At 71.8% G+C, this 55,454-nt stretch carries 54 protein-coding genes and 1 tRNA gene; 24 read left to right on the top strand and 31 right to left on the bottom strand.

The window, feature by feature from the left end:
- The first annotated feature begins 151 nt into the window (after window positions 1-151).
- The 4 genes from ADL22_RS18200 (at window position 152) to ADL22_RS18185 (ending at window position 6,420) form a co-directional block, all read left to right on the top strand.
- Window positions 152-1,534 (top strand): bifunctional glycosyltransferase family 2/GtrA family protein, encoded by a 1,383-nt coding sequence (locus ADL22_RS18200; RefSeq protein ID WP_234430756.1) that lies wholly within the window; start codon window positions 152-154, stop codon window positions 1,532-1,534.
- A 68-nt stretch (window positions 1,535-1,602) separates the two neighbouring features.
- Window positions 1,603-3,750 (top strand): glycosyltransferase family 39 protein, encoded by a 2,148-nt coding sequence (locus ADL22_RS18195; RefSeq protein ID WP_066980317.1) that lies wholly within the window; start codon window positions 1,603-1,605, stop codon window positions 3,748-3,750.
- 131 nt (window positions 3,751-3,881) lie between these two features.
- Window positions 3,882-5,486, top strand: coding sequence for an MFS transporter (locus ADL22_RS18190; protein ID WP_066980314.1), 1,605 nt, complete (start codon window positions 3,882-3,884; stop codon window positions 5,484-5,486).
- 136 nt (window positions 5,487-5,622) lie between these two features.
- Window positions 5,623-6,420: a TetR/AcrR family transcriptional regulator gene (locus ADL22_RS18185; protein WP_066980310.1), complete on the top strand. Its 798-nt coding sequence runs from the start codon at window positions 5,623-5,625 to the stop codon at window positions 6,418-6,420.
- 170 nt (window positions 6,421-6,590) lie between these two features.
- Here the strand turns inward: ADL22_RS18185 and ADL22_RS18180 are convergent, their stop codons facing one another.
- On the bottom strand, window positions 6,591-7,889 hold the full coding sequence (locus tag ADL22_RS18180) for a S53 family peptidase (protein ID WP_234430755.1): 1,299 nt from the start codon (window positions 7,887-7,889) through the stop codon (window positions 6,591-6,593).
- A 328-nt stretch (window positions 7,890-8,217) separates the two neighbouring features.
- Here ADL22_RS18180 and ADL22_RS18175 point away from each other — a divergent pair, with 328 nt between their 5' ends.
- Window positions 8,218-9,060 (top strand): TrmB family transcriptional regulator, encoded by an 843-nt coding sequence (locus ADL22_RS18175; protein WP_066980307.1) that lies wholly within the window; start codon window positions 8,218-8,220, stop codon window positions 9,058-9,060.
- Between the two features lie 140 nt (window positions 9,061-9,200).
- On the opposite strand, the gene ADL22_RS18170 is transcribed toward ADL22_RS18175, so the two are convergent.
- From ADL22_RS18170 to ADL22_RS18160, 3 genes are all read right to left on the bottom strand, one after another.
- The gene (locus ADL22_RS18170) at window positions 9,201-10,043 is read right to left on the bottom strand and encodes a YceI family protein (protein ID WP_066980304.1); all 843 of its coding nucleotides are present in this window, start codon (window positions 10,041-10,043) and stop codon (window positions 9,201-9,203) included.
- Between the two features lie 351 nt (window positions 10,044-10,394).
- A complete protein-coding gene (locus ADL22_RS18165) occupies window positions 10,395-13,013 on the bottom strand; it encodes an MFS transporter (protein ID WP_066980301.1) in 2,619 nt (872 codons plus the stop codon).
- Between the two features lie 20 nt (window positions 13,014-13,033).
- Window positions 13,034-13,516 (bottom strand): MarR family winged helix-turn-helix transcriptional regulator, encoded by a 483-nt coding sequence (locus ADL22_RS18160; RefSeq protein ID WP_066980337.1) that lies wholly within the window; start codon window positions 13,514-13,516, stop codon window positions 13,034-13,036.
- A 467-nt stretch (window positions 13,517-13,983) separates the two neighbouring features.
- Here ADL22_RS18160 and ADL22_RS18155 point away from each other — a divergent pair, with 467 nt between their 5' ends.
- Window positions 13,984-14,205 (top strand): hypothetical protein, encoded by a 222-nt coding sequence (locus ADL22_RS18155; protein ID WP_066980297.1) that lies wholly within the window; start codon window positions 13,984-13,986, stop codon window positions 14,203-14,205.
- 121 nt (window positions 14,206-14,326) lie between these two features.
- Here the strand turns inward: ADL22_RS18155 and ADL22_RS18150 are convergent, their stop codons facing one another.
- On the bottom strand, window positions 14,327-14,803 hold the full coding sequence (locus ADL22_RS18150; protein ID WP_066980295.1) for a VOC family protein: 477 nt from the start codon (window positions 14,801-14,803) through the stop codon (window positions 14,327-14,329).
- Between the two features lie 361 nt (window positions 14,804-15,164).
- On the opposite strand from ADL22_RS18150, the gene ADL22_RS18145 reads away from it, so the two are divergent.
- The gene (locus ADL22_RS18145; protein WP_066980291.1) at window positions 15,165-16,337 is read left to right on the top strand and encodes a methyltransferase domain-containing protein; all 1,173 of its coding nucleotides are present in this window, start codon (window positions 15,165-15,167) and stop codon (window positions 16,335-16,337) included.
- A 26-nt stretch (window positions 16,338-16,363) separates the two neighbouring features.
- On the opposite strand, the gene ADL22_RS18140 is transcribed toward ADL22_RS18145, so the two are convergent.
- Complete coding sequence (locus ADL22_RS18140; protein WP_066980288.1) at window positions 16,364-16,723, bottom strand: hypothetical protein; 360 nt, start codon at window positions 16,721-16,723, stop codon at window positions 16,364-16,366.
- Between the two features lie 447 nt (window positions 16,724-17,170).
- Here ADL22_RS18140 and ADL22_RS18135 point away from each other — a divergent pair, with 447 nt between their 5' ends.
- The 4 genes from ADL22_RS18135 (at window position 17,171) to ADL22_RS18120 (ending at window position 22,072) form a co-directional block, all read left to right on the top strand.
- A complete protein-coding gene (locus tag ADL22_RS18135) occupies window positions 17,171-17,929 on the top strand; it encodes a GntR family transcriptional regulator (RefSeq protein ID WP_066980286.1) in 759 nt (252 codons plus the stop codon).
- A 211-nt stretch (window positions 17,930-18,140) separates the two neighbouring features.
- A complete protein-coding gene (locus ADL22_RS18130) occupies window positions 18,141-19,439 on the top strand; it encodes a helix-turn-helix domain-containing protein (RefSeq protein ID WP_159048687.1) in 1,299 nt (432 codons plus the stop codon).
- Between the two features lie 614 nt (window positions 19,440-20,053).
- Complete coding sequence (locus ADL22_RS18125; protein ID WP_066980331.1) at window positions 20,054-21,226, top strand: cupin domain-containing protein; 1,173 nt, start codon at window positions 20,054-20,056, stop codon at window positions 21,224-21,226.
- Between the two features lie 39 nt (window positions 21,227-21,265).
- On the top strand, window positions 21,266-22,072 hold the full coding sequence (locus ADL22_RS18120) for a hypothetical protein (protein WP_234430754.1): 807 nt from the start codon (window positions 21,266-21,268) through the stop codon (window positions 22,070-22,072).
- 11 nt (window positions 22,073-22,083) lie between these two features.
- Here ADL22_RS18120 and ADL22_RS36835 read toward each other — a convergent pair whose 3' ends face one another.
- From ADL22_RS36835 to ADL22_RS35780, 5 genes are all read right to left on the bottom strand, one after another.
- On the bottom strand, window positions 22,084-22,323 hold the full coding sequence (locus ADL22_RS36835; RefSeq protein ID WP_324615576.1) for a hypothetical protein: 240 nt from the start codon (window positions 22,321-22,323) through the stop codon (window positions 22,084-22,086).
- A gap of 803 nt (window positions 22,324-23,126) precedes the next feature.
- Window positions 23,127-23,966, bottom strand: a complete 840-nt coding sequence (locus ADL22_RS18110) for an RNA polymerase sigma factor SigF (RefSeq protein ID WP_066980277.1) — start codon at window positions 23,964-23,966, stop codon at window positions 23,127-23,129.
- 190 nt (window positions 23,967-24,156) lie between these two features.
- Complete coding sequence (locus ADL22_RS18105; protein ID WP_066980274.1) at window positions 24,157-24,966, bottom strand: RNA polymerase sigma factor SigF; 810 nt, start codon at window positions 24,964-24,966, stop codon at window positions 24,157-24,159.
- Between the two features lie 297 nt (window positions 24,967-25,263).
- The gene (locus ADL22_RS18100) at window positions 25,264-25,557 is read right to left on the bottom strand and encodes a Dabb family protein (protein WP_066980271.1); all 294 of its coding nucleotides are present in this window, start codon (window positions 25,555-25,557) and stop codon (window positions 25,264-25,266) included.
- A 56-nt stretch (window positions 25,558-25,613) separates the two neighbouring features.
- Complete coding sequence (locus tag ADL22_RS35780; protein WP_199836328.1) at window positions 25,614-25,778, bottom strand: hypothetical protein; 165 nt, start codon at window positions 25,776-25,778, stop codon at window positions 25,614-25,616.
- A gap of 659 nt (window positions 25,779-26,437) precedes the next feature.
- Between ADL22_RS35780 and ADL22_RS18095 the strand changes: the two genes are divergently transcribed.
- From ADL22_RS18095 to ADL22_RS18085, 3 genes are all read left to right on the top strand, one after another.
- A complete protein-coding gene (locus tag ADL22_RS18095; protein ID WP_066980268.1) occupies window positions 26,438-27,217 on the top strand; it encodes a DUF2127 domain-containing protein in 780 nt (259 codons plus the stop codon).
- Between the two features lie 29 nt (window positions 27,218-27,246).
- Entirely contained in the window at window positions 27,247-27,735 is a 489-nt protein-coding gene (locus tag ADL22_RS18090) for a hypothetical protein (protein ID WP_066980265.1), read from the top strand.
- Between the two features lie 194 nt (window positions 27,736-27,929).
- Window positions 27,930-28,247: a hypothetical protein gene (locus ADL22_RS18085; RefSeq protein ID WP_066980262.1), complete on the top strand. Its 318-nt coding sequence runs from the start codon at window positions 27,930-27,932 to the stop codon at window positions 28,245-28,247.
- Window positions 28,248-28,357: 110 nt separating this feature from the next.
- On the opposite strand, the gene ADL22_RS18080 is transcribed toward ADL22_RS18085, so the two are convergent.
- The 3 genes from ADL22_RS18080 to ADL22_RS18070 all read right to left on the bottom strand — a co-directional run bounded on the left by ADL22_RS18080 (window position 28,358) and on the right by ADL22_RS18070 (window position 29,639).
- Window positions 28,358-28,442: transfer RNA gene (locus ADL22_RS18080), tRNA-Ser, on the bottom strand.
- A gap of 81 nt (window positions 28,443-28,523) precedes the next feature.
- The gene (gene tadA, locus ADL22_RS18075; RefSeq protein ID WP_066980259.1) at window positions 28,524-29,024 is read right to left on the bottom strand and encodes a tRNA adenosine(34) deaminase TadA; all 501 of its coding nucleotides are present in this window, start codon (window positions 29,022-29,024) and stop codon (window positions 28,524-28,526) included.
- Between the two features lie 75 nt (window positions 29,025-29,099).
- Window positions 29,100-29,639: a hypothetical protein gene (locus tag ADL22_RS18070; protein ID WP_066980256.1), complete on the bottom strand. Its 540-nt coding sequence runs from the start codon at window positions 29,637-29,639 to the stop codon at window positions 29,100-29,102.
- A gap of 220 nt (window positions 29,640-29,859) precedes the next feature.
- Here ADL22_RS18070 and upp point away from each other — a divergent pair, with 220 nt between their 5' ends.
- Entirely contained in the window at window positions 29,860-30,495 is a 636-nt protein-coding gene (gene upp, locus ADL22_RS18065) for a uracil phosphoribosyltransferase (protein ID WP_066980253.1), read from the top strand.
- A 68-nt stretch (window positions 30,496-30,563) separates the two neighbouring features.
- On the opposite strand, the gene ADL22_RS18060 is transcribed toward upp, so the two are convergent.
- From ADL22_RS18060 to ADL22_RS18015, 10 genes are all read right to left on the bottom strand, one after another.
- Complete coding sequence (locus tag ADL22_RS18060) at window positions 30,564-31,196, bottom strand: LytR C-terminal domain-containing protein (protein ID WP_079064234.1); 633 nt, start codon at window positions 31,194-31,196, stop codon at window positions 30,564-30,566.
- Window positions 31,197-31,318: 122 nt separating this feature from the next.
- A complete protein-coding gene (locus tag ADL22_RS18055) occupies window positions 31,319-31,615 on the bottom strand; it encodes a type II toxin-antitoxin system VapB family antitoxin (RefSeq protein ID WP_006604254.1) in 297 nt (98 codons plus the stop codon).
- A gap of 250 nt (window positions 31,616-31,865) precedes the next feature.
- A complete protein-coding gene (locus tag ADL22_RS36690; RefSeq protein ID WP_066980248.1) occupies window positions 31,866-32,456 on the bottom strand; it encodes a hypothetical protein in 591 nt (196 codons plus the stop codon).
- The gene (locus tag ADL22_RS18045) at window positions 32,453-33,151 is read right to left on the bottom strand and encodes an RNA polymerase sigma factor (RefSeq protein WP_066980245.1); all 699 of its coding nucleotides are present in this window, start codon (window positions 33,149-33,151) and stop codon (window positions 32,453-32,455) included. Before ADL22_RS18045 ends, ADL22_RS36690 begins: the two co-directional genes overlap by 4 nt.
- 26 nt (window positions 33,152-33,177) lie before the next feature.
- On the bottom strand, window positions 33,178-33,666 hold the full coding sequence (locus ADL22_RS18040; RefSeq protein WP_066980242.1) for an LAETG motif-containing sortase-dependent surface protein: 489 nt from the start codon (window positions 33,664-33,666) through the stop codon (window positions 33,178-33,180).
- A gap of 194 nt (window positions 33,667-33,860) precedes the next feature.
- Window positions 33,861-34,031, bottom strand: a complete 171-nt coding sequence (gene rpmF, locus ADL22_RS18035; protein WP_066980239.1) for a 50S ribosomal protein L32 — start codon at window positions 34,029-34,031, stop codon at window positions 33,861-33,863.
- Window positions 34,032-34,306: 275 nt separating this feature from the next.
- A complete protein-coding gene (locus tag ADL22_RS18030) occupies window positions 34,307-35,362 on the bottom strand; it encodes an NAD(P)-dependent alcohol dehydrogenase (RefSeq protein ID WP_066980236.1) in 1,056 nt (351 codons plus the stop codon).
- 157 nt (window positions 35,363-35,519) lie between these two features.
- Entirely contained in the window at window positions 35,520-35,879 is a 360-nt protein-coding gene (locus ADL22_RS18025) for a hypothetical protein (protein ID WP_066980233.1), read from the bottom strand.
- A gap of 269 nt (window positions 35,880-36,148) precedes the next feature.
- On the bottom strand, window positions 36,149-36,343 hold the full coding sequence (locus ADL22_RS18020) for a ferredoxin (RefSeq protein ID WP_066980230.1): 195 nt from the start codon (window positions 36,341-36,343) through the stop codon (window positions 36,149-36,151).
- A gap of 66 nt (window positions 36,344-36,409) precedes the next feature.
- Window positions 36,410-37,621 carry a cytochrome P450 gene (locus ADL22_RS18015; RefSeq protein WP_066980227.1) on the bottom strand — a complete coding sequence of 404 codons (1,212 nt, stop codon included), beginning with the start codon at window positions 37,619-37,621 and terminating at the stop codon, window positions 36,410-36,412.
- 267 nt (window positions 37,622-37,888) lie between these two features.
- Between ADL22_RS18015 and ADL22_RS18010 the strand changes: the two genes are divergently transcribed.
- Window positions 37,889-38,386 (top strand): MarR family winged helix-turn-helix transcriptional regulator, encoded by a 498-nt coding sequence (locus ADL22_RS18010; protein WP_066980223.1) that lies wholly within the window; start codon window positions 37,889-37,891, stop codon window positions 38,384-38,386.
- 133 nt (window positions 38,387-38,519) lie between these two features.
- Here the strand turns inward: ADL22_RS18010 and ADL22_RS18005 are convergent, their stop codons facing one another.
- The 3 genes from ADL22_RS18005 to ADL22_RS17995 form a co-directional block, all read right to left on the bottom strand.
- Entirely contained in the window at window positions 38,520-39,725 is a 1,206-nt protein-coding gene (locus ADL22_RS18005; RefSeq protein ID WP_066980221.1) for an SPFH domain-containing protein, read from the bottom strand.
- A gap of 11 nt (window positions 39,726-39,736) precedes the next feature.
- Entirely contained in the window at window positions 39,737-39,988 is a 252-nt protein-coding gene (locus ADL22_RS18000) for a hypothetical protein (RefSeq protein WP_066980218.1), read from the bottom strand.
- 210 nt (window positions 39,989-40,198) lie between these two features.
- Entirely contained in the window at window positions 40,199-41,572 is a 1,374-nt protein-coding gene (locus ADL22_RS17995) for an MFS transporter (protein ID WP_066980214.1), read from the bottom strand.
- A gap of 268 nt (window positions 41,573-41,840) precedes the next feature.
- Here ADL22_RS17995 and ADL22_RS17990 point away from each other — a divergent pair, with 268 nt between their 5' ends.
- Window positions 41,841-42,662 carry a helix-turn-helix transcriptional regulator gene (locus tag ADL22_RS17990; protein ID WP_066980208.1) on the top strand — a complete coding sequence of 274 codons (822 nt, stop codon included), beginning with the start codon at window positions 41,841-41,843 and terminating at the stop codon, window positions 42,660-42,662.
- Here the strand turns inward: ADL22_RS17990 and ADL22_RS17985 are convergent.
- Window positions 42,648-43,091: a nuclear transport factor 2 family protein gene (locus tag ADL22_RS17985; protein ID WP_066980205.1), complete on the bottom strand. Its 444-nt coding sequence runs from the start codon at window positions 43,089-43,091 to the stop codon at window positions 42,648-42,650. The two genes, ADL22_RS17990 and ADL22_RS17985, sit on opposite strands and share 15 nt — an antisense overlap.
- A gap of 150 nt (window positions 43,092-43,241) precedes the next feature.
- Here ADL22_RS17985 and ADL22_RS17980 point away from each other — a divergent pair, with 150 nt between their 5' ends.
- From ADL22_RS17980 to ADL22_RS17960, 7 genes are all read left to right on the top strand, one after another.
- Window positions 43,242-43,865 carry a TetR/AcrR family transcriptional regulator gene (locus tag ADL22_RS17980; RefSeq protein WP_066980201.1) on the top strand — a complete coding sequence of 208 codons (624 nt, stop codon included), beginning with the start codon at window positions 43,242-43,244 and terminating at the stop codon, window positions 43,863-43,865.
- A 155-nt stretch (window positions 43,866-44,020) separates the two neighbouring features.
- Window positions 44,021-44,449, top strand: a complete 429-nt coding sequence (locus tag ADL22_RS17975) for an SseB family protein (protein WP_066980198.1) — start codon at window positions 44,021-44,023, stop codon at window positions 44,447-44,449.
- A gap of 10 nt (window positions 44,450-44,459) precedes the next feature.
- A complete protein-coding gene (locus ADL22_RS17970; RefSeq protein WP_066980195.1) occupies window positions 44,460-45,071 on the top strand; it encodes a hypothetical protein in 612 nt (203 codons plus the stop codon).
- The gene (locus ADL22_RS17965; RefSeq protein WP_066980192.1) at window positions 45,068-49,927 is read left to right on the top strand and encodes a putative T7SS-secreted protein; all 4,860 of its coding nucleotides are present in this window, start codon (window positions 45,068-45,070) and stop codon (window positions 49,925-49,927) included. Before ADL22_RS17970 ends, ADL22_RS17965 begins: the two co-directional genes overlap by 4 nt.
- A gap of 188 nt (window positions 49,928-50,115) precedes the next feature.
- Window positions 50,116-50,346 (top strand): hypothetical protein, encoded by a 231-nt coding sequence (locus ADL22_RS35420; RefSeq protein WP_159048686.1) that lies wholly within the window; start codon window positions 50,116-50,118, stop codon window positions 50,344-50,346.
- Window positions 50,347-50,922: 576 nt separating this feature from the next.
- Window positions 50,923-51,735 (top strand): colicin immunity domain-containing protein, encoded by an 813-nt coding sequence (locus ADL22_RS34020; protein WP_079064231.1) that lies wholly within the window; start codon window positions 50,923-50,925, stop codon window positions 51,733-51,735.
- A 205-nt stretch (window positions 51,736-51,940) separates the two neighbouring features.
- Complete coding sequence (locus ADL22_RS17960; RefSeq protein WP_234430753.1) at window positions 51,941-52,297, top strand: hypothetical protein; 357 nt, start codon at window positions 51,941-51,943, stop codon at window positions 52,295-52,297.
- 264 nt (window positions 52,298-52,561) lie between these two features.
- Here the strand turns inward: ADL22_RS17960 and ADL22_RS17955 are convergent, their stop codons facing one another.
- From ADL22_RS17955 to ddaH, 3 genes are all read right to left on the bottom strand, one after another.
- Complete coding sequence (locus tag ADL22_RS17955) at window positions 52,562-52,915, bottom strand: VOC family protein (RefSeq protein ID WP_066980189.1); 354 nt, start codon at window positions 52,913-52,915, stop codon at window positions 52,562-52,564.
- Between the two features lie 92 nt (window positions 52,916-53,007).
- Window positions 53,008-54,231, bottom strand: coding sequence for an ornithine--oxo-acid transaminase (gene rocD / locus ADL22_RS17950; RefSeq protein ID WP_066980187.1), 1,224 nt, complete (start codon window positions 54,229-54,231; stop codon window positions 53,008-53,010).
- Complete coding sequence (gene ddaH / locus ADL22_RS17945) at window positions 54,228-55,151, bottom strand: dimethylargininase (RefSeq protein ID WP_107116329.1); 924 nt, start codon at window positions 55,149-55,151, stop codon at window positions 54,228-54,230. Before ddaH ends, rocD begins: the two co-directional genes overlap by 4 nt.
- Window positions 55,152-55,454 lie beyond the last annotated feature (303 nt).

Here is a 55,454-nt window from a genome sequence, read left to right as displayed (position 1 = left end):
GGACGGCGGACGGCGACCGGCGACCGGCGACCGGCGGATACCCGTACGAACCGCGCCCCGCCGCCAGTTGAGCACCCACCGGCCGCGACTCACAGCCAGCCCACAGGCTCGCCATACGGCTGTGACAGGCCGGTTGGCGACCGTCGTGGGCATGACGACGCCTCCGCCCACCCCGACGCCCCAGGGGTCCCAGAAGGCCCTGGGATCTCCACCGTCTCTCGGGTCCCCGACGCCCCTCGGCGCCCCGACGTCCCTGGGTGCGCTGCCGCCCCGGGAGCATCTGCGTCCGGGCCAGGCCGCCACCGTCCTCGACGTCGTGATCCCCGTCTACAACGAGGAGAAGGACCTCGAATCGTGTGTGCGCCGGCTCCACGACCACCTGACCCGCACCTTCCCCTACGGCTTCCGGATCACCATCGCCGACAACGCCAGTACCGACGACACCCCCGGGATCGCCGCCAAGCTGGACGACGAGATGGACCACGTCACCGCCGTACGGCTGGAGCAGAAGGGCCGCGGCCGGGCGCTGCGCACGGTGTGGTCGCTGTCCGAGGCGCCGGTGCTGGCCTATATGGACGTCGATCTGTCCACCGACCTGAACGCGCTGCTGCCGCTGGTCGCACCGCTGATATCCGGCCACTCGGACCTGGCGATCGGGTCCCGGCTCAGCCGGAGCGCGCGGGTGGTGCGCGGCCCGAAGCGGGAGTTCATCTCGCGCACGTACAACCTCATCCTCCGCGGCTCGCTCGCCGCGCGGTTCTCCGACGCGCAGTGCGGTTTCAAGGCGATCCGCGGTGATGTGGCGGGCCGGCTGCTGCCGCTGGTGGAGGACACCGGCTGGTTCTTCGACACCGAGATGCTGGTGCTGGCCGAACGCGCGGGCCTGCGGATCCACGAGGTGCCGGTGGACTGGGTGGACGACCCGGACAGCACCGTCCACATCGTGCGGACCGCGACCGACGACCTCAAGGGCGTGTGGCGGGTGGGCCGGGCGCTGGCCACCGGGGCGCTGCCGCTGGACCGGCTCGCCCGGCCGTTCGGCGACGATCCGCGCGACCGGCAGCTCTCCGGCGTACCGGGCGGGCTGGCGCGGCAGGTCGTCGGCTTCGCCGTCGTCGGGGCGCTGAGCACCCTCCTCTACCTGGGGCTCTACTCCCTCTTCCGGCTCGGGGCCGGCTCCCAACTGGCCAACGCCGCCGCCCTGTTGGTGTCCGCGCTGGCCAATACGGCCGCCAACCGGCGGCTGACGTTCGGTGTACGGGGGCGGGACCGGGCGGTCCGCCACCAGGCGCAGGGGCTGGTGGTCTTCGCCATCGGGCTGGTCCTGACCAGCGGGTCGCTGGCGGCCCTCGACGCGGCCACCCGCACCCCCTCGCACGGCAGCGAGCTGACGGTGCTGGTGGCCGCCAACCTGGCCGCGACGGTGCTGCGCTTCCTCCTCTTCCGCGCCTGGGTGTTCCCGGACCGGGAACGGCGGGCGGGGGCGGAGAGCGCCGAGAACCCGGGGAACGGGGCCACCACCCCGCTCACCTGAACCCTCCGTAACCCCCTCCGTAACCCCCTCCCTCACTTCCGCAGCAATCAACGCACCAGGAGAGAACGTTGCCCCCGGACCTCACCCCGGACACGGCGGCCCCCGGCCCCGGCCCCGGCCCCGCCACCGACCCGGCCCCCGGGCCCGCCCCGGGCCGGAGTCCCGATCCGCGCTGGGCCCGGCCCGCGCTGCTGGCGCTGCTGGCGGTCACCGCGGTGCTCTACGTATGGGACCTGTCGGCGTCCAAGTTCGCCAACCAGTTCTACTCGGCGGCCGTACAGGCCGGCAGCGTCAGCTGGAAGGCGTTCTTCTTCGGGTCCTCGGACTCCGCCAGCGCCATCACCGTGGACAAGCCGCCGGCCTCCCTCTGGCCGATGGAGCTCTCGGTACGCCTCTTCGGGCTGAACTCGTGGGCGATCCTGGTGCCCGAGGCGCTGATGGGCGTCGCCGCCGTCGGCGTGCTCCACCTGGCCGTACGGCGCCGCTTCGGGGCGGTGGCGGGGCTGCTGTCGGCCGGGGCGCTGGCGTTCACGCCGGTCGCCGCGCTGATGTTCCGCTTCAACAACCCCGACGCGATGCTGTGCCTGCTGATGGTCTGCGCGGTCGCGTGCGTACTGCGCGCCCTGGAGGCGGGCCGGACGAAGTGGCTGCTGCTGGCCGGATTCTGCTTCGGGCTCGGCTTCCTGACCAAGACGCTCCAGGCGTGGCTGATCCTGCCGGCGCTGGCCGCCGTCTACGCCTGCTGCGCGCCGGTCGCGCCGCGCAAGCGGCTGGGGCAGCTGCTGCTGGCCGGGCTGGTGCTGGTGGTCTCCGGCGGCTGGTGGGTGGCGATCGTCGAACTGCTGCCGGCGTCGGCGCGCCCGTACGTGGGCGGTTCGCAGACCAACAGCTTCCTGGAGCTGACCTTCGGCTACAACGGCTTCGGCCGGATCGACGGGAACGAGCGCGGCAGCGTCGGCGGCCACCACGGGGCCGGCGGCCGGGGCGGCGGGGGCTGGGGCCAGACCGGGATCACCCGGCTCTTCGCACCCGATATGGGCGGCCAGATCGCGTGGCTGCTGCCCGCCGCGCTGATCCTGCTGGTCGCCGCGGTGTGGATGCTGCGCCGGGCGCGGCGCGCGGTCGCCGCCGAACAGGCCGCCCAGCGCGCGGAGTTCCTGGTGTGGGGCGGTGCGCTGCTGATGACGTTCACCATCTTCAGCTTCATGTCCGGGATCTTCCACCAGTACTACAACATCGCGCTGGCCCCGTACATCGCGGCGGTGTCCGGTATGGGCTCGGTGGTGGTGTGGCGGCGCGGCGGGTGGCCCGCGCGGATCGTGCTGGCGGCGGTCGCCGGGGTGACGGCGGTCTGGTCGTACGTACTGCTGGACCGCTCGCCGCAGTGGCTGCCGTGGCTGCGCTGGACGGTGCTGGTGCTCGGCGTGCTGGCGGCGCTGGGGCTGCTGCTGTCGGCGGGGGAACGGGCGCCGGCGGGCGACCCCGTGACGGAAGGCGGCCAGGGGCCGGGGCGGTCCGGCCGGGGGCGGCGGCCGCTGGCCGTGTGCGCGGCCGGGCTCGGGGTGGCGACGGCGCTGGCCGGGCCGCTCGCGTACACCCTGGACACCGTCACCACGCCCAAGGGCGGTTCGATCATCACCGCCGGTCCGGCCGTCGCGGGCGGCCGGGGCTTCCCGGGCCGTAACGGAAGGCCCGGAATGCTCGGCATGCGCGGTAAGCAGCGCATGCACGGCAAGGCGGGAAGGGCCGGTATGGGAGGCAAGGGCGGCATGCCCGGCGGTATGGGCGGCCTGCTGAACGGCGCCACCGTGACCCCGCAGGCCAAGCGCCTCGTGGAGCGGAACGCCGACCGGTACACCTGGGCCGCCGCGGCCATCGGCTCCCAGAACGCCGCGAGCTACCAACTGGCCACCCAGAAGCCGGTGATGGCGATCGGCGGCTTCAACGGGAGCGACCCCTCGCCGACCCTCGCCCAGTTCCAGAAGTACGTGGCCGAAGGGAAGATCCACTACTTCATCGCGGGCGGCCGGGACGGCTTCCGCGGCTTCGGAGGCGGCGCCGCCGGTGAGAAGGCCGCCGCCGGCCGGCAGATGCCCGGCGCCGGGAAGGACACGCAGGGCACCTCATCGGAGATCAGCGCCTGGATCGAGAAGACCTTCACCAAGGTCACGGCCGGCGGCGCCACCTTCTACGACCTGACGCAGAAGAAGGCGTAAGCGGGCGCCACCAGGCGAGCCCGCTCCCGGGGGACCGCAACAGCGAGCCGCCCCCCCGAAAAATAAATGTACGGCGTAAAACAGCCCCTGTACGGTGTAAGGCATCCGCTCGCACCGTACAGGGAGCTCGTATGTCCGCCGTGGCCCCCGGCGCCACCCCCACCGCCCTCGAACCACCGGGGCGGCCCTCCGCCCGCTGGCTGATCCTGGCCGTCATCTGCCTCGCCCAGCTCACCGTCGTCCTCGACAACACCGTGCTGAACGTCGCCGTCCCCTCCCTCACCGAGGAGCTGGGCGCGACCACCGCCGACGTCCAGTGGATGCTCAACGCCTATTCGCTGGTCCAGTCCGGCCTGCTGCTGATCGCCGGCAATTCCGCCGACCGCTACGGCCGCAAGCGGATGCTCGCCGTCGGCCTCGGGTTGTTCGGCGTGGCCTCGCTGGCCGCCGCCCTCGCCCAGTCGCCCGGCCAGCTCATCGGCGCCCGGGCCGGGATGGGCATAGGCGGCGCGCTGCTGGGGACCACCACCCTCGCCGTCGTGATGCAGCTCTTCGACGACGAGGAGCGCCCCAAGGCCATCGGCATCTGGAGCTCGGTGAACTCCCTCGGCTTCGCCGCCGGCCCGCTGATCGGCGGCACGCTGCTCGACCACTTCTGGTGGGGTTCGCTCTTCCTGGTCAACCTCCCGGTGGCGGCGATAGCCCTGGTCGCGGTGTTCGCCCTGGTCCCGGAGTCCAAGAGCCGCGGCGGGGAGCGCCCGGACGTGGTCGGCGCGCTGCTGTCCATGGTCGGCATGGTCGGGGTGGTCTTCGCGATCATCTCCGGGCCGGTCGACGGCTGGCTGTCCGGCCGGGTGCTGATATCGGCCGCCATCGGTGTCGTCGGGCTGGCGCTGTTCACCGTCTGGGAGCTGCGCGTCCCGCATCCCATGCTGGACATGCACTTCTTCCGCAACCGCCGGTTCGTCGGCGCGGTGGCCGGCGGCATCCTGGTCGCGTTCGGCATGGGCGGTTCGATGTTCCTGCTGACCCAGCATCTCCAACTGGTCCTCGGCTACGGTCCGTTGGACGCCGGTCTGCGGATGGCGCCGCTCGCGCTCACCGTCATAGTGATCAACTTCACCGGGCTGGGCGCCCGCCTGATGCCGCGCTTCGGCACCCCCGGCATGATCGTCACCGGTATGTCGCTGCTCGCGGCCGGTCTGGCGGCGATCTCGCTGCTCGGCGCGGAGAGCTACGGCGGGATGCTGTTCGGGCTGATCGTGATGGGTATCGGGGTCGCGGTGGCGATGCCGACGATGGCCAACGCGATCATGTCCGCGATCCCGCCCGCCAAGGCCGGGGTCGGCGCCGGCGTCAACGGCACGCTGATGGAATTCGGCCAGGGCCTGGGTGTCGCGGTGCTCGGCGCGGTGCTCAACTCCCGCTTCGCCGCGCTGCTCCCGCTGGTCGCCGCGGGCGCCGGTTCGCTCCCCGCGGCCCTGGCCCGTACGCACACCGCGCGGGAGCGGGGCGCCGTGCACGACGCGTTCGCGGCGGGGATCGGCGCCAGCCAGCTGGTCGGCGCGGCGGCCGTCTTCCTCGGCGGGCTGCTCGCCGCGGTCCTGCTGCGCCGCGCCGAACGGGCCGGGGGCCCGACCGCGGCCGAGGGCGCCACCCCGGCCGCGGGTCCCACCCCGGCCGCGGGTCCCACCCCGGCCGAGGGTCCCGCCGCGGCCCCCGCGGTGGCGGAATAGCATCGATGCCGGACGGGGCACCGCTCGCCCACCCGCCCCGTCCGGCACGGACCGCCGCGTACGCACGGCACACCCGCTGCGTAGGGACGGGCCGGCGGACGTCCCGCGGCAGCATCACAACCCGAGGAGTGGCGCCATGGCAGCAGCGACGAACGGGCGCGCCGGACAGCGGCCGCACAGCGTCTGGCTGACCGAGCGCCCCCCGCTCCGCAGAAAGGCCGAGCAGCCGGCCGGTCTGGGCCTCGACAAGATCATCGCGGCCACCGTCCGGCTGCTCGACGCCGAGGGCCTGGCCAAGTTCTCCATGCGCCGCCTCGCCGCCGACCTGGGCGTCACCGCGATGTCCCTCTACTGGTACGTCGACACCAAGGACGACCTCCTCGAACGCGCCGTGGACGCGGTGGCCGGCGAGATCGACCTGCCCGACCCGGCCGACGAGTCCGCCGACTGGCGCGACCAGCTCCGCGGCCTGGCCGGCGCGTACCGCGACATGCTGCTGCGGCACCCCTGGGCGGCCCGGCTGCTCGGCGACTTCATCAACATCGGCCCGCACTCCACGGCGTTCTCCAACACCACCGTCCGGGTGATGGCCCGCACCGGCCTGGATCCGGAACGCACCTCCGGCGCCCTGGCCTCCCTCTTCCAGTTCGTCTACGGCTACGCCACCATCCGCGGGCTGCACGAGGCCCGCTGCCGCGCGTCCGGCGTCAGCCTCGACGCGTACTTCCGCCAGGTCATGGCCGTGCTCTCGGACCGCCCGGAGTTCGCCGAGACGCTGGAGCTCTCCAGCCGCGCCGGGCACGCCATCGGCGACGCCGACGCGGTGGCCATGCTGGACCGCGACTTCGCCTTCGCGCTCGACCTCCAGATCGCCGGCATCGAGGCCATGCGGGCCCGCCAGGACGCCGAGAAGCTCCAGGAGACCGGCGACTAGGGCACCCCGTGGGTACGCGCACGGGCCCGGACCGCTGGGAAACGGTCCGGGCCCGCGCTCTTCCCTTGGGAGTCGCAGTCCGGCTCGACGGACGGGCACCGGACTGCGACGGCTCATGGCGGGGATGACGGCTTGTGGCCGACAGGTGGGTCAGCCCCCGCCGGGGTGCCTCACTTGGTGAAGGCCGCCGTGCCGTTCGGCGTGCCGAGGCCGGTCGGGCCGTCGTAGCCGCTGCCCGCCGTGCAGAGGTACGACGGCGAGCAGGAGCCGTTGGCACCGCCGGTGACGTCGTTCAGCGCGGAGGCGTGGGCGTACGGGTACGACGCCGGGGTGTCGGTCGCGCCCGGGGCGCCGGCCAGCGCGTAGACACCGGCGATGAACGGCGCCGAGGCGCTGGTGCCGCCGTAGACGTTCCAGCCGCTGGCCTGGTAGCTGTCGTAGACCGCGAGACCGGTGGCCGGGTCGGCGACCGCGGCCACGTCGGCGACGGTGCGCTTGGCGCAGCCGGTGTCCTTCTGCCAGGCCGGCTTGGCGTCGTACTGCGAGCAGCCGGAACCGGCGCCCTCGCCGCCCGCGCTGGTGCCCCACACCGACTCGGTCCAGCCGCGGGCGGTGCTGCTCTTCTTCAGCGAGGTGCCGCCGACCGCGGTGACGTACTGCGAGGCCGCCGGGTACTCGGTGCCGTAGCCGCTGTCACCGGAGCTGACGGTGATGGCGACGCCCGGGTGCTTGAAGTACTTCTCGTCCGAGGTGGCGTCGGTGGAGTCCTCCGAGCCGCCGTAGCTGTTGGAGACGTACTTCGCGCCCATGGCCACCGCGCGGTTCACCGCCGCGCCGAGGTCGTCCATGTTCGCGCTGTTGGCCTCGACGAGCAGGATGTGGCACTGCGGGCAGGCCGCGCTGACCATGTCCACGTCGAGGGATATCTCACCGGCCCAACCGGCGTCCGCCTTCGGGTACTTGGTGCCCCCGTTCTGGTCCACCTTCTTGAAGCAGCCGTTGGCCGTGGTGCAGTCCGGCAGGCCGTACTGCTTGCGGTACGCCGCCAGGTCCTTCTCGGCGTTGGGGTCGTCGTACGCGTCCACGATGGCCACGGTCTGGCCGGAACCGGCGTTGGCCGGCAGCTTGTACGCGCTCTGCAGATCGGCGGGGCCGAAGCCGGACGGGGTCAGGCCGCGGCTGAGGGAGAGGTGCGGCTTGACGTCCGTACGGGCCACCGCGTTGCAGGCCATGTAGCCGGGCGCGGCCGGCTGCGCGCACAGGCGGTGGGTGGGGACGGCGGCGGTGCCGGACGCGGTGGGGGACGCGTGCGGCGCGGCCGTGGCGGCACCGGCCGGACCGGCGGCGAGCAGACCGCCGACGACCAGGCCGGCCGCGGAGAGCAGGGCGGCGGCGCCGCGGCGCGCCGATCCGCTGCCGCGCCGTGCCGATCTGCCGCTGTCCACGGGGCTGTTGCGCAGGGGGGACATGGGGATGACCTCCGTGGGGGGGAGTGGAGTGGGGGAGTGCAGGTGTCATGCATCTGTCAAGTGCATGACGGGTTTGTCGACACGCGGAAGAGCTGAACGTGTCCACACAGGGGGAATTCCGGTGGTGCGTCGCGCACGTGCACTCGGTGGGGGGTGCCACCCCGGTCAGTGGTGGCTTCATGGGGAAAGTAGTGAACACACCGTCAAAGGGACACCGCTTTACGGCAAAGCCTTCTCCTGCTCCCCGCGCGGCCCCCTCGCGGCCGCGTCCCGATCACCTTGCGGACACCGGCCCGCGCTACGCCCCGGCCCGCTACCTTGTCCTGTCATGGAGTTGGAAGAGGACGCGGTCGGCAACCTCGTCGCGCTGGGCCTGGCCCGTTACGAGGCGCGGGTCTATCTCGCCCTGATCAGACGCGAGTCGTACACCGCGGCCGAGGTCGCCCGGGAGGCCGACGTACCGCGCCAGCGGGTCTACGACGTGCTGGACGCGCTCGTCCGCCGCCGGCTGGCCAACGCCCGCCCGGGGCGCGTCGCCACGTACTCCGCGGTCGCCCCCGAACTGGCCGTCGCCCGCCTGGTCGCGCTCCAACGCGAGTCCCTGGAACGGCTGGAGCGCGCCTCGGACACCCTGGCCGCCGCCCTCCAGCCGCTGTGGGCGGACGGGCGCGGGCACTCCGATCCGCTGGACTACGTGGAGATCCTGCGCGATCCGGCGGCGATCTCCGAACGGTTCGCGGACATCCAGCGGCAGGCCCGCCGCGAGCTGCTGAGCTTCTGCAAACCGCCGTTCGTCGCCCCGGCGGAGAACGCCGAGGGCATCGAGGCGGCCCGCCGGCTGCACCGGGCCGGCGGCACCGTGCGCGCCATCTACACCACCGGCGCCCTGGAGGACAGCGGCATGCTCGCCAACGTGCGCAGCTTCGCCGCGGCCGGCGAGGAGGCCCGCTTCACCGCGGACCTGCCGCTGAAACTCGTCATCGCCGACGCCTCGCTGGTGCTGTGCGATATGCCCGACCCGGTGGCCGGCGCGGGCTCCACCACCGCCCTGGTCATCGAGCACCCGGCCCTGGCGGCCTGCCTCCGCCTGGCCTTCGAGACCGTCTGGCAGACATCCGCCACGGCCCCGCAGCCGGCCGTCCCCACCGCCCGCGACCACCTCGCCAGATGACGCCCATGACGCCACGACGCGATGACGCGATGACGCGATGAGGGGCGGCCCCGGCGGCGTACGCTCCACCGGGGCCGCCCCTCACCCCCCTCACGCGCACACGCGGAACAGGCGGAAAAGAACGGCGATTTGGACCCCGCTCACCCCATCGGCAGCGACTCCCCCTGCACCGCCTGGATGTCCAGTTCGACCTTCAGGGTGGTGCCGATGGCGGCGATACCGGCGGCGACCACCTGGTTGTAGTTCATCTTGAAGTCCTCGCGGCGCAGCTCGGCGGTGGCGCGGAAGGCCGCGCGGACGCCGCCCCACGGGTCCGGGCCGGTGCCGAGGTAGCTGAGGTCCAGGTCGACCGGGCGGACCACGCCGTGCAGCGAGAGGTCGCCGTGGACCGTCCAGCGGTCCGGGCCGGCCGGCGCCAGGCCGGTGCTGCGATAGGTGATCTGCGGGTACACCTCGACGTTGAGGAAGTCCTCGTTGCGCAGGTGGCCGTCGCGCATCCCGTTGCCGGTGTCGATCGACGCGGCCTTGATGACCGCCTCGACGCGGGACTTCTCGATGTCCTCGGCGATGTCGATCCGGCCGCTGAACTCGGTGAACCGGCCGTGCACGCTGGAGATCCCCAGGTGCTGGGCGACCGCGGCCACCGAGGAGTGCATGGGGTCGATGGTCCAGGGACCGGGCGGCGGCAGCTCCACCCCGCCCTGGCGGGCCAGCACGACCGTGCCGATGTCCATCCGGCCGCTGGCCGTGACGATCGCGCTGGAGGCGACCGGTGCGTAGCCGACGGCGGTCACGATGACCGTGTAGGGGCCGGCGGGCAGCGGCTCCGCGCTGCGCACCGCGCCGTCCTCGTCGGCGGCCGCGCGCAGCACCTGCGCGCCCGTCATGTCGGTGACGGTCAGCACGGCGTGCTGTACCGCCCAGCCGTCCCGTGTGCGGACCTGCGCCCGTACTCCCGCAGCTCCCGCGCCCGTCGAAGTCATCTCCGTGCCTCTCCCGTTCAGTGCCTGGGTCCGCCCTGCCCGCCTGGTGCGGTGGCGGGCCCGGCTTGTCCGTGCCTGTCCGTGCGTGTGTCCGTGTGAGCGTGTTGGTCGGTGGTGCGCCGGGCCGGTGGCGTGGCCGCCCGGCCGTTCCCCCGCGTACGTACCCCGTACGCCGTCCCGCCGCTCCCCGGGGGTCGGACCCCGGCGGCGGCGCTGCAGGCCGTCCCCTGCCTGTGCGCAGCGCCGCCGCCGGGGCCCTGGGGTCCGGGCCGAAGCGCGTCTCCGCTCAAGGCGCGCCCCGGTCCGGGGTCTTGGTGCCGGGCCCGCGGCGGTCGCGGGCCCGGTCCGGGGTCAGTCCCCGGGGTGGGCGAGCTGGAGGTCGTAGCCGTCCGCGCCGCCCGCGTCGAGGGCCAGGCCGCTGGCCACCGGCGGGTAGCCGCTGGCGATGACGGTGTAGTCGCCGGCGTCCAGGTCGGTGAAGGCGTACGCGCCGTCCGCACCGGTGGTGGAGGTGGCGACCACGTTGCCCGCCGCGTCGACCAGGGTGACCCGGGCGTCGGCCAGCGGGGCGCGGTCGGCGCCGGCCCGGACGACGCCCTGCACGCGGGCGCCGGACAGCAGCTCGATCTCGACCCGGGTGGTGCCCTGGCCGCCGACCTCGACCGGCAGCGCGGTGGGCCGGAAGGCCGCCGCGTTGACCGCCACGGTGTACGTGCCGGGCGCCAGGTCCCCGAAGGAGAAGGTGCCCTCGGCGGTGGTCCGGCCGGTGGCCAGCACCTCGCCGCGGACGTCGGTGACGACGACCATCGCACCGTCCACCGGCTCACCGGTGACCGCGCCGCGGACCTGGCCGGACAGGCCGCTGGTGCCGCTGAGCAGGATGTCGTAGGCGTGCGGCTGGTCGCCGACGACGACCGTGGACGCCTGCGGCTGGTGGCCGTCGGCCGCCGCGATCAGCACGTACGAGCCGGCGCCGGGGGCGTTGAGCACGTACGAGCCGTTGGCCTGGGCGACCGACCGGCCGAGCTGGCGGCCGCTGAGCGAGATCAGCGTGACGGCCGAGCGGGGCACGGGGTTGCCGTCGGCGTTGCGGACGAAGCCGTGGATCGCGGGGCCGTCCGGGACGGCGTCACCGCCGCCGGCCGAGGCGTACGCCGCGAGCGGCTGGGCCGCCGGGGCCGGCTGGGCCCAGGAGGGCGTGTGCAGGCCGTCGTCGTCGGATATGGAGGGGGCGGCGCCGACCAGGGCGGGCTCCCGCTCCGCGGCCGGGTCGGCGGACGCCGGGGCCGGGGCGGACGCGGCGGCCGGCCGGGACGCCGGAGCGGCCGCGGGGACCTGGGACGCGTCGCCGTCGCCGTCTCCGGCGAGGGCGCGCTCCGAACCGGACTTGCTGCGCAAGGCGACCTCCTTGATGAACAGGGTGAAGAGCAGGGCGATAAGGGCGCACGGGGCCGCGTAGAGGAAGACGTCGCCGACACCGTGACCGTAGGCGTCCTCCATGATCGAACGGATCGGGGCGGGCAGCGTGGACAGGTCAGGGATGCCGTCCCCGCCGGTGCTGCCGTGGCTCGCCGCCGCCGCGGCCTTGGGGCCGAGAGCGGTCAGACCGTCCGTCACGTAGTGCGTGACGCGGTTGGCGAGCACCGCGCCGAGCGCCGAGACGCCCACCGCACCACCGAGGGTACGGAAGAAGGTGACCAGCGAGCTGGCGGATCCGATGTCCTTGGGCGCGACCTGGTTCTGGGTCGCCAGGACGAGGTTCTGCATCATCATGCCGACGCCCAGGCCCATCAGCGCCATGAAGACCGCCGCGTGCCAGTACGGGGTGTCGGCGCGCAGCGAACCCAGCAGGCCCAGGCCCGCGGTGAGCAGCACACCGCCGCTGACGAGGAAGATCTTCCAGCGCCCGGTGCGGGTGATGATCTGGCCGGAGATCATCGACGACAGGAACAGGCCCATCACCATCGGGATGGTCATGACGCCGGACATCGTCGGGGTCTTGCCGTGCGCGAGCTGGAAGTACTGCGAGAAGAAGACCGTGCCGCTGTACATCGAGACGCCGACGAACAGCGAGGCCACCGCGGCCAGCGTGATCGTCTTGTTCCGGAACAGCCGCAGCGGGATCAGCGGCTGCTCGACCTTGGTCTCCACGATCACGAAGATGACCGCGAGCACGAGGGCGCCGCCGACCATGGCGAAGGTCTGCCAGGAGATCCAGTCGTAGTTCTTGCCGGCCAGCGTCACCCACACCAGCAGCAGGGTGACCGCCGCGGCGATGAAGAACGAGCCGGCCCAGTCGACCTTGACGCCCTCGCGCTTGACGACCGGCAGCTTCAGGGTCTTCTGCAGCACGATCAGCGCGATCACCGCGAACGGCACGCCGACGTAGAAGCACCAGCGCCAGCCGAGCCAGCTGGTGTCGGTGATGACACCGCCGAGCAGCGGACCGCCGACGGTGGCGACGGCGAAGGTCGCGCCCAGGTAGCCGCTGTAGCGACCGCGCTCGCGCGGGGAGATCATCGCGGCCATGACGATCTGCGCCAGCGCGGACAGACCGCCCACGCCGATGCCCTGCACCACGCGGCAGGTGATCAGCATGCCGGTGTTCTGCGACAGACCGGCGACCACCGAACCGCCGACGTAGATCACCAGCGCCAGCTGCACCAGCAGCTTCTTGCTGAAGAGGTCGGAGAGCTTGCCCCACAGCGGGGTGGTGGCGGTCATCGCCAGCAGCGCCGCGGTCACGACCCAGGTGTACGAGCTCTGGCCGCCGTGCAGGTCGTGGATGATGTGCGGCAGCGCGTTGGAGACGATCGTCGACGACAGGATGGCGACGAACATGCCGAGCAGCAGCCCGGACAGCGCCTCCATGATCTGACGGTGCGTCATGGGGCCGTCATGGGATGCGCCGTGGCCGCCCCCGTGCTTGGCATGCCCGCCCCGCACACCGGCTGGTGAGGTCGTAGCCATGTAGTTCCTTTACTTCCTTTTCATCCTGCTGCGGGGGCACGGGTGGTGGCGGGGGAGTCGTGGTGAGCCCGGGTACGGCAGTCGCCGAAGCTCGTACGGAGCCTGGCGAGCAGTTCGATGAGGTGGCCGACGTCGGTGTCGGTCCAGTCGTCCAGGTACCGGGCGAGCGTCTGGGTGTAGCGCTCGGAGAGCTCGGCGAGGAGCTCTCTCCCGCTCGGGGTCAGCCGGAGCAGCCGCGACCGCTTGTCCGCCGGATCGGGCTCCCGCTCGATCCAGCCGCGCTCGGCGACGTGGGCGACGTGCCGGCTGGTCACCGACATGTCGATCGCGAGCAGCTCGGCCAGCTGGCTCATCCGCATCTCGCCGTGCCGGTCGAGGAGCGTGAGCACCCCGGCCGACGCCGGCGGGCAGTCCTGGGGCAGGATCCGCCCCATTTCGCGCTTGACGGCCCCGATGGCGCTGAGTTGCCGGGCCAGCTCTTCGTACTGACTGCGAGCGGCCACCGGCTCCTCCACGCCTCTTCACCTGCGCAACCTTCGCGCCTATTTGTTGCTTAAGGCAACCATAACCATAGTTGGTTGCTGAAGGCAAACGATCTCGGGGTCGGTGTGGGTATGGAAGCTGCAAAGGGTGCGCCATGGGCGCGTCAACGATTGCCCTTAATGGTGTTAAATGCGCTGGTCGGACGGGTGGGGGTGGCCGCGAGAGGTGGCCGCCTCCTACTACGCTGCTCACGCCATGTACGCGTCACGTTTCACCGCGTACGCGTGCCGGCCCGACCGCGTACGTGTCCGGCGCCGCCGCGCACGTGGCCGCCCGCGCACACCGGCATCCGCTCGCGCACCGTGGCCGCCGCGTCGGCGCTGCGTCACGGCAGCCGGCGTACGGCGCACCGCCCTCCCGCGCACGCGCGCGCAGGATACGTCCCCAGGGATGCCCGCCCGGCGCGGGTTCGCTAGGGTCCTTCCCCATGGCGACCAACCCGCAGCACCAGGCCGACGGCAACTACGACCCGGCGGGCAGCACGCAGATGTTCAAAGCCTTCGTCGACGAGGGCGGCACCCCGCAGCCGGGCGGCCGCCGCGCGCCCGCGCCGCAGGCGGCGTCCTCGGGCCCGCGGGTGGGCCTGATCGTCGGCGTGATCGTGGCCCTCGTGGTGGTGGCCGGCGCGGCCTGGCTGGCCCTGGGCTGACGACGCTTCCAGGCGGGCGCGGCGGCCGGAACGCGGCCACTCCGCCCGCCGCACGCGGGAGCTGGGCCGGGGCCGCCGCGCGCGGGGCCGGGGCCGCCGCGCCCGCCCCTCCGCGGTCCCCTCAACCCTCCCCGTCCGCCGCGGCCTTGATCGCCGCGACGTCGAGCTTCGTCATCCCCATCACGGCCGCCATCGCGCGCGCCGCCCGCGCCCGGTCCGGATCGTTGAGGATCCCCGCCATTCCGCCCGGCACGATCTGCCAGGACAGCCCGTAGCGGTCCTTGAGCCAGCCGCACGGCCCCTCCTGGCCGCCCTCGGACAGCGCGGCCCAGTAGCGGTCGATCTCCTCCTGCCCGTCGCAGGTGACGGACAGCGAGACGGCCTCGGAGAAGGTGAACTCCGGCCCGCCGTTGAGCGCGGTGAACTCCTGGCCGTCCAGCTCGAATTCGACGGTCAGCACGGTCCCGGCCGGGCGCGGGCCGGTCTCGGTGTAGTGCGTGACGTTCGTGATCCGCGAATGCGGGAACACCGAGCAGTAGAACTCGGCGGCCTCCAGCCCCTGCGTGTCGAACCACAGGGTGGGAATGATCTTCGGCATGGCGCGCTCCTGATACTGGGCCCGGCCGACCGGCCGACCGCGTAACCGGTCGACCGACCGCCCGAACGGCCGTGGACGGCTGGCGGCCCGTGGGCCGTCACCTCTAACGACCGTCCCGCAGCCCCGGCCCCCTCGCCATTCGGGTGGGGAACCCCGCGGATGCCCAAGGGGGCGCGGGGCAGCCCGCCGCGCGCCCTGCCGCCGGGGCCGCCGAAGTCCCTACACTCCGATCGCCTGGCATATGACGAAGGAGGCGCACTGTGGGAAAACACCGCTCCCCGATCGGAGATGACGGACAGCAGCCCGGCCGGCCCATCCCGCCCCCGGAGCCCGCTCCGCCGCCGCAGCCGAAGTAGATCCGTTGAACCCCTGCACCGCGCTCGACGCGGCGCTCGGCGACCTCCTGCAGCAGATCGCCGACCACCTGGGCGCCCCCGTCCCCGCCCCCCTGCGCGCGGCCCTCCACGCCGCCCCCCGCCACCTCTTCCTGCCACCCCTCCTCTGGCTGCGCGACGGCAACGGCGGCTACGAACCGTGCGACCGCGCACAGGACCCCGAACGCTGGTGGCACGCGGCCTACCGCGACGCCCCCCTCGTCACCCAGTTCACCGAGCTCCCCGATGGGGACCTCATCCCCTCCTCCTCCGCCTCCATGCCCAGCATGGTCATCCGCATGCTGAGGGCCCTCGAAGCCCGGCCGGGCCAACGGGTGCTGGAGATCGGCACCGGCACCGGCTTCAACGCCGCGCTTCTCTCCCACCTCTACGGGTCCGAGAACGTGACCTCCGTCGACATCGACCCGGACCTGATCCACCGTGCCGAGCGCGCCCTGCGGACCAGCGGCCACCGGCCGTCCGTACGGTGCGCGGACGGGGCGGAGGGCTGGCCGCCGGCGGCCCCGTACGACGCGATCATCGCCACCTGCGCCGTCCGGACCGTACCGCGCCCCTGGCTGGACCAGACCGCGACGGGCGGCCGCATCGTCACCCCCTGGGACACCGCCTGGTGCAACTACGGCACCCTCATCGCCACCAAGCAGCCGGACGGCACGGCCGAGGGCTTCCTCGCCCCCTACGGCTCCTTCATGCTGATCCGGTCGCAACAAGTGGACATCGAACTCCACCGCGACGTCCTCCGCCCCGGCCAGACCCCCGAACGCTCCACCACCCGCCTCTCCCCCTGGTCCGTCGCCGGCAACGACCTCAACGCCCAGGCATACGTGGGCCTTTCCGTCCCCGGCGTCTGGCACTCCTGGGACACCGAGCCGGACGGCCCCGGCCCCGGCACCGGGGCCCACACCCGCCTCTGGCTGGCCGACGACCAGGCCACAAGCTGGGCAAGCGTCGACTACGACGGCCACCGGACAACAACCTTCGCCGTCTCCCAGTACGGCCCCCGCAACCTCTGGGACGAGGTCACCCGCGCCCACGCCCAGTACGTATCCGCCGGCCGCCCCACCCTCGACCGTCTCCGCCTCCACATCCACCCCGAAGGCCCCGCCACCCGCCACGAGGTGCGCCTGGCGACCGCCTGACGCGCCCGCGCCGCACGCACCACCGCCTACGCGTCCTTCACCTCGCCCAGCTGTTCCGGCGCGTCCAGGGCCTCCGAGTCATCCGCGTTCAGGCAGTCCTCCAACCGCCGCAGCCGCGCCCCCCGGCTCTCCGAAACGCGATGCACTTTCGCCAGGTGCGCAGTCAACTCCACGGCCAGCAGGTGGATTTCCCCGGGCGTCCACATCCGCTCCTCGAGCACCCGCCCCGACTCCTCGAGGAGCGCGGCCGCCGCCCGCATCTGCTCCGCCTCCACCTTGTCGGCAAGCCGGGACACGTACCCGGTGCCATCCCCATCCAGCAGATAGCACGGCTTCCCTTCCGGAGTCCTCCACGGCAACAGCCGCGCGTCATCCACCGGGTTCATCGCGCCACCACCTCCGTCCCATGGAGCCCCTGTGGCCCGACGTCGATTCCGTGAATCACCAGCCACAACTCCCGCCGCCGACCGCGATGCAAGCGGCGCACGCGCCGTTCAGCCGGGAGCGGGGCCACCGCCCGGTGGCGGCCCTGGGCGGGCAGTAACCGGCACAGCACCGCTTCGACGATCTTTCCAATGATGGGAAGCACGTGGTCAACCTCCGTGCAGTAGAAGGCCCCGCCCCCGTTTCGTTCGCCGCAGGAGCCTTGTGCATAGGCGAACAGAGCTGGTCCGGCGCAACGGGTCGATACCGGCTCTCGTTTCGTCACCAAGTGAAGCCCGACTTCTCTAGAGATGACAAGCCATCTCTAGAGAAGTCATCCCTGCGTGTGAGTACCTGCTGCCGGAACGAACATGCGGACTAGGGTGTCCAGAGATCAGAGAGGAGGGCGTATGACCGCCAGGGGCGATGGTCGTCGGCCGAAGTACCAGCGCATTGCCGAGGAATTGAAAGAGGCGATCAAGGCGGGCGAGTACGGCCCCGGTGATCGACTGCCCGGCGAGAACGACCTGATGGCCACGTACCAGGTCGCGCGGATGACCGCCCGCCAAGCGCTGGGCGTCCTCCAGAACGAAGGTGTCGCGGAGGCGCGCAAGGGCGCGGGCGTCTTCGTCCGCGAGTTCCGGCCATTGCGGCGGCGTGGGGTCCAGCGGCTGGCGCGGGATGGGTGGGGCGAAGGCCGGTCGGTCTGGGCGGATGAGGTGGGGGAGCGGGAGCTGGTCGTGGACCAGGTCGCCGTGAGCGAGGGGCCGGCGCCGGCGGGCGTCGCGGAGGTGCTGGGCATCGGGGCGGGCGAGGCGGCGTGCGTGCGCAGTCGGCGGTTCGTGCTGGACGGGAAGCCGGTGCTGCTGGCGCGGAGTTTCCTACCGGTGGAGGTCGTGGCCGGTTCGGCGATCGCTCGGGAGGACACCGGGCCTGGCGGGATTTACGCGCGGCTCGCGGAACTGGGCTATCGGCCGGTTCGTTTCAGGGAGGAGATCCGCAGTCGGATGCCGTCGCGGGAGGAGGCGGAGCGGTTGCGGCTGGGGGCCGGTACGCCGGTGATCGTCATCGTGCGCACGGCGTTCGCGGAGGGCGGTCGTGCGGTGGAGGTCAACGAGATGATCCTGGACTCGTCGGCGTACGTGCTCGAGTACGACATCGAGGCTTAGGGACGGTCCGGGCCGCTTTGCGGCCCTCGCGGCTCAGCCGCAACGGGTCATCCAACTGGCGTACGGGGCGGCGCGTGTTGGGCAAGGCGCGTCGACCCGTTGCCCTCTACAGCGGGAGTTCCCGCACAAGTACCCTGGCTTGCTCACGCGGTCGGGATACGGAACCTCGGGGGCTTACCCAGTGGCCGGGAACGAACTGACGCTCGGGAAATTGATCGCCAAGGGCCGCCGGCGCAAAGGGTGGCCGCAGCGGGACCTGGCCGCAATGATCGAGAAGTCGGAAAGCTGGGTGTCCCAGGTCGAGCGGGACGTGATCCCGGTGAACAGCCTGGAGACGCTGCGCCATATTTCTGACGTTCTGGGTATTCCGCTGCCCGAACTCCTGGGGGCCGCGCCGCCGCCCGGGCAGCCGTCGGCATCGGCTCGTCGCCCGTCTTCCTCCGCGTCGGCCTCCGCTAGGGTGGGCCGCAATCTTGGTCCGGAGGAGGCTGACGACCCCGTGCGACGCCGTGAACTTCTGGCCGCTGCGGCGGTGGTTTTCGCTTCTCCCCTGACCACCGCCACCCCGGCCGAGGCCAGCACGCTCGCACCGCTGGAAGACCTCCTCCTCTACGGCACAGCCCGCGTCCCCGAGGGCAGCGATGTGTCACCGGTCGGCGTCGCTGCTGCCGTGAGGGAATCCCGTGCGCACTTCCGGGCCGCCCGCTACGACCTCCTGGCCCGGGTGCTGCCCGGGCAGATCGCCCAGGCTCAAGCCCTCCGACCAGCAGAATTGTCGGCCACGGCAGTCGCCGACCTGTACAATATCGCGGCCCGCCTGTGCATCAAGCTCGGTGAGGACGGACTCGTGGCGATCACCGCCGACCGTGCACTGAATTCCGCGCGCAGAGGAGGGGATGCGCTGACGATCGCCGAGGCCCACCGGATGGTCTCCAGCGCCTGGCGACGCCAGGGCCACCTCGCCCGCGCGACCGACATCGCCGTCCGAGCCGCACAGGACGTGCAGGCCGACCGCAGCACCCCGGAATCGGCGCGGCTGGCCGCGGGGAGTTCACTGCTGGCGACCGCCGCGTACACGGCGGCGAAGATGGGCGACCGGCAGACCGCGCGGGCCCTGATCGGCGAAGCCACTGAGACCGCGCGAGCCGGGAGTGCGGCCGCCGAGGCCCGCACCGACACCGGCGTCCAGCAGGTACGGCTGCACCAGCTCTCCGTTCACTACCTGCTCGGGGATGCCGGGCAGGCGATCGACCTGGCCAGGACCATCGACCCCAGCGCCTTGCCGACGCCGGAGCGGCAGGGGCGGTTCTTCATCGACGTGGCCCGCTGCTTCGACCAGTGGGGCAAGCCGGCGCAGTGCTACCGGGCCCTGCTGGCTGCCGAGCAGGCCGCGCCGCAGGAGATCCGGCGCGGCGCGGTCAAGGACCTCGCCGGCAGTCTGCTCCGCCACGACCGAAGCCTTCCTGGCGTGCGGACCTTCGCCGCCCGGGCCGGTGTGCCCGTCAACTGAGCTCAGCCGCAAGGGGTTTGCGACCTCGCAAACCGTTTGCGGATCTGCCCCTCCGCTCGGCGGTTGACTCTTCTCAAGCCGCCAGGGGCCGCACACGGCCGGCCTCCCCTCGCCCCAGGCGGCGGTGACGACCACCCCGTCTTCGAGGAGCCGCACCGTGGCTATCGCTCGCACCGCTCCGCCCGTGCCCGCCGAAGGTCCCGGCAGCGACCAGCTCCGAGCCGACATCACGGCCGCAACGGCCTGGTCTCGGCGGCCCACCGCCTCCAGGCCCTGGCCCGTTGAGTGCTGCTCTTTCACCGGTATCTGAGCCGCGTAACCCCAGGGGCCCAGCGAAAGGCCGCCACGGCGCTGGTCGTCCAGAACGGCGGCGCTCATGCCCTGCCCCCCCGCGGTCTCCGTTCCAGGCACCGACAGCGTGCCGCAGGCACTCACACGACTTCCCGCCGAAACCTCGGCGGGAGAACCGAAAAGAGAGAAGGGAGTACGAAATGGCCAAGCTGATCCTCTCGAAGCGCACGGTGAAGGACGCCCGTACCCAGGACCGCCTGAGCGACGGGGGCGGCACCGGCAAGGGCGACGGCAACGACTGATCGGAGCCGCAGAAGATGACCATGACCGCCATCACCGCGGCGGTCCGGAGCCTCGGCGGGGTTTTCCCCGCCGAGGCGTTCGGCCGCACGTACCGCCTCTGGCCCCAGGTCGCCGACTTCTCCGAGCTGTTCACCTGGGACGACCTCAACGAGATCATCGCCCGGCACCGCCTCGAACCTCCGCGGTTGCGGTTGTTCAACGACGGCGCGCAGGTTGCCCAGCACGCGTACACCCACCCCGTGGTCTCCAAGCGCCACACCGTGTGGCACCGCATCGAGCCGGGCAGTCTCCACCGCCACCTCGACGAGGGCGCGTCGCTCGTCCTGGACGCCGTCGACGCGCTGCATCGCGGGGTGGAGCGCTTCGCCGTGGCCCTCGAACGGCACCTGCGTACCGACGTGCAGGTCAACCTCTACGCGTCGTGGACCGCGAAGGAGGGGTTCGGCCTCCACTTCGATGACCACGATGTGGTGGTCGTCCAAGCCGAAGGCGCCAAGCGGTGGAAGATCCATCAGCCCACCCGCGTCGACCCACTCCGTATCGATGTCGAGGCACCCCACCCACCCCGCGGTGAACCGGTGGCCGAGATCGTCCTCCGCGCAGGCGACATGCTCTACCTCCCGCGCGGCTGGTGGCACTCCGTCGCTGCCACCGAGGGCCGGTCCCTTCACCTGACCTGCGGGCTGAAACCCACCACCGGAGCCGACCTGCTCTCCTGGTTGGCAGACCAGCTCCGAGCTTCGGCGACCGTCCGCGCCAACCTGCCCCGCCTTGCTTCCCCAGAGCAACAGGCAATCCATGTGGCGGCGTTACGGGAGGAGTTCACCGCGGCGCTCCACGACGGGGTGATCGAGGAGTTCCTCCGCGCCCGGGGAACGATGGATCCGGGTCGTCCGGCGCCGTCTCTGCCGTTCGTCAGTGGCGTCCCCGCCGACGAACACCTGCACGTCCGCCTCACCGCCTCCGGCGCGTGGTACGACGTGGACAGCGACGGCCGGGTGATCCTGAACGCAGGCGGCCAGCAGTGGACGTTCGCCGCTCCGGCCCGTCCCGTGGCCAAACGCCTCACCGAGGGACGGACCTCCACCCTCGGCGAGTTGGCGATAGCCTCATCGCTCCCCGTCGGCCAGGTCGCCACGCTGGTCACCGAGTTGGTGACGGCCGGCATCGCCGCCGTCAGCCGGAGAAGGTAGCCGATGTTCACTGCCCCTGAGCAAGCTGTCAGGGACCGTATGCTCTCCGCCCGCGGCTACGTGTGTGCCCTGCTGGGTGCCGTGGACGCCGCGGGCGGAGCCGTGTGGGGGTACGCCGGCCGGACGCTGTCCGGGGCCGTCACGACTCCGGACGGCCCCGCTTGGCTGCGGCTGGTCAGTGAATCCGCCGGCAGGTCGGGCGGCAAGCTGTGGGAGGGGCCCAAGGAGGCCGAACGGGCCCTGCCACCCACCCTGCCGCGACCGCGGCTGACCGACTTGCGGGACTGGTCAGCCGATGGCTGGGACTACCGGGCCGAGCTCTACCAGCTCGTCGCCGCTCCGCCGGTGTCCCCGAGCCCGGTCGTTCGCCATGGCGCTGATCTGCCGGACGCCTGGTGGCACAACCTCCGCCAAGCCCTGGACCACCTCGCGCCCGTCGCAACCAGCCGACAGGCGGTGCGCGAGCAGTACATCCGCCGCCGCGTCCCGGAATTCACCGGCATCATCCCAGGCGAGATCACCTGGGCGACCGCCCATGGGGACCTCCACTGGGCCAACCTCTCCGGCCCGGAGCTGATCCTTGTGGACTGGGAGGGCTGGGGTACCGCACCTGTCGGGTACGACGCCGCAACCCTCTACCTTCACTCGCTCCCTGTGCCCGACCTGGCAGAGAGAGTCCGCACGGAATTCGCCCACGTCCTGGGCAGCCCCGCCGGCCTGGTCGGCGAGCTGACCGCCTGCACCGAAATCCTCCAGGCAGCCGCCCGGGTGCCGTTCTACGCCAGCCTGTCGGACGGCGTGCGGCAGCACCTCGAACGCCTCCTTGCGACCGCCATCGAGGCGTAGGGCCGGCCCCGTCACTTCCAGGTGAACGTCACGTCGCGGGTCTCCAGGTGCATGCCCAGGGGGACGCGCCAGGCGTCCACGCAGAGGCGCCAGGTGCCGGTGGCGGGTTTGCCGGGGGCGAGGGGGAGGGGGAGGTGCTGCGGGCTTGAGGTGAGGGTGGCCCAGTCGATGCCGAGGGCGCCGATGACGTGGGTGCCGAAGGTGACGGTGCCGGTGGTGACGGGGTGGTCGCCGGTGTTGAGGAAGGCCATGGTGACCCGCTGGCACCAGCGGACGTCGGTGGCCGCGAGGACGGGCTTGCCGACGACGAGGCCGGCGGGTGCGCCCGGGCCGGCCGGGATGGTGGGGCTGGGCGGGGAGGGCGGGGAGGGCTGCGAGGGGGTGCTTCCTGAGTTGCCGGGGTGGGGTCGGCCGGTGCCGCCTGGGTTTCCCGGGTTGCCTGTACTTCCGGGGGTGCCGGGGTTGCCATAACCGCCTTGCGAGGCGCCGGGGTTGGCCCCTGGCGTGGTCGAGCCGTCCGACGCGGCAGAGGGGCCGCCGTGGCCCGTAGAGCCTGCAGAGGAGCCCGTAGAGGGACCCGTAGACGTGCCCGTGGGTGAGCCCGGAGAGGTGCCCGGCCCAGGTCCGGGGCTCCTGCCTGCCGGGGAGCCGGAGGGGCCGTCGCCGTCCAGAGGGGTCAGTTCGATGCCGCCCCTCGGGGGCACGGGTTTCGTCGGGGCCGATGAGTCGGTGGGGGCTGCCGCGCCCACCGCGGCGTAGCCGGGGTCGGCCGGGGCGCCGCAGCCGGTGAGCAGGGCGCTCAGGCAGAGTGCGGCCGCCGAGGCGGTGGCGGCGGTCGCGGTCATGGTCGTGGCCGTAGTCGTGGTCCGTCGCATGGTGGGGACACCTCCCAGCGGTGGCTGGGGGCAGTGTCCCTGACGGTGCGTCAGGGAGGAAGGGCTGTGCCGGCAGTTGTCGGCCCTCGCCGGCCCTTGCCGGGCTCCTCGCCGTTCTCCCCGCTGTCCGCCGAGCGACCCGGTCGGCTGGTGCCGGACGTCCCTCGGCGGACCGTTCCTCAGTCCGAGATGAGCCCTTCGCGGAGCTGCGCCAGGGTGCGGGTCAGCAGCCGGGAGACGTGCATCTGGGAGATGCCGACCTCCTCGCCGATCTGGGACTGCGTCATGTTGGCGAAGAAGCGCAGCATGATGATCTGGCGCTCCCGGGGCGGGAGTTTGGCCAGCAGGGGCTTGAGGGATTCGCGGTACTCGACGCCCTCCAGGGCGCTGTCCTCGTAGCCGAGGCGGTCCGCGAGGGAGCCCTCGCCGCCGTCGTCCTCCGGGGAGGGGGAGTCGAGCGAGGAGGCGGTGTAGGCGTTGCCGACCGCGAGGCCGTCGACGACGTCCTCCTCGGACACCCCGAGGCAGAGGGCGAGTTCGGGCACGGTCGGCGAGCGGTCGAGCTTCTGGGACAGCTCGTCGCTGGCCTTGGTGAGGGCCAGGCGGAGCTCCTGGAGGCGGCGCGGGACGCGCACCGACCAGGACGTGTCGCGGAAGAAGCGCTTGATCTCGCCGACCACCGTCGGCATCGCGAACGTCGGGAATTCCACGCCCCGTTCGCAGTCGAAACGGTCGATGGCCTTGATCAGGCCGATGGTGCCGACCTGGACGATGTCCTCCATCGGCTCATTGCGGCTGCGGAAGCGGGCGGCCGCGTAGCGCACGAGCGGGAGGTTCAGCTCGATGAGCGTGTCGCGTACGTAGGCGCGCTCGGCGGAGTCCTTGTCGAGCGTGGCGAGCCGCAGGAACAGGGACCGGGAGAGCGAGCGGGTGTTGATGGCGTCGACGTCGTCATGCACGTGTGGTGCCGGCGCGGGAATCGCAGAAAGCACCTTTGAGCTGCCCAGTTCTACGGACATGCCACCCCCTTGAGGTCGCGGACGGGTCGCTGCGGCGTCCCCGGCCCAGGGTGGACCGAGGAGTGATACCTCCACCTGAATACCGGAGGCAGCACCACGGCAAACGCGGTTCCTGCAGAATGTCACATGTCGGCAACACGCTGTAGCGCCTTGTCGACATATCTGTGCAGGAACGGGTCGCCCGTGCCGGTTAGGCGTCGATCCTGTTTGCGGACCGCAGGCGGGCGAAGCTCCGCGACAGTAGCCGGGAGACGTGCATCTGCGATACCCCGAGCTCCGCGCTGATCTGGGACTGCGTCAGATTGCTGTAGTAACGGAGCAGCAGGATGCGCTGCTCGCGCTCGGGGAGCTGGACGAGCAGGTGGCGGACGAGGTCCCGGTGCTCGACGCCGGCCAGCTCCGGGTCCTCGTAGCCGAGGCGGTCCAGCAGGCCGGGCAGGCCGTCGCCCTCCTGGGCGGCCTCCAGGGAGGTGGCGTGGTACGAGCGGCCGGCCTCCAGGCAGGCCAGCACCTCGTCCTCGCCGATCTTGAGCCGTTCGGCGATCTCGGCGGTGGTGGGGGAGCGGCCGTGCAGCACGGTGAGGTCCTCGGTCGCGCCGTTGACCTGCACCCACAGCTCGTGGAGGCGGCGCGGGACGTGGACGGTGCGGACGTTGTCCCGGAAGTAGCGCTTGATCTCGCCGACGACGGTGGGCATGGCGAAGGTCGGGAACTGCACACCGCGGTCCGGGTCGAACCGGTCGATGGCGTTGATCAGGCCGATCGTGCCGACCTGGATCACGTCCTCCATCGGCTCGTTGCGGCTGCGGAAGCGGGCCGCGGCGTAGCGGACCAGCGGGAGGTTGGCCTCGATGAGCGCGGCCCGGACGCGGGAGTGCTCGGGGGTGCCGGGTTCCAGACCGGCCAGTTCGGCGAAGAGCACCTGCGTCAGCGCCCGGGTGTCCGCGCTACGGCTCTCGCGGGCCGGAGCCTTGGGCGCAGTACGGGCCGTCACGGTCACGCCACCCTTCACAGTGGAGGTATCGCAGCATGTATCGCGTATCGCATGTATCCGGCAAAAGCGGTCATAGCATCACAAGACATGTGCACTGTGTGCAAGCACCGCATAACGCCGTGTTGGAGAGAGAGTTGACGGGGGAGCGGGCGGGCCCTGAGCGGGGGCTGGAACGGGCCCGCGGCGGCCCTTCAGGGGCTCCTGGACGGCCCTGGAGCGGCCCTGGAACGCGGTGAAGCCCCTCGCCGGCGCGGGCGGGGGGCTTCGGTGCGCAAGCGGCGGCGCGGGCGGCGCCGGGGGCCGTCAGACCTCGTAGTCGGCGATCACCCAGGTGGCGAATTCGCGCCACTGGGCGGCAGCCGCCTGGTGGGCCGGGTGCTCGATGTAGCGCTTGAGGGCGTCGGTGTCGGCCACCGCGGAGTTGATCGCGAAGTCGTAGGCGATCGGGCGGTCGGTGATGTTCCAGGCGCACTCCCAGAACGTCAGCTCCGGGATCTGCTGCTCCAGCTCGGCGAAGGCCCGGGCGCCGGCCCGCACCCGCTCCTCGTCGCGGGAGACGCCTTCGTTGAGCTTGAACAGGACCAGGTGGCGGATCACGGCGGCCTCCGTGCGGCGGGACGATGCGCAGCCGGTCCGGCGGGCCCGGCTGGGACCTAGCTGACCAGCTGGGTCATGAACTCGCCGACGCTGTGCGCGGCGGTCGAGATGCCCTCGAACCCTATCTGGACGAGGCCGGCGGCCCGCTTGGGGGTGGCGATGATCGTCCAGGTCACGAAGATGACGATCACGAACACCGCGATCTTCTTCGCTGTGGCCATCGGTTCCGTCTCCCCCTGCGGCAGGGCCCTCGCGCCCTTACGGCTCTCCCCCGGGGTCCGGCCCCCGGCGGCCGCCCCGGTTGCCGGTGCGGTCGGGCGAGTGTAACCACAGGCGTTCGACCGGGGGAGGCGCAAGGGCCCGTCCGGCCCCTTCCGTACACCGGCCTTATGGACCAAAGGCCCGCCAAGCGGGGCCCTTCGCCCGCCCGTTGGCGCGGTCCCGCGCGGCAGTATGGAGCGCGACGGGCCCGGCGGATCTGGCAGGAATCCGCGGGGCCCGGGACCGGGGCCCGCTGCGGGGTCCGCGTGCCGCGTGCTCCCTGACCTCGCGGTGCGGACACAGGGGTCCGGTCCTCATCGGGGGAGGCGGCCCACACCCCCTGGCCCGCCTCCCCCGGCCTACGGCTCCGCCGGGGGCGCACCCCCGGGCCACGGGGGCGGGCGCCACCACCCCGCAGCCCCCGTACGCCCCCCGTGCGCCCCCGCGCGGCAACCTCCGCGCCCTTCTTCTCGTCCCTCTCCCCGTAAGGCAGCCCGTACGCCGCGCGGCTGACGCGTGTACGCGACGGCGCGTGTACGCGACTGGCGCATGCACGCGACCATCGCGCGGCGCGGGGCGCGGACCCGCGGGACGACGAGAGGAGCGCAGGACCCCCACGATGGGAATCGACTGGAACCGCCGCACCTGCGCACGGCGCGGACACCTCACCTACCTCCCGCACGAGGAGCACCACCGGGCGGCGCTGCGGGCCGCCACCGCCGCCGGCGACGCCTGGCGCTGCCTGCGCTGCGGCGACTTCACCCTGGGCCCGCCGCACCGCTCCGGGCCGGCCGCCGAGGCCCCGCTGGTGCCGCGCGGGAAGGTGCTGCGGGATCTGTTCATCCTGCGGTTCCTGGCCGTCGAGCGGGCGGTGCGCGGGGTGTTCATCGTGCTCGCGGCGGTCGCGGTCTGGCAGTTCAGCAACAGCCAGGACGCGGTCCGCCGGTTCTTCGACCAGAACCTCGACGCGGTCCGCCCGGTGGCCGTCCACTTCCACTACGACCTGGACCACTCCCCGGTCGTCGACACCATCCGCAAGACCTTCGGCTACCACCACTCCACCCTCGTCCTGGTCGCCTCGCTGCTGCTGGTGTACGCGCTGGTGGAGATCGTCGAGGGGGTCGGCCTGTGGCGGGCCAAGCGCTGGGCGGAGTACCTGACCGTGGTGGCGACCGCCGCGTTCCTGCCGCTGGAGATCTACGAGCTGACCGAGAAGGTCAGCTGGCTGAAGATCGCCACGCTGGTCATCAATATCCTGGCGGTGCTCTACATCGCGTTCGCCAAGCGGCTCTTCGGGCTGCGGGGCGGCCGCGCGGCCTTCGACGCGGAGCGGCGCAGCGCCTCGCTGCTGGAGGCCGGGGCACCCGACGGGGCACCCGCACCCGCCCACCATGGCTGAACGCACCGTACGAGGGGGAAAATCCACCCATGCCATCCGAAACCCATAACTCCGCGCGCCGGACGCCCGGTTCGCCGCGCACCGCCGCCCGCCGGACCGCGCTGACCCGCCGTCCGCTCGCCGTGCTGGCGCTGCTGTTCGGCCTGCTGGCCGCCGCGGCCGCGCCGGCGGCCGCCGCCGGCCTGTCCGTGGCCGACGAGGCCCGGCCCGCGCCCGGGATCACCGTCGCCGCGGCCCCGCGGACCACCGCCGACGAGACGGGCGCGCGGACCCTCGCGGCCGCCGCCGCCCCGACCCGCTGGCGGCACACCGCGCACAGCGGCAGCACGTACCACCACGTCACGCACCAGACGTCCTTCTCCTCGTCGCACGACAAGCCGAAGAAAAAGAAGATGGGCTTCTTCAAGAAGCTCGGCATCTTCCTGATCGTGATCATCGTGGTGATCATCGTCATCGTGATCCTGCTGATCTGGCTGATCGTGCACTTCATCCGGAAGGCTTTCCGCCGCCGCGACTGAGGATCGCCGGTTTTCCCGCGCGGGTAGGGCGCGCCGAGGGCGGCCGGAGTTCGTTATCGGACTCCGGCCGCCCTTTGTTCGTGCCCGCGCCCGCGCCGCCACAACTCGCCGTCGCCGTACGGGTGTTGATGCCCCATGGCCCGGACCTCGCGCACATTTTTCACGTGGGCGACGCGATCGTGGAGAATGCGCCCATGCGGAAGCTATGGGTCCCCGTGGCCATGAATCTACTGCTGGGGATTCCGGCGATCGTCCCGCTGTTCCTGGCCTGGTACATCCTCGCCAACGGCCCGCTCGCGGCCCTGGGCTGGACGATGCGGGACCCCAACGAGAACGACGGCATGCTGCTCTGGCTGGTTATCGCGGCCCCGGTGTTCTGCCTTTTCGGCCTGGTCTGGGGACTGGCCAATTTCTGGCTGCGACGCCGGACCCAGGTCCCGCCCTCCCGCTACTGGCCGGTGTGCGCCGGTGCCTCCCTCGCCCCCTTCTTCGTGGGCTTCGGTCTGTTCTGAGGCCATGGCGGAAGAGGGCGGCAGGTGCTCGCGCTGACGGCGCGTTGGCAACGCGGCGAACGAAAACCGCCCCCGACCTGCCGGAGCAGATCGGAGGCGGTTTCCGAGAGCGGTAGCGGAGGGATTTGAACCCTCGGTGACTTGCGCCACACTCGCTTTCGAGGCGAGCTCCTTCGGCCGCTCGGACACGCTACCGAGAGAGAGCTTAGCCCAAAGGGCCCCGTGCGCCGAAATCGGATTGCGGGGCGGGGGCGGCGCGCGGCGGGAGCCGGGGTGTCAGCGGTCGCGGAAGAAGGTGGTGAGGAGGGCGGCGCAGTCGGGTTCCAGGACGCCGGTGATGACCTCGGGGCGGTGGTTGAGGCGGCGGTCGCGGACCACGTCCCAGAGGGAGCCGACCGCGCCGGCCTTGGCGTCGCGGGCGCCGTAGACGACCCGGTCGACGCGGGAGAGGACGATCGCGCCGGCGCACATCGTGCAGGGTTCGAGGGTGACGACGAGGGTGCAGCCGGTGAGCCGCCATGCGCCCACGGCCGCGGCGGCCGCGCGCAGGGCGAGGACCTCGGCGTGTGCGGTGGGGTCGCCGGTGGCCTCGCGTTCGTTGCGGCCGGTGCCCAGGACCGTGCCGTCGGGGGACAGGACGACGGCGCCCACCGGGACGTCGCCGGTCCCGGGGGCCAGGGCGGCCTCCGCCAGCGCGCGGCGCATCGGCGCGGTCCAGGGATCGCGCAGCGGGTCGGGCGCGGCGGAGGAGGAGAGAGGGGAGGGGGGCACGGTCATGTCCCCAGTTTCGGGGACGGGAGGGGAGCGCGGGTCGGTGAGGGGGCCGGGCCCGTGTGCGCGGGCCCGGCGGGGTCAGCGGACGGCCTCCAGGAGGTCGGAGCAGCCCAGGGCGTCGGCGATCCCGCCGAGCGCGTCGCTCTCCAGGGCCAGCAGCTCCTTCTCGTCGATGCCGAGGTCGGCGAGGAGGGTGGCGTCGCCGAGCGGGCCGTGGCGGACGACGGAGCCGTCATCGGCCGGGCCGTCGTCGTCGTCGGTCTCGTCCGCCGCGGCGTCCAGGGGCTCGCCGTCCTCGGTGCCGTCGAGATTGAGGACGTCGAGGTCGTCCTCGCCGTCGTCGCGGCCGAGGATCTCGTCGGTCAGCAGCGCGCCGTACGAGCTGCGGGCGGCCGCCGCGGCGTCGGAGACGAAGATCCGCGGGTCATCCTCCCCGTCGATCCGGATGACGCCGAACCAAGCCTCCTCCTGCTCGATGAGGACCACCACCGTGTCGTCGTCCGGCGCTGCCTCCCGGGCCAGATCGGCCAGGTCGGTCAGCGTTTCCACAGTATCGAGCTCCGTATCGCTCGCTTCCCACCCGTCTTCGGTGCGCGCGAGCAGTGCGGCGAAGTACACCGTGACTCTCCCACTGGTCAGAGGCGTGCCGGGTCGGGCGGGGCGGCGCTGCACGCCGCTTGCTCCCCGCCCCTTTCGGAATCGTGGCAGAAACATCGCGTCCGCGCGGGGTCTTCGGCGCTGCGTCGTGCGGACGTTGTGAGAGATGTCGCTCACGTGCCGGATCGCGCGCGGGGGCGGGCGGGCGCCGGGGCCTTCCGGCTCGGTTACTGTCGATGTCATGCGGATCCACGTCGTCGACCACCCGCTGGTGGCGCACAAACTCACCACTTTGCGCGACAAGCGCACCGACTCCCCGACTTTCCGGCGGCTCGCCGACGAGCTGGTCACCCTGCTCGCCTACGAGGCCACCCGTGATGTGCGCACCGAGCAGGTCGAGATCGAGACGCCCGTGACGGCGACCACCGGCGTCCGGCTGTCGCACCCGCGGCCCCTGGTCGTCCCGATCCTGCGGGCCGGGCTGGGCATGCTCGACGGCATGGTCCGGCTGCTGCCCACCGCCGAGGTCGGCTTCATGGGCATGGTGCGCAACGAGGAGACGTACGAGGCGCACACCTACGCGACGCGGATGCCGGACGACCTGTCGGGGCGGCAGGTGTACGTGGTCGACCCGATGCTGGCCACCGGCGGCACGCTGGTCGCCGCGATCAAGGAGCTGATCAAGCGCGGTGCGGACGACGTCACCGCGATCTGCCTGCTGGCCGCGCCGGAGGGCGTCGAGGTCATGGAGCGCGAGCTGGCCGGGACGCCGGTGACGGTGGTCACCGCCTCGGTGGACGAGCGGCTGAACGCCGACCGCTACATCGTCCCGGGCCTGGGCGACGCGGGTGACCGGATGTACGGCACGGCCGGCTGACCCGCGCCCCGCGCACGGCATGACGCGGCCCCGCACCGGGTGGTGCGGGGCCGCGGCGCGCCGTGCGGTCAGCACTTCGCGGCGGAGGGGGCCGGTGCGGGGCGGTTCAGCGCGGCGAGGGCCCTGGCGGCGTCCTTGGGGGCGGTCAGCTCGGTGAAGCCGCTGCCGATGATCAGGTCGAGGTCGGTGCCCTTGCGGTCGTCGGCCTGCTGGCGGGCGCCGGCGAGCTGGGTGGCGAGCACCTTCAGCGGGCCGGTGAGCGCGGTGCGCGGGCCGAGCAGGAGGCCGGGGCCGCCGACCTTCTTGTCGTAGGCGGCCGGGGCGTTGCCGACCTTGCCGATGCGGAAGCCGCGGGCGCGGAGTTCGTCGGCGGTGCGCTTGGCGAGGCCGGAGCGCGGGGTGGCGTTGTAGACGTTGACGGTCAGGGTCGCGGGGGCCGGCGGCCGGGCCGCGGGCGGGGCCGCCGGGGTGCGGCCGGCCGGGCACGGTCTGGTGTCCTGCGCGGCCTGCGCGGTGCTGCCGCGGCCGCCGAAGACGTCGATGAGCTGCAGGGATCCCCAGCCGATCAGTCCGAGGGCGCAGGCGCCCGCCGCGAGGCCGAGGAGGATGCGGCGTCGATGGCGCGGGCGGCGCATCCGCGGATACCTGTCGCCTGTGATGCGGTACTTACCGCCCATGCCTGGAGGCGTCAGCATGCTCATGGCCGCAGCGTAGTGCCGGGCGGGTGCCGTGCCTACTAGATGATCAGTGCGTTGTGGGAGGGAAACCCGAGTGGGCCAATTCCGGCCGCCGCGGCGGCCGGAGCGGGCGCGCGCCGGGGCCGTCAGTCCAGTTCGAGGACGCGGGCGTGCAGCACCTGGCGCTGCTGGAGCGCCGCGCGGACCGCGCGGTGCAGGCCGTCCTCCAGATAGAGGTCGCCCTCCCACTTCACGACGTGCGCGAAGAGGTCGCCGTAGAAGGTGGAGTCCTCGGCGAGGAGGGTCTCCAGGTCGAGCTGCTGCTTGGTGGTCACCAACTGGTCGAGGCGTACCGGGCGCGGGGCGACGTCCGCCCACTGGCGGGTGCTCTCCCGGCCGTGGTCGGGGTACGGCCGCCCATTTCCGATGCGCTTGAAGATCACACGGAAAGCCTACCGGGCGCCGGGCACCGGGCGCAGCCAGGAAGCGGCGGAGCAAAGCCGATCATTAGCGGCAAAAATGGATCATTGGTGGGTGATGAGCTGGCTGATACGGCACGAACGGGCTAGGGCTCGTTCGTCCGCCCACCGGGCGCGCGGGGTGGCGCGGCCGGTCGCGGCGGGCGGCGCGGTGCGGCAGGGGGACATGTTTTCGGCCGTGCCGTTCGGCGCGCCCCGGCCGGGCGCCTGGGCGTCAGCGGGCGGCGGAGGGGGAGGCCCCCCGGCCCGCCGGGGAGGTGGTGGAGACGGGCGGGGCGGACGTCGGGGTGGCGCCGGCGGGGCCGCGGGTGGGTTCGGCGGCGGGGCCGCCGGCGGGCCGGCCGGTCGGGGTGGGCGGCTGGGTGCGGTGCGGCGGACGGCCGGACGGGGTGCCGGGGGCGGAGCGGCCGGCGCCGGGGCGGGGTTCGCCGGCCGGGTCGGGGGCGGACGGGGAGGCGGACGGCGACGGGGTGCCGGTCCCCGGGGTGCGCGGGGCGGGGCTCGGCGGGGACGCCGGCAGCGGCCGCTCCGGCGGCGGGCCGGGGGTGGTGGCGAGATGGGCGGCGAGCGCGAGCGCGGCGGCGGTCGCGGCGGCGGCCAGCGGGAGCACCACGCGGGGCGCCCGCAGCCCGGCGAGGACGGCGCGCAGGGGGCGGCGGCGGGCGGTGTGCGGTCCCGGGGGCGCGGCCGGGCGCAGATCGCCGGGGCCGACGGTGCGGGCGCGGGCGGCCAGGGCGCGGCGCAGCCGGTCCTCGACGGGCCGGGGCGCGGCGGTCTCCCGGTGGGCGGGGTCGCGCGGGGTCAAGACCGTTCCTCCAGGATCTTCTCCAGGGCGTCCAGGGCGCGGCTGGCCAGCGACTTCACCGCGCCGCGGCTGATGCCCAGGGTGGCCGCGATCTCCGCCTCGCTGAGGCCGCCCCAGTAGCGCAGGACCAGCACCTCGCGGCGGCGCGCGGTCAGCCGGCCGAGGGCGGCGATCACCTCGCGGTGCTCCTCGTCCAGCACCACCCGCTCCTCGGCGGACGGCGCGTCGGCCTCGTGCGGCGGGGTGTAGGCGCGGGCGGTGCGGCGGCGGCGCAGTACCGAGCGGGCGGCGTTGACGACGGCGGTGCGGAGGTAGGCGGGGGCGTTGTCGATCTCGCCGAGCCGTTCGCCGTGGCGCTTGTAGAGCGCGGCGAACGCGTCCTGGACGACGTCCTCGGCGGTCGCCCGGTCGTCGACGAGGAGCAGCGCCAGCCGGACCATGGGGAGCCGGTGGGCGTGGTACAGCTCGGTGAGGGTGAGGTGCGGGGGCGGTGCCGGGGCCGGCGCCGGGGGTGCGCCGCCGGTCCGGTCGGTGTGCGCGGGCCCGTGCCCGTACGCCAACTGACGCTCGGCGAGGGCGAGTTGGGGCGCGTACGCGGGGCGGCGGAGGGTGCGCAGCAGGCGGCGCCAGGACAACGGGCGCAGCCCCGGCAGGGCGAACCGTGCCGGGGCCGGGTGCGGAGTGGTGGAGACCATCGATCGCTCGGGCGTGCCGGGCGGGCTCAGGCGCGGTGGCGGCGGACCGCGTAGACCGTGCCGCCGCCCGCCGCGAGCAGGACGGCCGCGCCGCCGGCCAGGGCGAAGGTGGTGGCGGGGGAGGCGCCGGTCTTGGCGAGCTGCTTGCGGTCGGCGGCGTCCGCCGGGGCGGCGCCCGGCTGGGAGGGCGCGGCGGTGGGCTGGTGGCCGCCGGGCCGGGTCGGCACCGGGGCGGGGTGGCTGCCGGGCGGCTGGGTCGGCACCGGGGTGGCGCTGTGCGGCGGCGCGGTGGGGTTGGGGCCCGGGTAGGTCGGGGCGGGTGACGGGGTGCCGCTGTGGCCCGGGTGGGTGGGCGCGGGGGACGGGGTGCCGCTGTGCGCCGCGGTCGGGGCCGGGGTGTCGGAGGCGTACGCGGTGCCGGCGCCCGCGGCGGCGGACAGCGCGAGCGCGGCGAGCAGGCCGGCGCCGGCCGGGCGGCGCAGGCGGGCGGTGCGGGAGGTACGGGACGGGTTCACGGTCGGCTGCTCCGGTTTCGTCGGCGGGTGGCGCCCGAGAGCGCCCTCACCCCAGACGACGTGCGGGCGGTGCGGGGGTTGCCGACGGACCGGGGAAATTTTTCCGGCCGGGTGGGGAGGGGTCGGCACCGGGGCGGGTGCCCGCGCGCCCGGTGGAGCCCGGTGGCGGCCCGCTCCCGTTAGTCGTCCGCCGGTCAGCCCTTCGGGTCGATCAGCCCCCGCCGGTACGCCTGGACCAGCCGCTGCGGCACCTGGTACACGGTGCCGTCCACCGTCACCGGCACCAGCTGGGGCGTGCTGGCCTTCCACTGGGCGCGGCGGTGCCGGGTGTTGCTGCGGGAGAGCTTGCGCTTGGGTACGGCCATGGTGGCGGGCCTTCCGTGGTCGGGTGGGTGCCGGTCGGGACGGAGGCTATATGGAAATGGGTACCGTTTCCAAGTAGAGTGCTGTGCAGTGCCTGGGGTCACGGCACGCGAAACGCCCGGGGCAGCCAGTGGGGGCGGCCCCGGGCGTCGTCCTGCCCGGCGCCGGTCAGGGACCCGTCCGGCGCTGGTCAGGAACTCGTCCGGCGTCGGTCAGGGGCCCATCCGATGGCGCTCAGGGACCCGTCCGATGGCGGACAGCGGCGTTCGGCGGGCGGTCAGATCGTCGACGCGTCGATGACGAAGCGGTAGCGGACGTCGCTGGCGAGCACCCGCTCGTACGCCTCGTTGATCCGGTCCGCGGCGATCACCTCGATCTCCGCGGTCAGCCCGTGCTCGGCGCAGAAGTCGAGCATCTCCTGGGTCTCCGCGAGCCCGCCGATCAGCGAACCGGCGAACGACCGGCGGCCGCGGATCAGCGCGAACGGCGCGATCGCCACCGGGTTCTCGGGGACGCCGAGCTGGACGAGGGTGCCGTCGGTGCCCAGCAGGCCGAGGTAGGCGTTGAGGTCCAGGTTGGCCGAGACGGTGTTGACGATCAGGTCGAAGGTGCCGGCCAGCGCCTCGAAGGTGGCCGGGTCGCTGGTCGCGTAGTAGTGGTCGGCGCCCAGCCGCAGCCCGTCGTCCTTCTTGCGGAGCGACTGGCTCAGGACGGTGACCTCGGCGCCCATGGCGTGCGCGATCTTCACGCCCATGTGGCCCAGGCCGCCCAGGCCGACCACCGCGACCTTCTTGCCGGGGCCCGCCTTCCAGTGGGCGAGCGGGGAGTAGAGGGTGATGCCGGCGCACAGCAGCGGGGCCGCGGCGTCCAGCGGGAGCGCGTCGGGGATGCGCAGCGCGTAGTTCTCGTCGACGACCAGGTGGGTGGCGTAGCCGCCGTAGGTGGGCTCACCGTCCCGGCCGACGGCGTCGTAGGTGTTGACGGTGCCGAGCTCGCCGGTGCAGTACTGCTCCAGGCCGGCCCGGCAGTTGTCGCAGGTGCGGCAGGAGTCGACGAAGCAGCCGACGCCGACCCGGTCGCCCACCGCGTAGCGGGTGACCTCGGGGCCGGTCGCGGCCACCACACCGGCTATCTCGTGGCCGGGGACGATCGGGAAGTTCCCGCCGTCGCCCCATTCGGCGCGCACGGTGTGGATGTCGGAGTGGCAGATACCGGAGAACTTGATGTCGATCAGGATGTCGTGGGCACCCAGCTCGCGGCGCGGGATCGTGGTCCGCTCCAGCGGTGCCTTCGGTGCGGGTGCGGCGTACGCGGCGACAGAGGTGTGGGTCATGCTCCCGAGGATGCGTCCCGCCGTGGCGGGTAACCAGTGCTCCCTTCAACGTACGAACGCTGTGCCTACCACTGGCGGGACCACCCTGGGAGCGGAGTCCGGGGGGCACGGGTCGGGCCCCCGGGTCAGGGCCCGGCGTCGGGGCCCGGGCGCAGGGTCAGAAGAAGACCACCGACCGGAGCTTGAGCCGCTCCGAGGCGCGGCCGCCCGGCCGCAGCCTGTAGGAGGCGCCCGAGCAGTCGGGGCCGGTGTAGACGGTGGCCGGGGACCCGGTGTCGTTGCGCGGGGAGTGCGCGGGCGGGGTCTCGTACTCCCTGGCCACCTCCGGGAGCGTCAGGCACACACCGCTCGGCGGGTCGATGAGGTAGCCCGTCCGCGGCCCGCCCGGGGACTCGTAGGTGTAGCTGAAGCCGCCGGTGGCGGCGTGGGCCGGGGCGGCGGCCGCGCCCAGGGTGAGGGGCAGGGCGAGGGCCAGCGGGCCGGCTGCGGCGGCGAGCGCGCGGCGGAGACGGGACATCCGGAACGTCCTTCCGAGGAGCGGGAGTTGCGTGGTGCGCGCTCTTCGCTGCCCACTCCGGACGGTGGTGATGTCGGCCGTCACCCGAAGGAGGGGCGCCGAATCGATCCGCCGGGCGGGGCGGGTTTCGGCGCGGGCGGGGTCCGGTATCGGGGCGCCCGGTTACGCGGTGCGCCCCTGGGCGCGTTGCGCCGGCGGCCCGTACGCGCGGCGCCCCGGCCCGCGGGGAGTGCGGGTCCGGGGCGCGCGGTGGTGCGGCGGGCGGGCGGTCAGCCGGTGACCGTGATCGCGGCGGCGGGGCAGATGGCCGCCGCCTCGCGGACCGCGTCGTGGAGCGCGGTCGGCGGCTCCGGGTCGAGGACGACGACGATGCCGTCCTCGTCCCGCTGGTCGAAGACGTCCGGCGCGGCCAGTACACAGCTGCCGGCGCCGCAGCACTTCTCCTGGTCGGCGTGGATGCGCATGGTTCTCCCAAGGGGTGCGGTACGTAACGGGGGTGCCCCGTCAGGGCGTTGGGGTGCGGGTCGGCTCTACCAGGCGACGGGCAGCGAGTGCACCCCGTAGATCGCCATGTCGCCGCGGAACGGGATCTCCTCGTACGGCACCGCCAGCCGCAGGTCCGGCAGCCGGCGGAACAGCGTCTCCACGGCGATCTGCAGCTCCACACGGGCCAGCGGCTGCCCCAGGCACTGGTGGACGCCGAAGCCGAACGCGACATGGCGGCGGGCGTCCCGGGCCACGTCGAGCCCATCGCCACCGGGGAAGACCTCGTCGTCCCGGTTGGCGGTGCTGATCATGCACAGCACGCCCTCGCCGGCCCGGATGGTGCGGTCGCCGACCACCACGTCCTCGGTGGCGACGCGCGGAACGCCGTTGTGCACGATCGTCAGATAGCGCAGCAGTTCCTCGACGGCGCCCTTGACGAGCGCGGGCTCGGCGCGCAGCCGGGCGAGCTGCTCGGGGTTGCGCAGCAGGGCGAGGGTGGACAGCGCGGTCATGTTGGCGGTGGTCTCGTGCCCGGCGATCAGCAGCAGGCGGCCCAGCGCGGCGATATCGCCGTCGGCCAGTTCGCCGCGCGCGACCAGGCGGCTGACGATGGCGTCGTCCGGCGCCTCCCGCTTGGCGCGGGCCAGCCGGGTCAGGTACTCCAGCAGCTCGTCCAGGGCGGCCCGGACCTCCTCGGGCGTGGAGCGCAGCGAGAGCAGGATGCGGCTGCGCTCCTGGAAGAAGTCGTGGTCCTCGTAGGGCACGCCGAGCAGCAGGCAGATCACCAGGGACGGCAGCGGCAGCGCGAAGTCGGTGACCAGGTCGGCGGAGGTGCGGCCGGCGGTCATCCGGTCCAGCAGGTCATCGGCCAGGCGCTGCACCTCGGGGCGCATCGCCTCGACCTTCTTGACCATGAAGTCGGCGGTGAGCATCCGGCGCAGCCGGGCGTGCTGCGGGTCGTCCATGCGCAGCAGGGTCGGCTTCCCGGCGGCCACCTCGCGGGCCCCGGCGGTCAGGAACGGGAAGCCGGGGCGTTGGGCGTCGGCGCTGAAGCGCGGATCGCCGAGGACCGCGCGGACGTCCTGATGGCGGGTCACCAGCCAGCAGGAGGTGCCGTCCCAGAGGGTCGCGCGGGTGACCGGCTCGCCGCGGGCGGCATCGGTGATACCGGGAGCCGGGTCGAACGGGCAGCCCGGGGCGCGGGTGGCCGGGAGGGTGAGGGGGGTGGGGGGTGCGGTACGTGCTGCGGTCGTCATGCGGCCGGTCCTTCCGCGTGGGACTTAGTTACCTAAGTTAAGCAACTAAGTAGCCACGCTAACCCAGGCGCGGCGGGCGAGGGAAGGGCGGAGCCCGGCCGCCGCGAGGTTGGCCGGAACCGAACGGGGCGCGGGGGCCCGGCCCTTGGTACGGGAGCGGGTGGGTCGGGGGGCCCGGCTCCCGGGTGGGGCCGGGCGGTGCGTGGTACCCGGATCCCGGTACGGAACGCGCCCGATCCGGGGACCGGTGCCCGCTACAGTGCCTGCATGCCGGACCCCGTACCCGACCAGGACGCGACCGCCGCACTGCACAAGGTGCTGGCCACGCTGTCCTATCTGCTCACCCGCTCGCGGGCGCACGAGCACCAGGCGAGCCAGGCGGGCATCACGGCCGGCCGCTCCGACCTCTACCTCCTGATGGCGCTGGAGGACAGCGGCGGGGTCAGCCGGGTCGGCGACCTGGCGGCCCAGATGATGGTCGAACCGCCCCATGTCACCCGGCAGATCGGCCAGTTGGAGGCCCAGGACCTCGTCGAGCGGACGCCGGACGAACTGGACCGGCGGGCCCGCAGGGTCGCGATCACGCCACTCGGCAAGGCCGTCCTGGAGAGCTTCCAGGAGGCCCGGCTGGCCGGCCTGCGCCAGGCCCTGAGCGACTTCGACGACGCGGAACTGGCCACGACCCGGGCCGTCCTGGACCGCCTGGTGCGGTACGTCCGGGAGAAGCACGGGGAGGAGGCGCGGGGGAGGGGGCGGGGGGCTTAGTGGGGGCCGGGTCCGGGGGCCTGGGCTTTCGGACCGGCTCCGGGGGCGTACGCGCGGGGGCCCGGCCCCTGGGGCGTACGGCCGGGGCCCGGCCCCTGGGGCGTACGCCCGGCCGCCGCGCCCCGGTTGCGCGTTACTCGATCTCTACGCGGCCGCCGCGGGCCGTACCCCCCGAGCCGTTGCCGCCGGCCGGCGAACCGGACCCGGACCCGCCGGACGAGCCGTTCGCGCCATCGGCGGAGGCGGACCCGGGCGCGGGCGGCGTGCCGAGGTTGCGGCGTACGGAGTCCAGGATGGTCAGGCCCTGGCCGACCAGGCCGGCGGCGATCTCGCCCAGGCCGTCCGCGCCGTTGAGCACGTTGACGTTCGCGCCGGAGAGGCCGGCCGCGGCCTCCTTGACGATCTGCGGGAGCTGGTCGATCAGCATCCGGTCCAGCGCCACCCGGTCGTACGAGGCGGCCGCCTCGGCCTGGATCTTCATCCGCTCGGCCTCGGCCAGCGCCAGCAGCCGGATCCGCTCGGACTCCGCCTCCGCGGGTTTGACCACCTCGGCCACCAGCTCCTGCTGGCGCAGCCGGGCCCGCCGCTCGGCCAACTCGGTCTGCGCGGCGAGCACTTCCTGCTGGGCGTGGGCCTGGGCGAGCGGTCCGGCCTGGGCGGCGCGGGCCTGCGCGCGGTCCACCTCGGCGGAGTACTCGGCTTGCACGACCGCGGTCTGCCGCTGGTACTCGGCCTGATTGCGGGCCGCCTCCTGCTGGGCCTCGACGGCCGCCTGGGTGGCCTGCGCCTGGGCGATCTGGGCCTGCCGCTGGATGGCGGCCTTGTGCGGGGCGGACATCGCCGCGATGTAGCCGGTGTCGCCGTCGTCGATGGACTGGATCTGGAGCGAGTCCACGATCAGGCCGATCTTGGCCATCTCGGTCTTGGAGGTCTCCAGCACCTCGGTGGCCAGTTTCTGCCGTTCGGTGACGATCTCCTCGACCGTCATCGAGCCGATGATCGAGCGCAGGTGGCCGGCGAAGATCCGGCCGGTCAGCACCGACATCTGGTCCTGGTCGGAGAGGAACCGCTGCGCGGCGTTGACCACGCTCTCGGTGTCGTTGCCGACCTTGAACGCGATCACCGCGCGGACCGTCAGCGCGATGCCCTGGCGGGTCACGCACGTCTCGGCGACCTCCGCCTCGCACATCGCCAGGGTCAGGAAGCGGACCTTGCGGAAGATCGGGAGGACGAACTTGCCATGGCCGGTGACCACGCGGAACGGTGCGCCACCTTGGCCACGCCTGCCGCCCGAGATCAGCATGGCTTGATCGGGGGCGGGAACGCGGTAACCGAACATCGTCTGTCTCCTCAACCGGCGTCGCCGGCATCGCCGGGCGGCGCGTCCAACGGATCAGCCCACTCCATGACGTCGACCTGACGCGTGCCCCGGGAGTCGATCACGAGCACGGTCGCCCCCACCGGAAGGGGCTCGGCGGACCAGGCCAGGAAGGTCTCCGAACCGCCCCGGATCCGCACCAGGACCTCACCGGGTCCGGCGGCGCCGCGCGTGGCGATCAGCAGCACACCGGTGCAGCCGACCACAGCGTCATCCCGGGCCATCGACCGCTGCCTTCCCCCGTCGCGTTCCTGGATTCCGACCATAGCGCTCCGGCGCCCGGGGGCCTACGGCGGGAGGACGGCGAGTTGGGGGGTTGGTGGGGTCGGTGGGGTTGAGGAGGGACGCGGGAGGGGGCGGGCGTCGGGGCCGGCCCCCGCCTGGGCCGCCGGGGGCGCCCCGCCCGTGGCGCATCGGCTCATCGGGCCATCGGCTCATTTACGGCGGCCCGCCGTACCCGGGAGCGACCCCAGCAGCAGCCAGACCAGCGCGGCCAGCCCGCCCGTCACGGCCAGCGCCAGGGTCAGCGCGTGCCCGTAGGCCGCGACGTCGTGGTGCGCGGCCGGGCCCAGCGCCCCGTAGAAGACGACCCCGACGACGGCCACCCCGACCGCGCCGCCGACCTGCTGCCCGGTGGCCAGCACCCCGGACGCCATCCCGGTCTCCTCGGGGCGGACGGCGGCGAGGACCGCGTTCAGCAGGGGCGTGACCAGGAGGCCGTTGCCGGCGCCTACCAGGGCCAGGGTCGGGACCAGGTCCCAGGGGGTCAGCGCGGCCCCGGCCCCGGTGGCCAGCGCGATGGTCGAGCCGAAACCGAGGAGGACGAGCAGGGCGCCGGCCCGGAGGACCCGCCGCCCGTACCGGGCCAGCCGCCCGGCCAGCAGGCTCGTGGCGAGAAACACCGCCGCGAACGGCGTGTAGAACAGCCCGGCACCGAGCGCGTCCTGCCCGAGCCCGTCCTGGAGGGTCAGCGAGAAGATCAGGAAGAAGGAGTTGATGCCCGCGTAGGCGAGCAGCACCAGGGCCATCCCGACCGCGAACGGCCGGTGCCCGAACAGCCGCAGCCGCACCAGCGGCTCCCGCCCGGCCGCCGCCACCCGCCGCTCCACGAGGACGAACGCCGCCAGCGCCGGCACCGTGGCGGCGAGCCCGGCCCACGTCCACCAGGGCCAGCCCGCGGACCGCCCCTCCACCAGGGGCACCACCAGCAGGCCCAGCGCCAGGGTCAGCACCCCGGCGCCGGCCAGGTCGGGCCGCTGCGCCTCCGGGGCGCGCGACTCGGGCACGTACCGGGCGGTGAGCGCGACCGCCGCCACGCCCACCGGCACGTTGATCCAGAACACCGGCCGCCAGGACGACCCGAAGAGGTCCGCCGCGACGAGTACGCCGCCGAGCAGCTGCCCGGCCGCCCCGGCGACCCCGATGACCGCGCCCAGCGCCCCGAACGCCCGGGCCCGCCGCGCCTCCGGCACCAGCACCCGCAGCAGCGCCAGGACCTGCGGGAACATCGCCGCCGCGGCGAGCCCCTGCACCAGCCGGGCGGCGATCAGCGCGCCCGCCCCGGGAGCCAGCGCACACCCCGCGGACGCGACGGTGAACAGCCCCATGCCGTACTGGAACAGCCGCTTCCGCCCGAACCGGTCACCGAGCCGCGCCCCGCTGATCAGGGCGATGGCGTACGTCAGCTGGTAACCGGCCAGCACCAGTTGGACATCGGCGTCCGACGCGCGCAGGTCCGCCTGGATGGCGGGCGCCGCCACCAGCACCACAAAGGTGTCGAGGACGGCCATGAACGCCCCGGTGAGCACGAGCGCGAGGGCGCCCCTGGGGGCGGCGGGCGCGCCACCGGGAAGAGGGGGGCGAGGGGGCTGGGCACCTGGCTGCCCGGGAAGAGGAGGACGAGCGGAACGGGCGCCGGCAGCGGGGGACGCGGCGGTCCGCTCCACCCCGGAATAGCGGGATCTCTGAACCATGCGGCCACGCTCGCGCAGCCCCGAACGCCCGTACAGAGACCGATTATGCTGGTGTTTCCGCTACCACCGAGCGCGCGCACGGGCCGCGTCCACGGGAGAGTCCATGGCCGACCAGGACCGGCGCCGCGCCCTCGCCGAGTTCCTCCGGGCGCGCCGCGAGCGGCTCACCCCCCAGGAAGCCGGCATCCTGCCCGGCCCCCGTAGGCGGACCCCCGGACTGCGGCGCGAGGAGGTCGCCCAGCTCTCCGGTGTCAGCGTCACCTGGTACACCTGGCTCGAACAGGCCCGCGACATCGGCGTCAGCCGCCAGGTGCTGGCCAGCCTGGCGCGCGCCCTGATGCTCAGCTCCGTGGAGCAGCGCCATCTCTACGCGCTGGCCGGCGAACGACCCCCGGAGCAACCGCCCGCCCCCGGCCCCGGCCCCGCCCTCCAGCGCCTCGTGGACGCGCTGGACCCGCACCCGGCCTACCTCCTCGACGCCAACTGGGACTTCGTCGCCTGGAACCGCGCCGAGGCCGGCCTGATCGGCGACCCGGCCCATCTGGCTCCCGGCGAGCGCAACCTCCTCTGGCTGGTCTTCACCGACCCGGTGATGCGGACCCTGCTGGCCGACTGGGAGGGGCAGGCCCGGGACCTCGTCGCCCAGTTCCGGGCCGATGCCGGCGAGCGGTTCGACGACCCGCGCCGCGACCGCCTGACCCGCGAACTGGCCGCCCGCAGCCCGGAGTTCGCCACCTGGTGGCAGGCCCACCACCTCGCCGCGCTCACCACCACCCGGCGCACCTTCCACCACCCCCGGGCCGGCGCCCTGACCTTCGACTACGTGAAGCTGGCGGCCCTGGACGCCCCCACCGTCAAACTCTTCGCCTGCATGCCCGCCGACCCCGGGACAGCCGGCAAACTCCCCCTCCTACTGGACGGCTGAGTCCCCCCGCGCCCCGAAGATGCGCCGCTCCTCCGGCCCGATCGGCACGTCGTGGATCCCCGCCTCGCGCCGCCGCGTCAGCCCCGACTCATCGAACTCCCACAGCTCGTTGCCGTAACTCCGCCACCACTGCCCGGCCGCGTCCCGGCTCTCGTACTCGAACCGCACCGCGATCCGGTTCCCGGCGTACGCCCACAGCTCCTTCCGCAGCGCGTAGTCCAGCTCCCGCGCCCACTTCTGCCGCAGGAACGCCACGATCTCGGCGCGCCCGGTGAGGAACGTGTCCCGGTTCCGCCACACCGAGTCCTCGGTGTACGCGAGCGCGACACGTTCCGGATCCCGGGTGTTCCAGGCGTCCTCCGCCGCCCGCACCTTCTGCCGCGCACTGTGCTCGTCGAACGGCGGGAACGGAGGCCGGGGCTCTGACATGGCACAACTCCTGACTACGGGACGCGCGGTGCACGCGCCGAGAAACGGTCGATGCGACGAGACGAGAGCGGGAGAACGGGAGAACGCCCGTTCTCTCACCCTGCCTCGCTACCCTAGAGAACGATCGTTCTCCACGGAAGGCCCCACCCTGTGACGGACACGGACACGGACACGAACCCCGACGCACGGGACATACGCACCCGCATCCTCGACGCCGCCGAGAAGCTCTTCTACGAACGCGGCATCCAGGCCGTCGGCATGGACCAGCTCCGCGCCGCCGCCGGCGTCTCCCTCAAGCGCCTCTACGGAACGTTCCCCGCTAAACAGGACATCGTCGCGGCCTACTTGCACCGCCGCGACACACGCTGGCGCGCCGCCCTCGCCGCCCATGTGGACGCGCACGCGCCGCAGGACGCCACCGACCCGGCCGACCCCGCCCGCGTCCTCGCCGTCTTCGACTGGCTGGCCGCCTGGTTCGCCACCCCGGACTACCGCGGCTGCGCCTTCCTCAACGCCTACGGCGAACTGGGCGCCACCGCACCGCATATCGCCCGCGCCGCCCGCGACCACAAACGCGCCCTGCGCGCCTACCTCACCGACCTCGTCCGCCCCCTGGGCCACCCCGACCCCACCCAACTCGCCGCCCAGCTCGCCCTCCTGATCGACGGCGCCATCACCGAAGCCGCCCTCTCCGCCACCCCGCACGCCGCCACCACCGCCCGCGCCGCAGCCGAGTCCTTGCTCGCCCGCCCGCACCCGACACCACGCGCTTGAATGGAAAAGTAACTCCCAGCCGGTTTATTACCCGGGCAGGTCCGCGGGCGCCCGGCGGCGTTGTCAGTGCCGTATGCCACAGTGGATCCAGCACCACGAGCAGGGCAAAATCAGGTCGGTTATGAGCAGGACGGTAACGGGGGGAGGGACTCGCCATGCCTTTGGCGGAGGAGGTAGCGGCGTTCCACGAGGGGCGGCCGAATCCAGCCGCACTGATCGGTGAATTCCGGCGCACGGCCGTGATACTCCCGATCGCCGATGACGCCTTTCTCAGTTCCGAGTTGGACGGAATGCGGTGGCTTTACGCATTCAGCGACGAGGACGCCTTGTCCCGTTTCGCGGCGGACCGGGGGAGTGCGCCCGGGTCGGACTGGCAGTACGCCACCGTCCTCGGCGCCCGAGTCCTTGACGTGCTGATCCCGGCCATCGAGGGCCCGACGGGCGTGGCCCTGGACGCCGGCAGCGCGCAGGGCATGCTCTTCCCGCCGGTGTCCGGAATAGTCCCGGACCGGGTCGCGGTGGACCGCGGCACACCGGACAGCGCCGCACCTGACGGTGGCAGACCGGGCACCACGTACGTCTAGGGGGAACGTCATGGGCCTTATGGAAGGAAACGGCTACCAGCTGGAGCCGGAGGCTTTCGAACAGCTCACCAAAGGCATAAAAGCCGCGACGAGCGAATTGAAGGAGCTGGGCTTCGATATCGAGGCCCAACTCGGCCGCGGATTCGACAGGTTGTCCCTGGACGCCGTCGAGTGCGGGGACGACGGTCTGGCCGAGATCTTCTCGTCCTTCTGCGAGCGCTGGGGCTGGGGCGTCTACCACCTCATGCAGGACGCCAACGGTTTCTCCAAGCGGCTGGGGATCACCGCCGGTCTCTACTACGAGCAGGAGCAGTACGGCTCCGACATCCTCAAGCAGGCCGCGAACGCCGCGCTCGGCGACCCGACCAAGTCGGCGGAGGAACTCCACCGGACGTCCTGGAACGGCATCAAGAACGACATCGGCAACACCTTCACCCCGGACTGGGACCCGAATTCGCAGGCATCCCGCGAGTCCTACCAGCGGACCTACGACGCCGCGCGGGAGTTCGGGCACGACGTCACCTCGGTCCCGGACCGCCTGATGAACGGCGGCAAGGACCCGTCCGAGACCGAGGCGGAGCTTGAGGGACCGGGGCAGCGGCACGGGGGTAGCGACAAGTGAACTGGCTCGGGGACGGCATCAACAAGATCTCGGACGGGATCGACGCGGTCACGGACGCCGTGGAGCGCGGTGCCGGTGAGGTGGTCGAGTTCGGCGCCGACAAGCTGGGCGACGGCCTGGAGGCGATCGGCGCGGACGGCGCCGCGGAAACGGTCCGCTCCGGCGGTGACAAGCTCGCCGGCGCGCTCGGCGCCCACGTCGACGAACGGCAGCTCGGCGAGACCGACGACCCCACCCAGATCATCCACGGGGACGTCGAGAAGCTCAACGAGACCGTCTCCCACCTGAAGGACTTCGCCGCGGCGTTCAACCGCGTCGCCGACGGGATGCGCAAACTGGGCTCCGCCCAGCACTGGAGCGGCAAGGCCGCCGACGCCTTCCGCGAGGCGTTCGATATGCACCCCAAGCAGTGGATGCACGCCGCCGACGCCTGCGACGACGCCTACAACGCCCTGAAGGGGTACGCGGAGACGGTCTCCTGGGCGCAGGGCCAGGCATCCGAGGCGATAGAGAAGTACCGCCGGGCGGAAGAGGACCGAGAGAACGCCCTGGAGACCTGGAAAGCGCAGGCCACCGCGTATGTGGCGCAGGCCGAGCGCTACCAAGCCGCGGTCGATCAGGGCCAGGATCCCGGCCCGCAGCCCACCCCGCCCGGCGATTTCGTGGACCCGGGCGCCGAGGGCCGCGAGGCCGCCCAGGACATGGTCAAAAGCGCCCGCAGCCAGCGCGACGAGGCCGCCGAGCGGGCGCGCAACGCCATCAAGGGCGCCCTGGCGCACGCCCCCGAGAAGCCGCAGTTCACCGACCTGGCGGGCGCGGGCCTGAAGGACGGCGCCCAGGCATTCGCCCTCGAGCATCTGCACCTGGCGGGCGGGATCGCCAAGGCGGGCATCGAGACGCTGAAGCTCGCCCGCACCGTCAACCCCGCGGACCCCTACAACCTCACCCACCCCGTCCAATACTTGAGCAACGTCTCCACCACCCTCCTCGGGCTGGGCCGATCCGCCCTGCACCCCGTCGAGATGGCCAAGGGCATGCTCGGCTCCGGCTGGGGCAGCGACCCGGCCGAGGCGTACGGAACGCTTCTGGGGAACCTCGTCGGGAGCAAGGGAGCCGGCGGGCTTGCCAAGGCGGCGGTGAAGACTGGAGCGAAGGACGCGCTCAAGGGAACGGCGCGCAACGCCGTCAAGGAGGGCGGCCAGCGGACGATCCGCGACCGGCTGCGCACCGGCTGGTGCAAAACGTTCGGCAGCGACCCCATCGACATGGCCACCGGCCGCATGATCCTGCCGCAGACGGACGTCAGCCTGCCCGGCAGCCTCCCGCTCTCCTTCACCCGCACCTTCGAGTCGTCGTACCGCACCGGCCGCTGGTTCGGCCGGACGTGGATGTCCACCCTCGACCAGCGCCTGGAGATCGACGCCGAGGGCGTCATCCTCATAGGCGAGGAGGGCAACTTCCTCCTCTACCCGCACCCCGCCGTCGGCGTCCCCACGCTCCCCCTCGAAGGCGACGGCGCGCCGCTCTCCCGCACCCCGGACGGCGACTACTTCCTCGTCGACCCGGTCACCGGCGTCCGCCGCTACTTCACCACGTACAGCGAGAACGTCGCCCTCCTCGACGAGATATCCGACCGCCACGGCAACCACCACACATTCGACTGGACCGAGGACGGCCTCCCCACGGCCATCACCAGCAGCGGCGGCTACCGCCTCCTGCTGACGACCGAGCGGACCGGCTACGGGGCCGCCGACGGGACCGGCGACGGCACCCCCGAGGGCGCCCGCATCACCGCGCTCCACCTGGCCGGTGCCGCCCCCGACGGCGGCGACCAGCTCCTCGCCACCTACGGCTACGACGCCTTCGGACACCTCACCACCGTCACCAAGCCGTCCTGCGACCGCCCGCTCCGCTTCACCTACGACGACGCCGGCCGCATCACCTCCTGGACGGACACCAACGGCAGCAGCTACACCTACGCCTACGACGAGGCCGACCGCTGCGTCTCCCAGGGCGGTATCGCCGGCCACCTCCGCGCCCGCTACGTCTGGGGCGACCCGGACCCGGAAACGGGCCTGCGCACCAACCGCTTCTACAACTCGCAGGACCGGCTGACCACGTACCAGGTCAACGACCGCCACCAGATCGTCGCGACCACCGACCCGACCGGTGCCACCACGCGCACCACCCGCGACACCAAGCACCGCGTTCTCTCCAGCACCGACCCCCTGGGCCGCACCACCCACTTCGCCTACGACGACGCGGGCCGCCCGGTGCTGGCCACCCTCCCCGACGGCACGACCTCCACCACGACCTACGACTCCCACGGCAACCCCCGCACCGTCACCGGCCCCGACGGCGCCACCTGGACCCACACCTACGACGCCCACGGCCACCGCGTCGCCACCACCGACCCGGCCGGCGCCACCACCACCTACACCCACGACCCGCGCGGCAACCTCGCCACCGTCACCGACGCCCTCGGCAACACCACCCGCATCACCTGCAACGCCGCCGGCCTCCCCGTGGCGGTCACCGACCCCCTGGGCCACACCACCCACTACGCCCGCGACGCCTTCGGCCGCACCACCTCCGTCACGGACCCCCTGGGCGCCACCACCCACCTCCAGTGGTCCACCGAAGGAAAACTGCTCTCCCGTACGGACCCCACCGGCGCCACCGAGACGTGGACCTATGACGGCGAGGGCAACCGCCTCACCCACACCGACGCCGTGGGCCAGACGACCCACTTCTCGTACACCCACTTCGACCTGCTCGCCGCCCGCACCGATCCGGACGGCGCCCGCTACGAGTTCGCCCACGACACCGAACTCCGCCTCACCCAGGTCACCAACCCCCAGGGCCTCACCTGGAATTATTCCTACGACCCCGCCGGCCACCTGATATCCGAATCCGACTTCGACGACCGCGTCCTGACCTACGCGTACGACGCGGCGGGCCAGCTGGCCTCCCGCACCAACGCCCTGGGCGAGGTCACCACCTACACCCGCGACGCCCTCGGCCGCATCACCGAGAAGAACGCCGCCGGACTGATCACCACCTACGAACACGACTCCGCCGGCCAACTCCGCCAGGCGGCCAACCCCGACGCCACCGTCACCTACACCCGCGACGCCCTCGGCCGCGTCCTGACCGAAACGGTCAACGGCCGCACCATGACGTTCACCTACGACGTCCTCGGCCGCCGCACCTCCCGCACCACCCCCACCGGCCACCACACCACCTACACCTACGACGCAGCCGGCAACCGCACCGGCATGAACATCGCCGGCCACCCCCTGACCTTCGCCTACGACGCCGCCGGCCAGGAACTCACCCGCACCATCGACAACTCCCTCCACCTCACCCACACCTGGGACCCCACCGGCCGCCTCACCACCCAGTCCCTGTCAGCGGCCCCCACCACCCCCACCCACACCACCGACCCCACCGGTACCGCCCAGGCCGGGGCCCACCAGATCCTCCACCGCGCCTACACCTACCGCCCCGACGGCCACCTCACCGCCCTCCACGACTCCCACACCGGCCGCCGCACCTTCGACCTCGACCCCGCGGGCCGCGTCACCGCCGTCCACGCCACCGACTGGACCGAGACGTACGCGTACGACGCGGCAGGCAACCAGACGTACGCGGCGTGGCCGGACTGTCGCCCGAACCCCTCAGCCCGAGGCACCCGCACGTACGAGGGCGCCCGCATTGTGCGCGCAGGGCGTATGCGTTACCAGTACGACCTCCTGGGGCGCGTAACTCTTCGGCAGATGAGCCGTATATCCCGGAAGCCGGACACTTGGCGCTACGCGTGGAATTCGGAAGATCGCTTGACGTCGGTCACTACGCCTGACGGTTCTGAGTGGCGGTACCTCTACGATCCCTTGGGTCGCCGCCTAGCCAAACAACGCCTCGCCCGAAGCGGGGCAACCATTGCTGAACTGATCGAGTTCAGCTGGGATGGCGTAACCGTAACTGAACAGTGCAGCCAGAAGTCAGGCTCTTTGGGGAGAATCTCGCTCACTTGGGACTACGGGGGTCTCATCCCCCTGAGTCAAACCGAGCGCAAGTTCGCGCCGAGCCACCTCTCGGACGGTGATGCCCCGCTACTTGCTGAAGCAAGATTCTTCGGCGTTTTTACTGACCTCGTTGGGAGGCCATCGGAGCTCGTCGACAAAACGGGCAATATATCTTGGAGGTCTCGGGCAGACCTGTGGGGTGCCGCTACGTGGCTTGAGAGTGCAACTGCCTATACGCCGTTGCGGTTCCCTGGGCAATATTTCGACAGTGAAACCCAGCTGAACTATAACCTTTCTAGATATTACGAAGTTGAGACCGGTAGGTATATTTCTGGTGATCCGCTGGGTATAATTCCGTCCCCGAATCCGACTTCCTATGTGGCAAATCCAGTCATTCAGATGGACCCGCTTGGACTATTTTCCTGTGAAAGTTCAAAGGGTCGGGTAGATGCCGAAGGCAAGGGGAGCGGAAAGAATATTTTCGCCAGTGATCTAAGTCATGTGACTGGCGATACAGCGAGGAGTCGTAATCGTGCGCTTGAGTCGATACTCAAAGAGGACTTTCACGATCTCCGATTGGCCTTTCGGCCGCAATACAGTCCGTGGGCGGGGCATGGGATATCTTCGCATGGCAGGGGGACGCACATAGGTCCTCACTCCTTTGACTCCCGCCGGAACCTGCGAGATACCATTGTTCACGAAGAATTGCATCACCGCTGGTGGAATAGAGGCTTGTTCCAGAGGCATCATCCTCGTGATGGGACGGGCACTTCACAACAATTCTATGAGATCGTGCATCGCTACATGCGAATGAGGGGATGGGAATGATTTTTCAGTCTGCGGCGTACAAGTTCCCTTGTGGTAGGTGCGGTGGAGTGGCGTCCGGAGTGGCTACCGAGTCGCTCGTTTACGGCAGGCACAGGTGGGACGTCGAGGGTGCGTGTGAGGTGTGTGGGAGTTCGCAGCACATGGGTGGCGGTGTGCCGATTCCTAGTGATGTGCGTAATGCTCTCCTCTTGGAGAACTCGGAGTCGAGAATTTCCCTGGCCAAGGGTAGTGAAGTTGGGGCTGTGCTCCTCAAGGTTTTTCGGCAGCTGGACGGGGGCACTCTCGCAGAGGTGAAAGAGTCGGCGCGTTCATTCCGCGAGAGCGGCAGGTCGGGAACCAAGATTGAGGTCGAAATAGTCAGAAGGGCGCTGGGTGAAGCAGGTGTAGAAACTGTTGTTGTACACCCGGAAACCGACTGACGCGGCGGTCACCTGAACTTAAGGGCTTGGGCGCGTCGCTAGTTCGTAACTGAATTCTCGGCATTGGGTCAAAGCGCGCCGAGTCACCAACTTGCCGCCAGGTAAAGGTATTTCAGCCCGAAGAAACCACATGGTAATTTCGATAAGTAACCGCAAGAGGAGAGCGATGAGTCTCGAGTGGGTCTAGCGCGGCGTCCCTTCGGTGGCATCGCATGCGGCATTGACGCGTTAATTCGGTGGAGGCTGATAGGAACGCCCGCCAGGGCCTGAACGGTCTAGGTGTTCAGAGCGCATCTACTCACGTGGGCGGGGAGCGGCGGCGTCAGTGTGGCGGCGGCGCCGTCGTGGGGCGAGGGACACCACTGTGGAGCTGGCTCCGGTCTCCGCAGGTGCCCCTCGTTGTTTTGTCCTTCGGCTCGGCGATCGTTTCAACTATAAAAGGCAGGGGAGCGCGGTCGGCTTCATAGAGCCCATGTCGCGGAAGATGGTAATGCTGCGTGCCGCTGATGGAAGATTCTGGTCGGCGTGGCGACTTAGCGACAGGCAGTTTATGGATATTATCCATAAGGGGTTTTTGTGGTGATTGGTGACGCTGTGAGCCGGTCAGGCGTGGAGTTGGCGGGCAGAGTTCTCTCTCCTGGTGGCGACTACAGGGCGGATTGGCTGGCCGACGGGGATAAGCAGGTGTCCCCATTCTTTCTCGGTAAAGGGCTGACCGTGGAGCTGCGGCATCGCATGGTTGCCGGCTGCCGTGCTGGTGGGGCAGCGGGGTTGTTTGCGGTGTCATTGCAGTCGAATCGAATCGACAATTCGACTTCCGTTATGCCGCTGGGCGAGTTCCTGGAGCGAGGACTGACAGATTTTTCGGACCGCTTTTTGGTCGTTTCTTCATCGTTTGATGGTGCCATGCTCTCTACTGTGCAAGGGTGCGTCCTCATTGCCGGCGATTCTCGCTTCATGAGGAGTGCGGTTCCGGAAGGTGTCGACCAGGCGCGCGCAGAATTTGCTCGGTATGCCAAAAAACTGAAAGACAAGCTGCCCGGGCTTATGTGTATTGCCAGGGAATTCGGGCCCAGGAAAGGCGCATGGAAGAGGTCTGAGGATGTTGCCGAGGGGAGTGGCACAGCGGAGCAATTGAACCTCATGCGAGCCTTTGTGGCAGGGTCTTTGTCGGCGCGAGAATTTGCTACTGGCTGGCTCGATGCGCGACGTCGCGCTATGAATGAAGGGGATCGTGTTATTTCCCCTTTGGCGGTCGCGCTCGACGAGGTTTTCTCTGCCCTTGAGGATTATTCGATTGATCCAGTTTTGAGGGACCCGGATGATCTGACCGACGAAGAGCTTGTTGAGCGGGTTCGGGAGATCACAAATCGAATGGATTCCGTGTAGAGTAAACCTCGGGTTTCGGTGGCCTGTCAATGCATCGGAAGCGAGGCCGCTTGTTTCTCTCTTGCCTGCGGCGGGGCGGGTGGTGCCAAAAATCCCGTGCGGATCAGCGGCAGTGGCGGCTATTGGGTTCGTGAGCGCTGGTACCTAGCATTTCTGAGTGTGCACACTCATGTGCAGCTTGGCTGGGTGCAGTTGGCTGGCGGGTATGGAAGAGATGCAGTTGCCGGAGGGTGGGGAGCGGGGCTCGCGGGGGTGGGTAGCGCCGTTGGTTTCGAGTGTGGCCACGGTAGTTGCAGGAGTCTTCGCGCTTGGTGTGCTCGGGTTCTCGGCTATGGCCTGTGATGCGTGCAATGGGGGGAAGGCGCATGAGTTCGATGCCAGTCTGGTGATGGCCATGACCGTGCTGAAGGTCGGGTTCTTGGCGCCGGCAGGGATGTTGGCGGTGGCTTGGGGGTCGGGGGAGCCGCGGCATGCCGGACGCAGGGCGATACTGGCGTTGATGGCGCCGTTGGCGGTTGTGGTGCTGTTTGTTCTCTGCATGGCCATGGTGGATTGGCCGTGATGTGGGAGTTCGAGAAGGATGAGCCGACGCCGTATGCGTTGGTTGCTCCGGGGGTTTCGACGGCCCTGGCGGCGAGGTTGCGGTGATTCACCGCGTTGAGGGTCGGCTGCGCGGTGCTGGCGCCGCTCGCTCTCGTCGGGGATTTCTGGGTGTATGACTCGCTTGTTGAGGCGTGGGGAGTATGCGGGGCCGGCTGGTATGCGCTTGGTGCCCGGTTGGTTCGTATGCGGGAGAGGGGTTTTGTGGGGCGGGAGGGCGCGGGCGTCAGCGGTGGCTCAGGATGTTGATGACGCGGCCGTTGGGGTCGCTAACGAAGAATCGGCGGACGCCCCATTCCTCGTCCTGCAAAGGGTGGATGATCTCTGTGCCGCTTACCCGCATGAGCGCGTAGGCCGCGTCCACGTCGTCGACCTCGATGCTCAGGTCGGGGGTGACGGGCGCGGTTTTGTCGCCGGTCATGAGGCTGATCTGGGCGGCTGGGGCGGTCGGGGAGGCGAGGGTTGTGATCCAGCCGTGGTTCATGACCTCGTGGAAGCCCAGGAGGCCGTAGAAGTCACGGCTCTCCTGGGCGTGGGCGGCGTCTGAGTGGATGTTGGGTACGACGCGGTGGACGGCCATGGGGGACTCCGAGGGAGAGCGGGTGGGTGTCTCTTTGTCGGCTCTCAGGAGTACTACGGATGGGCCGGCGCCGTGGGGGTTTCGGGTGCGGGCTAGGTGAGGGTCGCGGCCAAGGTGTCCAGGGCGGAGGTGAGTTCGGGTTCGGTGATGGTGAGGGCTGGGGCCAGGCGGATGGTGGAGCCGTGGGTGTCCTTGACGAGGATGCCTTTGGCCAGGAGGCGTTCGCTGAGGGTGCGGCCGGTGCCGAGGGCGGGGTCGATGTCGATGCCGGCCCAGAGGCCGCGGGAGCGAAACGCGGTGACGCCCTTGCCGAGGAGGTCGGTGAGGCCGGCGTGGAGGACCTTGCCGAGGGTGGTGGCGTGGGATTGGTATTCGCCGGTGGTGAGGAGGTCGATCACTGCTGAGCCGACCGCCGCGGCCAAGGGGTTGCCGCCGAAGGTTGAGCCGTGCTGGCCCGGGCCGAGGACGGACATGACCTCGCGGCGGGCGACGACGGCGGAGACGGGGATGATGCCGCCGCCGAGGGCTTTGCCGAGGAGGATGACGTCGGGGACGACCCGTTCGTGTTCGACGGCGAGAGTGGTGCCGGTGCGGCCCAGGCCGGACTGGATTTCGTCGGCGATGAAGAGGCAGTTGGCGCGGGTGGTGGCGGCGCGGACGCCGGCGAGGTAGCCGTCGTCGGGGATGAGGACGCCGGCCTCGCCCTGGATGGGTTCGATCAGGACGGCTGCGGTCGTGTCGTCGAGGGCGGCTTCGAGGGCGGGCAGGTCGTTGTACGGGACGGTGCGGAAGCCGGGGGTGTACGGGCCGAAGCCGGTGCGGGCGTCGGGGTCGTCGGAGAAGCTGACGATGGTGGTGGTGCGGCCGTGGAAGTTGCCGCCGGCCACGACGATGGTGGCCTGGTCGGTGGGGACGCCCTTGACGTCGTAGGCCCATTTGCGGGCGAGTTTGATGCCGCTTTCGACGGCCTCGGCGCCGGTGTTCATGGGGAGGACCATGTCCAGGCCGGTGAGGTCGGCGAGGGCCGCGGCGAAGCCGGCCAGGCGGTCGTGGTGGAAGGCGCGCGAGGTGAGCGTGAGCGCGTCCAGCTGGCGGTGGGCGGCCTCGATGAGGGCCGGGTGGCGGTGGCCGAAATTGAGCGCCGAGTAGCCGGCCAGCATGTCGAGGTAGCGGCGGCCCTCGACGTCCTCGACCCAGACGCCCTCGGCGCGGGAGATGACGACGGGGAGCGGGTGGTAGTTGTGGGCGAGGACCGGGGCCTCGGCCTCGATGAGGGCGGCCGAGGAGCGGCGGGTTCCGGTGGGTGCGGTGGTCATGGGCGGAGCTCCTGGGTGCAGCACTTGATGCCGCCGCCGGCCTTGTGGAACTCGGAGAGGTCGACGGGGACGGGGACGTAGCCGCGGGCGGCGAGCTGGTCGATGAGGTGCGTCGCCCGGGGCGCGATGAAGACGTGGCGGCCGTCGGAGACGGAGTTGAGGCCGAAGGCGAGGGCGTCCTCGCGGGTGGCCAGGACGGCGTCGGGGAAGAGGGCGCGGAGGACCTGGCGGCTGCCGGGGGAGAAGGCGTCCGGGTAGTAGGCGACGGTGGGGCCACGGCCGGGGCTGGCGACGCTGTTCCTGGTGAGGGCGCCGGCGTCGGTCCTGTGGTCGGCTTCGGCTTCGAGGCCGTCGTCGAGGACGAAGAGGGCCGTGTCCAGGTGGTAGAAGTGCGGGTCGGTGAGCTGGAGGCTGATCACCGGGAGGCCGAAGAACTCCTGGACCTCGGCGTGGGCCGCGCGGGAGGTGCGGAAGCCGGTACCGGCGAGCAGAAGGCCGCCGACCGGGACGAGGTCGCCCTCGCCCTCGCAGACCGATTCCGGCCGGTAGACGTCGTAGCCGGCAGCCTTGAACCAGATCTCGTACTCGCGGGACTCCGGGCGGCGCTGCGGCGCGTGGAAGAGCGAGCCGAAGGCGCGGCCGCCGACCACGACGGCGGAGTTGGCGGCGAAGACCATGTCGGGGAGGCCGGGTACCGGCTCGATGGTCTCGGTGGTGTGGCCGTGCTCCCGATAGGCGCGGACGAGGTTTTCCCACTGGTGGAGGGCGAGGGCCGGATCGACCTCGGTGCCCTCGCGCATCCAGGGGTTGATGGCGTACTCGACGGCGAAGTGGGTGGGCCGGCAGAGGAGATAGCGCCGGGCGCGGGCGGTGCGGCGCGCCGTGCTCAGGGGCGCGCCGCCGGGCTGGGTGGTGGGCACAGAAAGGGACCTCGCTTCCTGCTGTGGCGCGGTGGCGCGGTCGCGCTGGGGGCGCCGTGACGCGGTGACGCCCTGACGTGGCGGACGTGGCAGACCTCGCGGACGTGGTGGTGTCACGTTCCGTCAGGGGTCGTCACCTGGTGCGTCCACGGTAGGGAGCGGCGGTTTCCGGTCACAAGAACGGAATGCTGCGCGCAGGCGCAGGAATGCGGCCTGTGCGAGGCGGTTACCGCTGGTTTCCTGCGCGGTTGGGGGACTGGGGACCGAGTCGGGCGCGGGAGGCGGGGGTCCGGGCTGTCTCTT

Source organism: Streptomyces sp. NRRL F-4489 (assembly GCF_001509485.1).
GTDB lineage: Bacteria > Actinomycetota > Actinomycetes > Streptomycetales > Streptomycetaceae > Streptomyces.
The sequence above is the reverse complement of the archived record's forward strand: the minus strand, read 5'-3'. Positions and strand labels throughout refer to the sequence as shown.

Excerpts from the sequence above, each read along its gene's own strand:
- ADL22_RS17960 (WP_234430753.1), top strand. The coding sequence starts at position 51,941 with ATGGAAGAGATGCAGTTGCCGGAGGGTGGGGAGCGGGGCTCGCGGGGG.
- ADL22_RS18120 (WP_234430754.1), top strand. The coding sequence starts at position 21,266 with ATGCTCTCCGCCCGCGGCTACGTGTGTGCCCTGCTGGGTGCCGTGGAC.
- ADL22_RS18175 (WP_066980307.1), top strand. The coding sequence starts at position 8,218 with ATGGAGTTGGAAGAGGACGCGGTCGGCAACCTCGTCGCGCTGGGCCTG.
- ADL22_RS17955 (WP_066980189.1), bottom strand. The coding sequence starts at position 52,915 with ATGGCCGTCCACCGCGTCGTACCCAACATCCACTCAGACGCCGCCCAC.
- ADL22_RS18060 (WP_079064234.1), bottom strand. The coding sequence starts at position 31,196 with ATGAGCATGCTGACGCCTCCAGGCATGGGCGGTAAGTACCGCATCACA.
- ADL22_RS18155 (WP_066980297.1), top strand. The coding sequence starts at position 13,984 with ATGGCGACCAACCCGCAGCACCAGGCCGACGGCAACTACGACCCGGCG.
- ADL22_RS18085 (WP_066980262.1), top strand. The coding sequence starts at position 27,930 with ATGCGGAAGCTATGGGTCCCCGTGGCCATGAATCTACTGCTGGGGATT.
- rocD (WP_066980187.1), bottom strand. The coding sequence starts at position 54,231 with ATGACCACCGCACCCACCGGAACCCGCCGCTCCTCGGCCGCCCTCATC.
- ADL22_RS18150 (WP_066980295.1), bottom strand. The coding sequence starts at position 14,803 with ATGCCGAAGATCATTCCCACCCTGTGGTTCGACACGCAGGGGCTGGAG.
- ADL22_RS18125 (WP_066980331.1), top strand. The coding sequence starts at position 20,054 with ATGACCGCCATCACCGCGGCGGTCCGGAGCCTCGGCGGGGTTTTCCCC.
- ADL22_RS18200 (WP_234430756.1), top strand. The coding sequence starts at position 152 with ATGACGACGCCTCCGCCCACCCCGACGCCCCAGGGGTCCCAGAAGGCC.
- ADL22_RS18030 (WP_066980236.1), bottom strand. The coding sequence starts at position 35,362 with ATGACCCACACCTCTGTCGCCGCGTACGCCGCACCCGCACCGAAGGCA.
- ADL22_RS18095 (WP_066980268.1), top strand. The coding sequence starts at position 26,438 with ATGGGAATCGACTGGAACCGCCGCACCTGCGCACGGCGCGGACACCTC.
- ADL22_RS18005 (WP_066980221.1), bottom strand. The coding sequence starts at position 39,725 with ATGTTCGGTTACCGCGTTCCCGCCCCCGATCAAGCCATGCTGATCTCG.
- ADL22_RS17990 (WP_066980208.1), top strand. The coding sequence starts at position 41,841 with ATGGCCGACCAGGACCGGCGCCGCGCCCTCGCCGAGTTCCTCCGGGCG.
- ADL22_RS18165 (WP_066980301.1), bottom strand. The coding sequence starts at position 13,013 with ATGGCTACGACCTCACCAGCCGGTGTGCGGGGCGGGCATGCCAAGCAC.
- ADL22_RS18190 (WP_066980314.1), top strand. The coding sequence starts at position 3,882 with ATGTCCGCCGTGGCCCCCGGCGCCACCCCCACCGCCCTCGAACCACCG.
- ADL22_RS18185 (WP_066980310.1), top strand. The coding sequence starts at position 5,623 with ATGGCAGCAGCGACGAACGGGCGCGCCGGACAGCGGCCGCACAGCGTC.
- ADL22_RS18025 (WP_066980233.1), bottom strand. The coding sequence starts at position 35,879 with ATGTCCCGTCTCCGCCGCGCGCTCGCCGCCGCAGCCGGCCCGCTGGCC.
- ADL22_RS18045 (WP_066980245.1), bottom strand. The coding sequence starts at position 33,151 with ATGGTCTCCACCACTCCGCACCCGGCCCCGGCACGGTTCGCCCTGCCG.
- ADL22_RS18170 (WP_066980304.1), bottom strand. The coding sequence starts at position 10,043 with ATGACTTCGACGGGCGCGGGAGCTGCGGGAGTACGGGCGCAGGTCCGC.
- ADL22_RS36835 (WP_324615576.1), bottom strand. The coding sequence starts at position 22,323 with ATGGCCTTCCTCAACACCGGCGACCACCCCGTCACCACCGGCACCGTC.
- ADL22_RS18180 (WP_234430755.1), bottom strand. The coding sequence starts at position 7,889 with ATGTCCCCCCTGCGCAACAGCCCCGTGGACAGCGGCAGATCGGCACGG.
- rpmF (WP_066980239.1), bottom strand. The coding sequence starts at position 34,031 with ATGGCCGTACCCAAGCGCAAGCTCTCCCGCAGCAACACCCGGCACCGC.
- ADL22_RS35780 (WP_199836328.1), bottom strand. The coding sequence starts at position 25,778 with ATGGCCACAGCGAAGAAGATCGCGGTGTTCGTGATCGTCATCTTCGTG.
- ADL22_RS17985 (WP_066980205.1), bottom strand. The coding sequence starts at position 43,091 with ATGTCAGAGCCCCGGCCTCCGTTCCCGCCGTTCGACGAGCACAGTGCG.
- ADL22_RS18010 (WP_066980223.1), top strand. The coding sequence starts at position 37,889 with ATGCCGGACCCCGTACCCGACCAGGACGCGACCGCCGCACTGCACAAG.
- ADL22_RS18090 (WP_066980265.1), top strand. The coding sequence starts at position 27,247 with ATGCCATCCGAAACCCATAACTCCGCGCGCCGGACGCCCGGTTCGCCG.
- ADL22_RS18135 (WP_066980286.1), top strand. The coding sequence starts at position 17,171 with ATGACCGCCAGGGGCGATGGTCGTCGGCCGAAGTACCAGCGCATTGCC.
- ADL22_RS18110 (WP_066980277.1), bottom strand. The coding sequence starts at position 23,966 with ATGTCCGTAGAACTGGGCAGCTCAAAGGTGCTTTCTGCGATTCCCGCG.
- ADL22_RS17975 (WP_066980198.1), top strand. The coding sequence starts at position 44,021 with ATGCCTTTGGCGGAGGAGGTAGCGGCGTTCCACGAGGGGCGGCCGAAT.
- upp (WP_066980253.1), top strand. The coding sequence starts at position 29,860 with ATGCGGATCCACGTCGTCGACCACCCGCTGGTGGCGCACAAACTCACC.
- ADL22_RS17970 (WP_066980195.1), top strand. The coding sequence starts at position 44,460 with ATGGGCCTTATGGAAGGAAACGGCTACCAGCTGGAGCCGGAGGCTTTC.
- ADL22_RS18020 (WP_066980230.1), bottom strand. The coding sequence starts at position 36,343 with ATGCGCATCCACGCCGACCAGGAGAAGTGCTGCGGCGCCGGCAGCTGT.
- ADL22_RS18015 (WP_066980227.1), bottom strand. The coding sequence starts at position 37,621 with ATGACGACCGCAGCACGTACCGCACCCCCCACCCCCCTCACCCTCCCG.
- tadA (WP_066980259.1), bottom strand. The coding sequence starts at position 29,024 with ATGACCGTGCCCCCCTCCCCTCTCTCCTCCTCCGCCGCGCCCGACCCG.
- ADL22_RS18000 (WP_066980218.1), bottom strand. The coding sequence starts at position 39,988 with ATGGCCCGGGATGACGCTGTGGTCGGCTGCACCGGTGTGCTGCTGATC.
- ADL22_RS18140 (WP_066980288.1), bottom strand. The coding sequence starts at position 16,723 with ATGAACCCGGTGGATGACGCGCGGCTGTTGCCGTGGAGGACTCCGGAA.